Raw genomic sequence first — 57306 nt, forward strand, 5'->3', positions numbered from 1 at the left:
CGCGCCAACAAGGCCGTCGCGACCCGGGACGTGTACCGGCAGCCGATCGGGGACGGCATGGCGTTCCTAGGAGTCACCCACCAGGCCCCCGTGATCGACGCCGTGTTCGACGCGATCGAAGCGGCCGGCAAGGCGCTACGCGCGCAGCGCGGCGGCGCCGATGCCCTGCGCGCGGGGAACGACGACGCCGCCTCCGGTGCCTGCCGCGCCGACGCGCTCGCCGCCCTCGTCCTGGGGACCCGCGACGAGGAGGGCACGCTGGTCTACGACGCCTCGCGCACCCAGACCGAGCTCCACGTCGTGATGGACCTCGACACGCTGCGCGGGGAGCGCGACGGGCTGGCACTCCTCAACGGGACTCCGATCCCCGCGCCCATCGCCCGCGAGGTCGCCGCGGTCGCCGACTGGTGGCGCCGCCTGGTCGTGGACCCGGTCGACGGGCACCTGCTCGACTACGGCACCCGCCAGTACCTCCCCGCCGCCCTGCGCGAGCACGTCCTGCACCGCGACCCGACCTGCCGGCGACCCGGGTGCACCCGCCGGGCGCAGGAGATGGACCACGCCCTCCCGTTCCCCGAAGGATCCAGCGACACGGCGAACTGCGGCGGCCTGTGCTCGCGCTGCCACCAGGTCAAGACCGCCGGGCACGCGACCATCGAGGACAGCGCCGCCGACGGGTCCGGCACGTGGGTCACCCGATGGCGCCAACGCATCCGCATCCCCGCCCAACCGGTCCTCGAACCCCGATCACGACCGGCCCCGCCGCTCGCGACTCCGGCCGCGCGCGACGACGCACGAGCGCGCCCGGACGCGGACGGTCCGATCCGTGGCGACGCCGGCTCCGCTCCCGGCACCGGCGATCCCCCGGAACGCCCTCCGTTCTGACCCCGCGCTCGACCGCCCTCGGCGCTTCCCACTGCCCTTCGCTGGCCGCCGCCGCCGTTCGTCACCGCGCGCTGCGGTCGCTCGCCTCGCCGCCCGTGGCCGGCTTCAGTCGGGTCGCGTCGCCTCGCGGTCCTGAGCTGACCCCTCGTGCCGAGCCGAGGACCCGCCACGCCCGCGGACGACGCGTCGGTCCTGCAGCTCCGGCGCCCAGCACAGGGCACGCTCCGGCCAGGCTGCCAGCGAGCGGATCCCTGGCGGCCGCAGCGCCCGGGCGCGGCGACCCTGTCCGTACCGGCGACGCGGTCGCCCGCGCAGGAGTGCCTCGACCGTGGATCAGGTCGACTGCGGCAGGCGGCGCACGTCGTCGAGGAACTCCACGAGGGCGGCGGACACCGCGGCCGGGTCCTCCACCACCGTGAGGTGCCCCGCGCCCGGCACGGTCACCAGCCGCGCGTCCCGCAGCGAGGCCACCATGAGGTCCTGCTCGGCGCGGGAGCTGGTCTCGTCCTCCTCGCCCCACAGCACCAGCGACGGCGCGGCGAGCGAGGCGAGGTCGGCGAGCGAGTCGGGCCGAGCCGCCATCGCGCGCTGGGTCCAGGCGACGGCGCGGGGGTCGGCGTCGAGGATCCAGCCGCGCACCCGCTCGACCACCCCGGGACGGGTGGCGTGCGTCGTCGCGCCGAGCAGCGTGGGCAGCATCGCGCGGGCGAGCGCCTCGGTCGACCCGGCGGCGAGCACCTGCTCGGCCACGGTCAGCCGGTTGGCCCGCGCCTGCTCGGTGTCGGCGGTGCCCTTGGTGTCGATCAGCGCGAGACCCGCCACGCGGGAGGGGTCCTGGCGCAGGAGCTCCATCGCGACGTAGCCGCCCAGCGAGATCCCCGCCACCACCGCGTTGCTCACCCCGACCCGGTCGAGGATGCCGAGGACGTCGTGGGCCATGGCCCCCAGCGAGGGCTCGTCCTCCGGGCCCTCCTCGCCGTACGCCGACTCGCCGAAGCCGCGCAGGTCCGGCACCACCACGGCCCAGCCGGCGTCGGCCAGCGGGTCGACGACGTCCTCCCACAGGCGGGAGTCGAGCGGGAACGCGTGCAGCAGCACGACCGTCGGCGCCATCAGCACCTCCCTCGGCCCGGTGCGGGCATCGGGCGCCTCACGGCATCGCCGAGAGTCCGCCGTCGACCACGAGGACGTGGCCGGTCATGAACGACGAGGCGTCGGAGGCGAGGAACACCGCGGGGGCGGCGATCTCCTCCACCGTGCCCCAGCGCGCCATCGGGACGGTCGCGAGCAGCCCCTTCTCCGTGCCCTCGTCGTCGCGCAGGAACCCGGTGAGGTCGGTCTCGATCCACCCCGGCACGAGCGCGTTGACGCGCACCCCGGCCCACGCGCTCTCGGTCGACAGCGACTGCGTCAGCGAGATCACCGCAGCCTTCGCCGCGCCGTAGTGCGACATCGTCGGGGCACCGCGCAGCCCCGCCACCGAGCTCAGGTTGATCACCGATCCGGTGCGCCGCTCGATCATCTGCGGGATCACCGCCTGCGTGACGTGCACGACGGAGTCCAGGTTGAGCCGCAGCGTGCGCTCCCAGCCGGAGAACCGCATCCCCGCGAACGGCCGCGCGAAGCTGTTGCCGCCGGCGTTGTTGACCAGGACGTCGATCGGGCCGAGGCGCTCGGTGCTCGCGGCCACCGCGGCGCTCACGGCGTCGGCGTCGGTCACGTCGCACACCGCCACCGCGGCGCGGCGTCCGAGGCCCTCCACCGCCGCGGCGACCTCGCCCAGCGCGCTCTCGTCGCGGGCGAGGAGCGCGACGTCGGCGCCCGCATCGGCGAACGCCAGCGCGATGGCGCGCCCGATCCCCCGCGACGCGCCGGTCACCAGCGCCGTCCTGCCGTCGAGCCGGAAGCCGGTCACAGGTCGTTCCACCTCTCCATCGGTCCGTCGTACTCGTCGGGCAGCGGCCCGGCACCGGGCACCAGGTGGGCGACGATCGCGTCCAGCACGATCCTGACGTACTTCTCCCCCACCCACAGGTGCTTCGCGCCCTCGACGCCCACCACCTCGGCCTGCGGCACGCGGGCGAAGCGCGCCCGGGCCTCGTCGGGACGCAGGTAGTCGTCCAGCTCGGGCACCAGGGCGGTGAGCCGTCGGCCCGACGCCGCCCAGCGGTCGAGGTCGGCGTCCGTGGAGTAGCGCAGCGGCGGCGAGATCAGCACGGCGCCCTCGATCGGGTCGATGTCGCCGTGCCGGAGCACGACGTCGGTGCCGAACGACCACCCGACCAGCCACGGGTGCGGCAGCCCGAGGTCCTCGGCGTCGCGCACGGCGGCGCGCAGGTCGTGGCCCTCGCCCTCGGCCGCGTCGAACTCGCCCTCGCTCGTGCCGGCCGCGCTCGACGTGCCGCGGGTGTTGAACCGCAGCACCGCGATCCCGGCGAGGGCCGGCAGCCGCCATGCCGCCTTGCGGTAGAGGTGGCTGTCCATCATGCCGCCGTGGGTCGGCAGCGGGTGCAGGCAGACCATCGTCGCCACGGGCGGGCGGTCCACCGGCGTCGCCAGCTCGCCGACGAGGCGCAGGCCGTCGTCGGTGGTGATCGTGATCGGCTCGCGGCGGGCCGGCAGCACGCTGTTGGCCACGATCTCGGGCATCGCCGTCCCTTCGGTGGGTCCTGCGCGCACCGTGCGCGCCCGGCCAGTCTCGCCGACGACGTCAGCCGCGCGGCGGTCGCCCCCGCGACGGGCCGCGTCGTCCGCGGGCGTTCCAGCACGGGGTGTGCCAGTGACGGCGCTCGTCCTCGCCTCCCGGCCGGTCGAAGGGCCAGGCCACCACGTGGGGCGTCCCGGGACGGACCTCGTGGTCGCAGCCGGGGCAGCGGTAGGTCTTCGTGCTGCCCGCCCCCGAGATGCGCCGCACCACCCACTCGCCGTCGTCGTGCTCCTCCACCCGCTGGTGGGTGGCGCCCTCAACCGGGCGCTGCTCCGGCTGCGGCGAGCGCCGGTTGCGCCGGGCCACGTGTCCCCCGCCGGGTCAGTCGTAGGCGCGGAAGCCGCGTCCGGCCTTGCGCCCGACGTAGCCGGCCGTCACCAGGTGCTCGAGCCGGGGCGCCGGCGCGAAGCCGGGCTCGCGGAACTCGAGGTAGAGGGTGCGCTGGATCGCCAGCGAGACGTCGAGGCCGACGACGTCGAGCAGCTCGAAGGGGCCCATCGGGTAGCCGCAGCCCATCTTCATCGCGGTGTCGATGTCGTCGGCGGACGCGTAGTTGGCCTCGAGCATCTTCACCGAGTCGTTGAGGTAGGGGAACAGCAGCGCGTTGACGATGAAGCCGGCCCGGTCGCCGCACGTGACCGGGTGCTTGCCCAGCCGTCGGCACACGTCGACGGCCGTGGCCACGACGTCGTCCGCCGTCGTGACGGTGGACACCACCTCGACCAGCTTCATCACCGGGGCGGGGTTGAAGAAGTGCAGGCCGACGACGTCCTGCGGGTACTTGGTCGCCGCCGCGAGGTCGACCACCGGCAGGCTGGAGGTGGTGGTGGCCAGGATCGCGCCGGTCTTGCAGATCTCGTCGAGGGCCTCGAAGAGCACGGTCTTGACGCCGAGGTCCTCCACCACGGCCTCCACGACGAGGTCGCGGTCGGCCATGTCGTCGAGGCGGGTGGTGCCCGTCACGCGGGCGAGTGCGGCGTCGCGGTCGGCCTGCTCGAGCTTGCCGCGGGCGACCGCCTTGTCGAGGGAGCGCTCGAGCGCGCCGCGCACGGCGGCGACCTTCGCGTCGGTGCGCGCGACGTAGACGACGTCGAACCCGGCCTTGGCGAACACCTCGACGATGCCCGTCGCCATGGTGCCCGAGCCGACCACGCCCACGGTGTCGACCGGCCGCAGGCCCTGCGGCGAACCGCCGTCCGCCTCCGGGGTGAGCGCGTCCGGGACCACGACCGGCGAGTTGGGCTCCTCGTAGGTGTAGAAGCCGCGACCGGTCTTGCGGCCGCGCAGGCCGGCGGTGACCATCTGCTTGAGCACCGGCGAGGGCGCGTGCAGGCGGTCGCGGCCCTGCTTGTACATCGTGTCGAGGATCTCGTAGGCGGTGTCGAGGCCGATCAGGTCGAGCAGGGCGAGCGGCCCCATGGGCAGGCCGCAGCCGAGCTTCATCGCGGCGTCGATGTCCTCGCGGGAGGCGTACTTCGTCTCGTACATGTTGGCCGCGTGGTTGAGGTAGCCGAACAGCAGCGCGTTGGCGATGAACCCGGCCTTGTCGCCCACCACCACGGGGAGCTTGCCGAGCTTCTGGGCGACGCCCTTGACCTCGTCGACCACCTCGGGTGCGGTGACGACCGTGCGCACGATCTCGACGAAGGCCTGCACCGGTGCGGGGTTGAAGAAGTGCATGCCGAGCACCTGGGCGGGCCGCGCGGTGGCCACCGCGATCTCGGTGACCGACAGCGACGAGGTGTTGGAGGCGAGGATCGCCTCCGGCGAGACGACCTTGTCGAGCTGCTGGAAGATCTCGCGCTTGAGCTCGAGGCTCTCGGGCACGGCCTCCACGACGAGGTCGCGGTCGGCGAGGTCGGCGTAGTCGGTCGTGTAGCGGATCCGGCCGATGATCTCGTCGCGCTCGGCCTCGCTGAGCTTGCCGCGCGACACCGCGCGGCCGGTGGACCCGTCGACGTGCTCGCGACCGCGGGCGAGGGCCTCCTCGCCGGCGTCGAGCCCGACGACGTCGTAGCCGCTGCGGGCGAACACCTCGGCGATGCCGGCCCCCATCGTGCCCAGACCGACGACCCCCACCTTGGTGACCTCGTGCGCCATGCCGTCCTCCGTTGCCGTGTGCGACGTCCGCCGGGTGCGACGTCGGCCCGGGCGCGCCGCGGCCGGTCGGACCACGTCGGCGGGGGCCGACCCGATCCTCCCAGGTGACCGGCCCGGCCCGCTCCCCGGCCCGGCGCCCCCGCTCCCCGGCCCGGCCCGGCCCGGCCGGGTGCCCCCCGCACGCCGGGCGGCGCCGGCGTACTACGGTCGCCGGGTGCGCCTGGTGATCGCGACGTGCTCGGTCGACTACGTCGGCCGCCTCACCGCGCACCTGCCCAGCGCCCGCCGGCTGCTCCTGGTGAAGGCCGACGGCTCGGTGCTCGTCCACTCCGACGGCGGCTCCTACAAGCCGCTGAACTGGATGAGCCCGCCCTGCGCGCTCGCGACCGAGGTGGACGACGACGGCGTCGGCACCTGGACGGTGACGAACCGGGCCGGCGAGCAGCTGGTGGTCACCGTCGAGGAGGTGCACCACGACACCGACCACGAGCTGGGCGTGGACCCGGGGCTGGTCAAGGACGGCGTCGAGGCCCACCTCCAGAAGCTCCTCGCGGAGCAGGTCGAGGTGCTCGGCGCAGGCTGGCGCCTGGTGCGGCGCGAGTTCCCCACGGCGATCGGGCCGGTCGACATCATGTGCCGCGACGCCGAGGGCCGGGCCGTCGCGGTCGAGATCAAGCGCCGCGGCGAGATCGACGGCGTCGAGCAGCTCACCCGCTACCTGGAGCTGCTCAACCGCGACCCGCTGCTCGCGCCCGTGCGCGGCATCTTCGCCGCGCAGGAGATCAAGCCGCAGGCGCGCGTGCTCGCGCAGGACCGCGGCATCGAGTGCGTGGTGCTCGACTACGACGCCCTGCGCGGGGTGGACGACGCCGGTTCCCGGCTGTTCTAGCCCGCGCACGCGTCCCGGGGCGTCACGGCTCGAGGTAGGTCCACCGGCCCTCGGAGACGACCTCCACGGAGCCGCCGTCCACCACCAGCGCCGACTGGTCGTCGAGCGCGTACGCCGGCACCCCGATCCCCGCGGCCCAGCGCCGGGCCTCGGGCAAGGTGTTCTCGGGCATGTCCGGGTGGTCGAGGTGGGGGAAGATCGCGAAGTCCACCACCCCGAGCGTGCGGTCGTCGCCGTCCGGTCGCTGCCAGCTGACGAAGTCCGCGCCGATCCGCGGCGTCATCACCATGCTCCCGGCGCTCATGCCGACCCAGACGGTGTCCGGCAGCTCCGGCAGCAGGTCGGCCAGGCCGGACTCGCGCATCCAGTGGCACAGGTACGTCGCGTCGCCGCCGTCGACGAGCAGGACGTCGGCCTCGCGCACCCACGGCACCCACCGCTCGGCCCCGATGCTGGGCAGCGCGGTGAGCTCGAGCACGCCCACGGACCTCCAGCCCAGGTCCGTCATCGGCGCCGGCGACCGCCCCGACACGAAGCGCCAGGCCGACGCCGGGGTGCAGTACCGGTGGCCCCACTCCGCCGTCGGGATGCACAGCGCGGCGCACTCCTCGATCGGCCGGCCGAGCAGGCGCAGCAGCGCGTCGCGGATGGCGGCGTTGCTCACGCCGCCGGAGGTGAGCAGGAGCTTCATGGCTCTCCCGGGGCACTGGGGCATCCGGCGGGGTGCCGGACGCCGGGCCAGCCTGCCAGTGCCGCCGCGCGAGCGACAGCGCCACGTCCGCCGGCTCCCCGCGGCGTCCGTGCTCCGGTGGCCGAGCCTGCGGACACGGCGCACGCTGGTGCCCTGGCACCGTGGGCCTGCCCCGCGGCCGGGCGGGAGGGCGTCATGGGACGGTCCGCACTGAGCGTGCTCTACGTCGTGGTCATGGTCGCGGTGATCGTGGGCGTCGACCTGCTCTTCTTCCGAGACCAGCCCTGGCCGCGGCTCGCCGTCAACGCCGGCATCGTCCTGATATTCGGCGCTTTCTACGTGCGGTACCTGTACCCGTCCTGAGCCTTCGACGGCTGGTCCCCGATCCCCGGTGCACGGCCGCGTGCACGTGCGGCAGGGTGGACCCATGACCACGACCGACCCTTCCGCCGGCACGCTCGTCGTCCCGGCACCCGACGGCGCGGACCTCGCGGTACGGGTCCGCGGGCTGCGCAGGAGCTACGGCGAGACCCGCGCGGTCGACGGCGTGGACCTCGACGTCGTCCGCGGCGAGGTGCTCGCGCTGCTCGGCCCCAACGGCGCCGGCAAGACGACCACGACGGAGATCCTCGAGGGCTACCGGCACCGCGACGCGGGCGAGGTCGACGTCCTCGGGGTCGACCCGGCCCACGCCCACCCTGTGTGGCGCAGCCGCCTCGGGATCGTCCTGCAGACCGCCGGCGACCTCGGCGACCTCACCGTCGAGGAGTCGGTCGCGCACTTCGCCGGCTACTACCCGCACCCGCGGTCGGTCGACGAGGTGGTCGAGGCGGTGGGGCTGGCGGAGAAGCGCACCACCCGGGGCGCCAACCTCTCCGGCGGCCAGCGCCGGCGCCTCGACGTCGCCCTGGGGATCATCGGCCGGCCAGAGCTACTCTTCCTCGACGAGCCCACGACCGGCTTCGACCCGGAGGCGCGGCGCGAGTTCTGGGAGCTCATCAAGGGCCTGCGGGGCGAGGGGACGACGATCCTGCTCACCACGCACTACCTCGACGAGGCGGAGGTGCTCGCGGACCGGGTGGCCGTCATCGCGCGCGGGCGCGTGATCGCCTGCGACGTCCCTTCTCGCCTCGGTGGGCGGGACGAGTCGCTGGCCACCGTCACATGGCGCGAGGAGGGGGCCGTGCGCCGGGTGCCCACCCACGAGCCTACGAAGGCGGTGCGCGAGCTCGCCGACCGGTTCGGCGGCGAGGTCCCCGGGCTGGCCGTCCACCGGCCGAGCCTGGAGGACACGTACCTGTCCCTCATCGGGCACGACCTCGACGACACGGAGGGCACGCGATGAGCGCCTCGACCGTCACGACGGGCCCGGCGGTCCCCGCGCGCCCCCCGGGTGCGTTCGCGCTCGGCCGCCGGCGCGTGAGCATCGAGCTCAAGCAGTTCTTCCGCGACCGCCAGTCGGCGGTGTTCAACTTCCTGCTGCCGGTGCTGCTCATGGTCATCTTCGGGGCGGTGTTCGGCAGCCAGCCGCTCAGCGAGGGCTCGGACATCGCGTTCTCGCAGTACTTCGTGGCCGGCATGATCGCGTCCGGCGTGCTCTACACGAGCTTCCAGAACCTCTCGATCTCGATCCCGCTCGAGCGCGACGACGGCACTCTCAAGCGCATCCAGGGCACGCCCATGCCCAAGCTCTCGTACTTCATCGGCAAGATCGGCCTGGTCTTCGTCGCGTACGTCGCCCAGCTCACCCTGCTGGTCACCGTGGGACGTCTCTTCTACAAGCTCCAGCTCCCCAGCGGCTCCCAGTGGGTGACCCTCGTGTGGGTGTCGGTGCTCGGCCTGATCGCGTGCACCCTGCTGGGCATCGCGTTCAGCTCGGTCCCCAAGAACGGCAAGGGCGCACCGGCGATCGTGAGCCCGATCGTGCTGGTGCTGCAGTTCACCTCGGGCGTCTTCTTCCCCTACAGCCAGCTGCCCGACTGGATGCAGACCTTCGCCGCGGTGTTCCCGCTCAAGTGGCTGACTCAGGCGATGCGCAGCGTCTTCCTGCCTCCGGAGGCGGCGGCGGCGCTCGAGGTGTCCGGCTCGTGGCAGCTCGGCGCCTGCGCCGCAGTGCTGGCCGCGTGGGCGGTGGTCGCCCTGCTCCTGAGCCTGCGGTTCTTCAGGTGGAACAAGCGGGGTCAGGACTGAGCACGCCCGTCAGGTGGTGGCGGCGACCAGCCGGGGCAGGCCGCGGGCCGCGCGCACCTCGTCGAGCACCCGGGCCATGATCACCGTGGCGTCGTAGTCCTTGGGGGTGAACACGGCGGCCACGCCGGCGGCGCGCAGGATCCCGGCGTCGGCGTCCGGGATGATGCCGCCCACGACGACCGGCACCTCGCCGAGCCCGGCCTCGCGCAGGCCCTCGAGCACCGCGGGCACGAGGTCGAGGTGCGAGCCGGACAGGATCGAGAGACCCACGACGTCGACGTCCTCGGCGACCGCGGCCGCCACGATCTGCTGGGGCGTGAGCCGGATCCCCTGGTAGACCACCTCGAAGCCGGCGTCGCGGGCCCGCACGGCGATCTGCTCCGCGCCGTTGCTGTGGCCATCGAGCCCCGGCTTGCCCACGAGCATCCGCAGGCGGGAGCCGAGCGCCTCGCCCGTGGCGATCACGTCGGCCCGCACGGCCGCGAGCTCGTCCGAGGGCGCGGCGGTGCCCACGGCGGCGGACACGCCGGTGGGGGCGCGGTACTCGCCGAACACCTCGCGCAGCGCGCCCGCCCACTCGCCGGTCGTGACGCCCGCCCGGGCGCACGCGAGGGACGCGGGCACGAGGCTCCCGGTGCCGGCCGCCGCAGCGCGCAGGGCGTCGAGGGCGGCCGTGACGGCGTCGGCGTCGCGAGCCGCGCGCCAGGCGTCCAGCCGCGCCACCGCCTCGGCCTCCACCGCGGGATCCACGGTCTGGATCGCCTCGATCCCGGCACCGGTCAGCGGGCTGGGCTCCGTGGCGGTGTAGGCGTTCACGCCCACCACCACCTCGTCGCCGCTCTCGACCCGCGCGCGCCGAGCCGCGTGCGACTCCACCAGGCGGCTCTTCATGTAGCCCGACTCGACCGCGGCGACCGCACCACCCATCTCCTGCACGCGGTCGATCTCGGCCTTGGCCGCGGCGACGAGGTCGGCGACCTTCGCCTCCACCACCACCGATCCGCGGAAGAGGTCGTCGTACTCGAGCAGGTCGCTCTCGTAGGCCAGCACCTGCTGGATGCGCAACGACCACTGCTGGTCCCAGGGCCGCGGCAGCCCGAGCGCCTCGTTCCACGCCGGCAGCTGGATCGCCCGGGCGCGCGCGTCCTTCGACAGCGTGACGCCCAGCATCTCGAGCACGATGCGCTGCACGTTGTTCTCGGGCTGCGCCTCCGTGAGCCCCAAGGAGTTCACCTGGACGCCGTACCGGAACCGGCGGGCCCGGGCGTCCTGCACGCCGTAGCGCTCACGGGTGAGCTCGTCCCACAGCTCGACGAAGGCGCGCATCTTGCACATCTCCTCGACGAACCGCACGCCGGCATTGACGAAGAACGAGATGCGCCCGACGACGTCGCCGAAGCGCTCCGGCGGCACCTGTCCCGAGTCGCGCACGGCGTCGAGCACCGCGATCGCGGTGCACATGGCGTACGCGATCTCCTGCTCCGGCGTGGCGCCCGCCTCCTGGAGGTGGTAGCTGCAGATGTTGATCGGGTTCCACTGCGGCACCTCGACGACGGTCCACGCGATCATGTCGGTGATCAGCCGCAGCGACGGCCCGGGCGGGAAGACGTAGGTCCCGCGCGAGAGGTACTCCTTGATGATGTCGTTCTGCGTCGTGCCCGAGAGCGACGACAGCGCGCCCCCCTGCTCCTCCGCCACCACGGCGTAGAGCGAGAGCAGCCACATCGCGGTGGCGTTGATGGTCATCGAGGTGTTCATCTCGTCGAGCGGGATGCCGTCGAACAGCGTCCGCATGTCGCCGAGGTGCGTGACCGGCACGCCGACCTTGCCCACCTCGCCGCGGGCGAGCGGGTCGTCGGGGTCGTAGCCCGTCTGCGTGGGCAGGTCGAAGGCCACCGAGAGGCCGGTCTGGCCCTTCGCGAGGTTGGTCCGGTAGAGGGCGTTGGACGCGCTCGCCGAGCTGTGCCCGGCGTAGGTCCGCATCAGCCAGGGCTTGTCCCGCACGTGTGCCTCCTCGACCCGTCGCGATCAGGCGTGGTCGTAGAACCCGCGGCCGGTCTTGCGGCCGAGGTCGCCCGCCGCGACCATCCGGCGCAGCAGCTCCGGCGGCGCGAAGGTCTCGTCCTGGGTGTCGGTGTAGATGTTGCTCGCGGCGTTGAGCATGATGTCGACGCCGGTCATGTCCACCGTCTCCAGCGGCCCCATCGCGTGGCCGAAGCCGAGCCGGCAGGCGGTGTCGATGTCCTCGGCGCTCGCGACGCCTGACTCCAGCAGCCGCACCGCCTCCATCGCCAGGGCGCTGATGAGCCGCGTGGTGACGAACCCCGCGACGTCGCGGTTGACCACGACCACCGTCTTGCCCACGCCCTCGGCGAAGTCGCGGGCGGTGGCGAGGGTCTGGTCCGAGGTCTTGTAGCCGCGCACCAGCTCGCACAGCTTCATGAGCGGGACCGGCGAGAAGAAGTGCGTGCCCACGACCGACTCCGGCCGCGAGGTGACCGCCGCGATGGAGGTGATCGGGATGGCCGAGGTGTTCGACGCCAGCACCGCGTCCTCGCGGCAGAGGGCGTCGAGCGAGCGGAAGACCTCGGCCTTGACCTCGAGCTTCTCGAAGACGGCCTCCACCACGATGTCGGCGGTCGAGACGGCGTCGAGCTCGGTCGTGGTGGCGATGCGGCCCAGGGCCGCGTCGGCCTCGTCGCGGGTCATGCGCTCGCGCTCGACGAACTTGGCGTACGACGCCCGGACCGACCCCAGGCCGCGCTCGAGGGCGCCGTCGGTGACGTCCTGGAGGACCACGTCGTAGCCGTTCGCCGCGGCGACCTGGGCGATGCCCGCGCCCATCAGCCCGGCGCCGATCACGGCGACCTGCGAAGCCATCGCGCTCTCCCTCGTCCCGGCGCCCGGTGCCGGGCGGCCGTCTCGGACTCTAATCGGAGGGGCTCCCCCAACCTCCCCCGGGCCGACCGGTCGCCGGCCTGGCACCGGGGCCCGGACGGGGACACCATGGAGGCGTGTCCACGAGCGCCTCCTTCCTGGTGGGGCCGGTGATCGCCTTCCTCGGGGTCGGCCTGCTGGTCCTGCTCCTGCGCTGGACCTTCCGGCGCGGCGGGTCGGTGGTGGCGCGCCCGGCGAGGTCCGGCCGGGTCGACGAGTACGGCCTGCTGGTGTCCGTGGCGGCCCCCACGAACTACATCGAGGCCGAGATCGTGCGCCGGACGCTGGAGGACCACAAGATCCGCGCGACGCTCGCCCAGACCACCGCCGGCCCGCGGATCATGGTGTTCGAGCAGGACCTCGAGCGGGCCCGCGCCGTGGTCGACGGGAGGGGCTGACGGGCCTCAGCCCACGGAGGCGAGCTGCACCCGGGTGACGTCCGCGCCGAGCCGCACGAGGTCGTCGACGAACCCCTCGTAGCCCCGGTCGACGTGGTGGGGCTCGTACACGGTGGTGACGCCGTCGGCCACGAGGCCGGCGAGCACGAGGCCGGCGCCCGCCCGGATGTCGGCCGCCTCGACGGGAGCGCCCGACAGCGATTCCTTGCCCCGGACCATGGCGTGGTGCCCGTCGGTGCGCACGTCCGCGCCGAGCCGCACCATCTCGTTGACGAAGCGGAACCTGGCCTCGAAGAGGTTCTCCGTCACCATCGCCGCGCCGCGCGCGATCGCGTTGAGCGCGATGAACTGCGGCTGGAGGTCGGTGGGGAACCCGGGGTAGGGCAGCGTGACGACGTCGACCGCGCGCGGGCGGTCGGTGCTGCGCACGCGGAACCCGCCCTCGACCACGTCGACCACGGCTCCGGACGCGGTGAGCTTGTCCAGCGCGATCTCGAGGTGGTCGGCGCGGGCGTTGCGCACGGTGACGTCGCCGCGGGTCATGGCCGCGGCGACCGCCCAGGTGCCCGCGACCAGCCGGTCGGGCACGGTGGTGTGCTCCGTGGGCGAGAGCGCCTCGACGCCGTGCACCTCCAGCGTGGAGGTGCCGATGCCGTCGATCGAGGCGCCCATCGAGGTGAGCATGGTGCAGATGTCCACGATCTCGGGCTCGCGGGCCGCGTTGTCGATCACCGTGACGCCGTCGGCCAGCACCGCGGCCATGAGCAGGTTCTCCGTGGCGCCCACGCTCGGGAAGTCGAGCCAGACGCTCGCCCCGTGCAGCCGCTGGTCGCGCGTGGCGATGAGGAAGCCGTGCTCGCTGCGCACCGTGGCGCCCAGCCGCTCGAGGCCGGCGACGTGCATGTCCAGGCCGCGGCTGCCGATGTTGTCGCCCCCGGGCAGGGCGACGTCGGCCTCGCCGCACCGGGCCAGCAGCGGCCCGAGCACGTTGATCGAGGCGCGGAGCCGGCGCACCAGGTCGTAGTCGGCCTTGTGGTGCGGCACGGCCGGGACGTCGATCGAGACCGTGCGGCTCGCGGTGTCGCGGTGGACCTCGCAGCCGAGCCGGCGCAGCAGCTCGGACATGTAGGCCACGTCGAGGATGTCCGGCACCTCGTGGAGCACCGTGGTGCCCTCGGCGAGCAGGGCGGCGGCCATCAGCTTGAGCACGCTGTTCTTGGCGCCCGTCACCCGCACCTCGCCGGCCAGGCGGGCGCCGCCGACGATCCGGAAGGCCTCCACGTCAGGTGAGGATAGGCGAGATCGGCGGCTCCCCCGTCCCACGACGTCCGCCCGTCAGGGTGGCCTTCCCGCGGGCGGGCCCGCCCGAGCACGACGCCGTAGGCTCACCGGCATGGTCAACCTCACCCGGATCTACACGCGCACCGGCGACGACGGCACCACGGCGCTGGGCGACATGTCCCGCGTGGGCAAGGACGACCTGCGGCTCGCCGCCTACGCCGACACCGACGAGACCAACTCCGCGCTCGGCGTGGCGCTCGCCCTCGGCGACCTGGCCCCCGACGTGGTCGCGCTGCTCACCCGGGTGCAGAACGAGCTGTTCGACGTCGGCGCCGACCTCAGCACCCCGGTGGTGGCCGACCCGGCCCACCCGCCGCTGCGCGTGGAGCAGGACTACGTCGACCGGCTCGAGGCCGCGTGCGACACCTACAACGCCCTGCTCGCGCCGCTGCGCTCGTTCGTCCTCCCCGGCGGCACGCCCGGATCGGCCCTGCTGCACGTGGCCCGCACCGTCGCCCGCAGGGCCGAGCGCTCCACCTGGGCGGCCCTCGCGGTGCACGGCGAGACGATGAACCCGCTGACCGCCACCTACCTCAACCGGCTATCGGACCTGCTGTTCATCCTCGCCCGCCACGCCAACCTCTCCGGCGGCGGCGACGTGCTCTGGAAGCCCGGCGGCGACCGCTAGCCCCCGGCCGGACCGCCGGCCGGGGTCAGCACCTCGCCGCCCCGCACGGCCGCGAGGTCCCGCGCGATCTGCGCCGCGAGCGCCGTCCACTCCTCGGCGGGCATCGGCGGCAGCGCGTCGCTCCAGTCCGTGAGGGACGAGCCGCGCAGCTGGAGCAGGCCCTCGGGGCGGGCCATGAACCACACGTGCAGGTGCGCCCCGCCGTCGCCGATCTTCATCACGTGCACGCGGGCGAACCCGCCCAGGCCGAGCAGCACCCGCTCGAGGTGCAGCGTGAGCACGCCGAGGTCGGCGGCCATCGCCTCGTCGAGGTCGACCGAGTCGAGGTGGGCGCGCGGCTCGAGCAGCACGGTGGGCACCGGCGTCGGCTCCAGGGGCACCAGCAGCCAGCGGTCGTCGGCCCACACGGCCCGCTCGATGCCGTGCTCGCACGCGCCGCAGGGCCGTCCACCCTCGCCCGTGCGCGGCGGCTCCGGGAGCACCGGGTCCTCGAGCCGCTTGACCCGCAGGTCGCCCTCGAACGGGAAGATGTCCCACTCCGTCACCTCGGGCAGGGCGAGGCGCCCGTCGGGCCCCTCGGCCGCGCGCACGCGGGAGACCAGGGCGGCGGTGCGGGGGTGCGGTGCGTCGCTCACGACGACGACCCTAGGCCTCCCGCGGAGGTCCCAGGGTCGTCGGTCGTGCGTGCGGCGCGGCGTCAGGTGCCGGGGCGGCGCCCGCCGGAGTCCGCGGCGTGCTCCTTGTGCTGCTCGGAGATCGCCACCTTGAGCCGGGTCTCGGCGCGGCTGACCGCGGCCTTCTCGTCCTCGGTGTCGTCACCGGCCGCCATCGCCCGCTCCAGGGCGAGCCGGGCCCGCTCGACGTCGATCTCGCCGCCGAGCTCCGCGGACTCCGCGAGGATCGACACGTGGTTGGAGTCGACCGCGAAGAAGCCGCCGTGGACCGCGGCGGAGATGACCCGGCCCTCGGTGGTGGTGATGCGCACCGGGGAGTCCGCCAGCAGCGCGAGGACCGGCTCGTGGTTGGGCATGATGCCGATCTCGCCCTCGAGCGTCTTCGCGACCACCAGCGACGCCGTGCCCGACCACACCTTCCGGTCGACGGCGACGAGGCTGACGATGAGCTCGGCCATGGTCAGCCGGCCAGCTTCGCGGCGTTCTTCTCGACGTCCTCGACGCCGCCGCAGAGGAAGAAGGCCTGCTCGGGCAGGTGGTCGTACTCGCCCTCGGTGAGCGCCTTGAACGAGGCGATCGTCTCCTCGACCGGCACGAAGGAGCCGGGCTGGCCGGTGAACTGCTCGGCCACGAAGAGGTTCTGCGAGAGGAACCGCTGGATGCGCCGGGCCCGGCCCACGAGGATCTTGTCCTCCTCGGAGAGCTCGTCGATGCCGAGGATCGCGATGATGTCCTGGAGGTCCTTGTAGCGCTGGAGGATCTCCTTGACGCGAGCCGCGACGCGGTAGTGCTCGTCGCCGATGTAGCGCGGGTCGAGGATGCGCGAGGTGGAGTCGAGCGGGTCGACCGCGGGGTAGATGCCGAGCTCGGAGATCGGCCGCGACAGCGTCGTGGTCGCGTCGAGGTGCGCGAACGTCGTCGCCGGCGCGGGGTCGGTGAGGTCGTCGGCGGGCACGTAGATCGCCTGGAGCGAGGTGATCGAGTGGCCGCGGGTCGAGGTGATCCGCTCCTGGAGCTGGCCCATCTCGTCGGCCAGCGTGGGCTGGTAGCCCACGGCCGAGGGCATGCGGCCGAGCAGCGTCGACACCTCGGAGCCCGCCTGGGTGAAGCGGAAGATGTTGTCGATGAACAGCAGCACGTCCTGCTTCTGCACGTCGCGGAAGTACTCGGCCATGGTGAGCGCCGAGAGCGCCACGCGCAGGCGGGTGCCCGGCGGCTCGTCCATCTGGCCGAAGACCAGCGCGGTCTTGTTGATGACGCCGGACTCGGTCATCTCGCCGAAGAGGTCGTTGCCCTCACGGGTGCGCTCGCCCACGCCGGCGAAGACCGACACACCGCCGAAGTTCTCCGCGACGCGGTTGATCATCTCCTGGATGAGGACCGTCTTGCCGACGCCCGCACCGCCGAACAGGCCGATCTTGCCGCCCTTGACGTAGGGGGTGAGCAGGTCGATGACCTTGATGCCGGTCCAGAACACCTCGGTCTTGCTCTCGAGCTGGTCGAAGCTCGGCGCCTGGCGGTGGATCCCCCAGCGCTCGGTGATCTGAAGGGTCGACTCCTCGACGTCGAGCGGCTTGCCCAGCGTGTTCCACACGTGGCCCTTGGTGACGTCGCCGACGGGCACGGTGATCGAGTCGCCGGTGTCGCGGACGTCGGCTCCGCGCACGAGGCCGTCGGTGGGCTGCATGGAGATGGTGCGCACCATGTTGTCACCGATGTGCTGGGCGACCTCGAGGGTGAGGGTCTTCGTGCCCTCCCCCGACGGGTCGAGCACGTCGACGTGCAGGGCGTTGTAGAGCTCCGGCATCGCCTCGACGGGGAACTCCACGTCGACGACCGGTCCGGTCACCCGGGCGACCCGGCCGACGCCGGTCGTGGTCTCAGTCGTTGCAGTCATGGTTCTTCCTCGACTCCTATGCGGATGCGGAGAGCGCGTCGGCCCCGCCGACGATCTCGCTGATCTCTTGGGTGATCTCGGCCTGTCGGGCCTGGTTGGCCTGGCGGGTGAGGCTCTTGATGAGCTCCTCCGCGTTGTCCGTGGCGGACTTCATGGCCCGGCGGCGGGCCGCGTGCTCGGACGCCGCCGACAGCAGCAGGGCGGCGAAGACGAGGTTCTCGACGTACTTGGGCAGCAGCGAGTCGAGCACGGCCTGGCCGCTGGGCTCGAACTCGTAGAGCGGGAAGGGCCCCTGGCCCGCGGCCGCGGCCTCCTCCGCCGTCTGCTCGACGACCTCGAGGGGCAGCACCCGGCGCACGGTGGGGCGCTGGGTGACCATGCTCTCGAAGTGGGTGTAGACGATGTGGATCTCGTCCACCCCGCCCTCCTCGGTGGGCGTGAGGAACGCCTCGAGCAGGGCCGCCGCGATCACCTTGGCGTGGGCGTAGGTGGGCTGGTCGGTGAAGCCGGTCCACTCGGCGGCCGCGCGCCGTCCGCGGAAGCGGTAGTAGCCCACCGCCTTGCGGCCCACGAGGTAGGGCACGACGTCGACCTTCTGGTCGGTGAGCAGCGAGGTGAGCTGCTCGCCCTCCTTGATCGCCGCCGAGCTGTAGGCGCCGGCGAGGCCGCGGTCGGCCGTGATGACCAGCACCGCGGCCCGCTGGCGCGAGCGCTGCTCGGTGTCGGTCAGCGGGTGGCCGCCCCCGGTGTGCGACGCCGCGGCCGAGATCGCGCGGACCAGCTCACGGGTGTAGGGCTGGGCCGCCTCGACGCGCTGCTGCGCCTTGACGATCCGGGACGAGGCGATGAGCTCCATCGCCTTCGTGATCTTCTTGGTCGCCTGGACGGAGCGGATCCGCCGTCGGTAGACCCTGAGCTGGGCACCCATCGGCCAGCGACCTCAGCCCTTGACCCGGGTGATCGTCGCGTGCTCGACCGCGGCCTCGTCGAGCGCCTCCGCCGGGGCCTCCCCCACGAACAGCGGCTTGCCCGCCGCGGTGGTGAACTGCCGCTTGAAGGACTCGACCGCCGCCTCGAGCAGCCGCACCGAGTCGTCGGACAGCGTGGCCGTCTCGCGGATGGTCGCGAGCACCTCGGCCTTGTCGCGGGCGAGGTAGTCGAGGAACTCGCGCTCGAAGCGGCGCACGTCCTCGATCGGCACGTCGTCGAGCTTGCCGGTGGTGCCGCTCCACACGGACACCACCTCCTGCTCCATCGGGAACGGCTGGTACTGCGCCTGCTTGAGCAGCTCCACGAGGCGCGAGCCGCGCTCGAGCTGCGCCTTGGACGCGGCGTCGAGGTCGGAGCCGAAGGCGGCGAACGCCTCCAGCTCGCGGAACTGCGCGAGGTCGAGGCGCAGGCGGCCGGCGACGGACTTCATCGCCTTGGGCTGGGCCGAGCCGCCGACGCGGGAGACCGAGATGCCGACGTTGATCGCCGGGCGCACGCCCGAGTTGAACAGGTCGGACTCCAGGAAGCACTGGCCGTCGGTGATGGAGATGACGTTGGTCGGGATGTAGGCCGACACGTCGTTGGCCTTGGTCTCGATGATCGGCAGGCCGGTCATCGAGCCGCCGCCGAGCTCGTCGGACAGCTTCGCGCAGCGCTCGAGCAGCCGCGAGTGCAGGTAGAACACGTCACCCGGGTAGGCCTCGCGGCCCGGCGGACGGCGCAGCAGCAGCGAGACGGCGCGGTAGGCCTCGGCCTGCTTGGACAGGTCGTCGAAGATGATCAGCACGTGCTGGCCCTGGTACATCCAGTGCTGGCCGATGGCCGAGCCGGTGTAGGGCGCGAGGTACTTGAAGCCGGCCGGGTCGGAGGCGGGGGCCGCGACGATGGTCGTGTAGGCCATGGCGCCGGCGTCCTCGAGGGCGCCCTTGACCGACGCGATCGTCGAGCCCTTCTGACCGATCGCGACGTAGATGCACTTGACCTGCTTCTTGGGGTCGCCGGACTCCCAGTTGCCCTTCTGGTTGATGATCGTGTCGATCGCCACCGCGGTCTTGCCGGTCTGGCGGTCGCCGATGATCAGCTGGCGCTGGCCGCGGCCGATGGCCGTCATGGCGTCGATCGCCTTGATCCCGGTGAGCATCGGCTCCTTCACCGGCTGGCGCTGCACGACCGTGGGCGCCTGGAGCTCGAGCGCGCGACGGCCCTCGGACTCGATCGGGCCCTGGCCGTCGATGGGGTTGCCGAGCGGGTCGACGACGCGGCCGAGGTAGCCGTCGCCGACCGGCACCGAGAGGATCTCCCCGGTGCGGCGGACCGTCTGGCCCTCCTCGATGCGCGAGCCGTCGCCGAGGAGCACGGTGCCGATCTCGCGGACGTCGAGGTTGAGCGCGATGCCGAGCAGCCCGCCCTCGAACTCCAGCAGCTCGTTGGTCATGGCCGAGTGCAGGCCCTCGACGCGGGCGATGCCGTCACCGGTCTCGACGACGCGGCCGACCTCCTCGCGCGTGGTGCCGGGCGCGTACGACTCGACGTTCCGCGCGATCGCGTCGCGGATGTCCTCCGGCCGGATCGTGAGCTCCGTCATGGTGTCCTGCTCTCTCGTTCGGCGCGCCGTGCGCGGCGCCTGCTGTGTCGTGGTCCGGGTAGTGCGGTGGGGCTGGTGGTCCGGGGTGGTGCCGTTCTCCTACGCGGTGACCGCGCGACGCGCCTGCTCGAGGCGGCTGGCCACGCTGCCGTCGATCACGTCGTCGCCGACGCGGACGACGATGCCGCCGACCACGCTCGGGTCGACGACCACGTTCACCCGCACCTCGCGGCCCTGGAGGGCCGAGAGCGCGGCAGCGAGCCGGGTGCGCTGCTCCGCGGTGAGGTCGACCGCCGAGCGCACCTCCGCGAGCAGCCGGCGCCGCTGCTCGGCGGCCCGCTCGGCGAGCTCCTCCACCGCCATCACGGGCTGGCGCCCGCGCAGGTTGGCGGCGAGGTGGGTGAGCAGCCGGGTCGTGACAGGTGCCGCCGTCGCTCCGACGAGCTGCTGCACCAGGGCGGTCTTGCGCTCGTCCGGCAGGGCGGGGTCGGTCATCGCCATCTGGAGCTCGGCGGAGCTGTCGACGGCGCGCCCGAAGCGGAACAGCTCGTCCTCGACCCGGTCGAGCGCCCCGTCGCGGTCGGCCTGCGTGAACGCCGCCCGCCCACCGAGCCGCTCGAGCGCCTCGACGAGGTCGTCGTCGTCCGACCACCGGGTCGAAACGGCGTCGACCAGCACCGCCACCGAGGTGTCGGACAGCTGCGAGCCGAAGAGCTGGCTCACGATGCCGGACCGCACGCCCGCGGGCTGGCCGGAGTCGGCCAGCGCCTGGCGCAGCGACTTCTCGCGCGCCAGCAGGGACGCGACCGCCAGCAGGTCGTCCGGCGTCGACGCGAAGCCGCTCTCGCCGCTGCGGGCGTCCAGAGCGGACCCCAGGGCGGCCAGCGACTCGCGGGATGAGCCGAGCATCAGGCGTTCGCCCCGTCCTGCGCCTGCGCCTCGAGGTCGGCGATGAACCGGTCCACGGTCGCGCGGGCCCGGGCGTCGTCCTCGAGCGACTCGCCCACGACCTTGCCCGCGAGCGAGACGGCCAGCGTGCCCACCTCGCGCCGCAGCGCCGCGACCGTGGAGGCCCGCTCGGCCGCGATCGAGGCCTCGGCGCGCGCGGTGACCGCCGCTGCGGCCTCGGCCGCCTCTCGCCGCGCCTCGTCGATGATCGCCGCCTTGTCGGCCTGCGCCTGCGAGCGGATCTGGGCCGCCTCGGTGCGGGCCTCGGCGAGCTGCGCCTGGTACTGCTCGAACAGCGCCGCCGCCTGGGCCTCGCGCTCCTCGGCCCGGGCGATGCCGCCCTCGATCGCCGCGGTGCGCTCGTCGAGGGCCTTGCGGATCCCGGGGAGCGCCAGCTTCGACAGGGCCCAGAACACGATGAGGAACGCGACGAGGCCGATGATCAGCTCGTCGAGCGGGACGGCGAGGACGTTGGTCCCGCCTTCCGCGAGGTTGTCCATGGCGTTCATCCTTCGTCAGTGACGATCAAGCAAGGAGGGGTCGGTCACTTGCCGAAGACGAACGGCGCGACGAAGCCGATGAGCGCGAGGGCCTCGGTGAGCGCGAAGCCGAGCAGCATGTTGGCGCGGATGGTGCCGTACGCCTCGGGCTGACGGGCGATGGCCTGCACGCCCTGGCCGAAGATGATGCCGACGCCGATACCGGGGCCGATGGCCGCGAGGCCGTAGCCGATCGAGCCGAGCGAGCCGGTGACCTCTGCGAGGAGCGACATGTCGTGTTCCTTTGTGTCGGCCGGCGGCGGTTCCGCCGGTCAGGGTCGAGCAGGTGCGGGCTTGCGGGTGGTGCCGGTCAGTGCGCGTTGACGGCGTCGTTGATGTAGACGGCCGCCAGCAGGGTGAAGACGTAGGCCTGGAGGGCCTGGATCAGCATCTCGAAGCCGGTGAGGGCGACGGTCACCACGAAGGACGCGCCCGAGCCGATGATGCCGATGACGCTGGCCGAGAGCAGGTACCAGGTGGCCACCGAGAAGGTCACGATGAGCATGTGGCCGGCGAACATGTTGGCGAACAGACGCACGGAGTGCGTGAACGGCCGGACGATGAAGTTCGACAGGATCTCGATAGGGATCAGCAGGACGTACATCGCCTTGGGCACGTCCGGCGGCATCGTCATGTTCTTGAAGAAGGCCAGCCCCTGGTTCTTCACCCCCAGCGGCACCCAGGTGAGGTAGACGAGCACCGCGAAGGCCACCGGGATCGCGAAGCGCGAGGTGACCGGGAACTGGGCGAACGGGATGATGCTCATGACGTTGAGCACCCAGACGAAGAAGAAGAACGTGAACAGCACCGGCACAAACTTGTCGCCCTGCTTGCCGATCGTGTCGCGGGCGATGCCGTCGCGCACGAACAGGTAGCCGTACTCGGCGATGTTCTGGATGCCGCGCGGCACCACGGTGGCCCGGCGGAACGCGGCCACGAAGAAGACGACCACCGCCAGCGCGCCCACGAGCAGCAGGATCACCGGCTTGGTGATGTGGAAGGTGAGCCCGAACAGGGTGAACTCCAGCACGGAGCTGAAGTCGAAGATGCCGGTGTCGGGCGCCGGGAAGCCGCAGCCCTCGGGGACGAGGTGGCAGCTGCCGTCGGTGGTCGACGCCACCAGGGCGCTAACGGACACGGGACGACTCCATCGTGGTGCGGCCGGTCTGGACCATCAGGGGGACGACCTCCGCGCGGGGACCGGTCACGACCGGTCCTTCCGCGACGTCTCGGGCTCGGAGCGCGGGGGCTCGAGGCGGCGGAACAGCATGAACATGGCGAGGGCGACCCCGACGAGGACCCCCCCGGCCACGAAGTACGACTCGTGGCCGAGCCAGTGGCCGAGCAGCCAGCCGATGCCGCCGTAGAGAAGGATCCCCGCGGCGATGTGGCTGACGGCGGACCACGCAGCGGTGTCGGACACGCGGCCTTCGGGCAGCGTGTCCGGCTGGGCCGCGGACGCCTTCGTCGCGACGCGACGGTACCACTGGGCGTCGTGGTGGCCGTTGGCGGGTACCGGGATCCGCGGACGCGCCCCACCGGGGGTCGCGCCCGGGGCCGGGGAGGCGGTCACCGCTCCACCTCGGTGTCGTCGGGGGCGGGCTCCTGGTCGGCCTCGGGGAACGGCTCGACGACGAGGGTCTTCACGCGGGAGGAGAACCAGATCTGCGCGGCCACCCAGACCACCGTGCACACGACGATCGTCGCCGCGAACGCCTTCGGGTCCAGCCAGGTGGCGTCCTTGAGCAGGGCGATGAGCAGGAACAGGACCAGGATCTGCCCGAGGTAGACGAGCATGCCGGCGCTCAGCGCGGTCTCGGGGTTGCGCCCGAGGATGCGGCCCACGGCCCACTGCCCCACCGCGAAGAAGGCCACCACGATGACGGCGCCGAGCGCCGCCCCCAAGGCCGCGAGGCCGCCGCGCAGGACGGCGGAGACGACGACGGCGAGCACCCCGGCGACCGACGTGGCCACGATCGCGCCGCGGAGCACGACAGACGACGCCTCGGACGCGGGCATCGGGCCGGAGGAGGTCGGTCCGTCGGGAGCGGCGGGCACGGCGTCAGCGTAGGGGCTGGCGAGCCGCGCACCCAAACGCGGCACCTGCGACGTGGGTCACGCCCCTGGAGCGCGGACCCCAGGGAGCACCCTCGCGGCGACCTGCCCGGACCTCGCGGCTACCCGTGCAGCACGCGCGAGCGCAGCCGCGGCCAGCGCACCGCGAGGTAGAGCACGGCGACCCCGCAGGCGAACCAGATCGCCGCCACGCTGACCGGGACGAAGGCCAGCCCGACGGCGGTGAAGGCCAGCAGCCCGGTCCAGGCGTACATGAGCAGCACCGCGCGGCGCTGGCTGTGCCCGAGCTGGAGCAGGCGGTGGTGCAGGTGCTGCTTGTCCGGCGAGAAGGGGCTGCGGCCGGCCCGCGTGCGCCGCACCACGGCCAGGAGCATGTCGAGCAGCGGGACGGCCATGACGGCCGCCGGGAGCAGGATCGGCAGCAGCGCCGGCACGAAGGTGGGCCCGGGCACGACGTTGGGGTCGAGCTGCCCCACCAGCGTGATCACGGAGCTGGCGAGCAGCAGGCCGATGAGCATCGACCCGGTGTCGCCCATGAACAGCCGGGCCGGGTTGAGGTTGTGCGGCAGGAAGCCGGTGCACATCCCGGCGAGCACGGCCGAGACCAGCGCCGCCAGCGTGGCCCGGGTGAACCCGTACTCGAACGAGAGCAGGTAGGAGTAGGCGAAGAACGCCAGCGCCCCGATGCCCACGATGCCGGCCGCGAGCCCGTCGAGGCCGTCCACGAAGTTGATCGCGTTCACGGCGACGACGACAACGAGCACCGTGAGCAGCACGGAGGTCACGGGGTCGAGCACGAGCGTGCCGCCGATCGGCAGCCACACGATCGCGATGCCCTGGAGCGCCATGACCGCGCCGGCCAGCGCCTGGCCGGCGAACTTGGTCGGCGCGTCGAGGCCCCACTTGTCGTCGATCATCCCGAGGACGACGAGCACCGCGGCGCCGGAGAGCAGCGCGCGCGGCTCGCTGGAGTCGGTGAACACCGAGCGCATCAGCGGGAGCTGGCTGGCCACGAGCAGAGCGGCCACGAGCCCGGCCGCCATCCCGAGGCCGCCGAGGCGCGGGGTGGGCTCGTCGTGCACGTCGCGGTCGCGCACCTCGGCCATGGCGCCCCACCACAGGGCGAACCGCCGCGCGACCGGGGTGAACAGGTACGTCACCGCGGCCGCGACGGACAGGCAGAGGAGGTACTCCCGCACGGGGCCGCGATCCCTAGGACGGGTACGCCGGCTTGCTCGCCACGAGGGTGCCGACCTCGGCGGCGATGTCCGCGGCGGCCGAGCCGTCGGCGTCGCGCACCGCGCGCCCGATCAGGGCGGCGATGGTAGCCATGTCCGACTCGTCCATGCCCTGGGTGGTGGTGGACGGCGAGCCCACGCGGATGCCGGACGCCACGCTGGGCGGCTGCGGGTCGAACGGGATCGCGTTCTTGTTCAGCACGATCCGCGCCGCCCCCGTGCGCGCCTCGGCCTCGGCCCCGGTGACCCCGAGACCGCGCAGGTCGAGCAGCGCCAGGTGGGTGTCGGTGCCGCCGGAGATGGCCCGCATGCCCTCAGCCTCGAGGCCCTTGGTGAGCGCCTGGGCGTTCGCGATCACCCGGCGCGCGTAGTCCTGGTAGGCGGGGGTGGAGGCCTCCTTGAGCGCCACCGCCTTGGCCGCCACCGCGTGCATGAGCGGGCCGCCCTGCATCATCGGGAAGACGGCCTTGTCGAGCGCCGCGGCGTGCTCGGCCTTGCAGACGAGCATGCCGCCGCGCGGGCCGCGCAGGACCTTGTGGGTCGTGAAGGTCACGACGTCGGCGTAGGGCACCGGGCTCGGGATCGCCTTGCCGGCCACCAGTCCGATGAAGTGGGCCGCGTCCACCATGAAGATCGCGCCGACCTCGTCGGCGACCGCGCGGAACGCCGCGAAGTCGATGAGCCGCGGGATCGCCGAGCCGCCGCAGATGATCATCTTGGGCTTGTGCTCGAGGGCGAGGTCGCGCACCTGGTCGTAGTCGATGTCCTCGGTGGCCTCGTTCACGCCGTAGTGCACGGCGTTGAACCACTTGCCCGAGAAGGACACCTTGGAGCCGTGGGTGAGGTGGCCGCCGTGCGGCAGGCTCATCGCGAGCACGGTGTCGCCCGGCGCGAGGAACGCGCCGTAGGCGGCGATGTTGGCGCTGGCGCCGCTGTGCGGCTGGAGGTTGGCGTGCTCGGCGCCGAAGAGCTCCTTCGCGCGCTCGATGCCGAGGTTCTCCGCCTCGTCGACCACCTCGCAGCCGCCGTAGTAGCGGCGTCCGGGGTAGCCCTCGGCGTACTTGTTCGACAGGGTCGACCCGAGGGCGGCGAGCACGGCGGGCGAGGTGAAGTTCTCGCTCGCGATGAGCTGGAGGCCGTCGTTGAGCCGGTCCCGCTCGGCGAGCAGGATGCGGGCGATGTCGGGGTCGACCGCCTCGAGCGCGGCGAAGTCGGGGCCCCAGGAGGGCGAGGCGGAGGTCATGGCGGCCAGCCTAGGCCGTCCGGGGGTGCGCCACGCCGCTGCCCGGCGGGCGCGCCCCGGCGCGGCCGGCCTCAGGCCTCGACGACCAGGCCCGGCGCCACGGTGCGCAGGGTCTCGGCGTCGTAGGCCCCGACCCGCAGCAGGCGCGGCACCGGACCGGACACGTCGACGATGGTGCTCGGGGCGGTCTCGGGCGAGGGGCCGGCGTCGAGGTAGACCGCGACGTCGTCGCCGAGCTGCTCGAGCGCCTGCTCGTAGCTCGTCGCGGGGGGCGAGCCGGCGCGGTTGGCGCTGGTCACGGCCATGGGCCCGGTGAGCCGCAGCAGCTCGATCGCCACCGGGTGCAGCGGCATCCGCAGGGCCACGGTGCCGCCGTCGTCGCCGAGGTCCCACGCCAGGCTCGGCTGGTGGCGCACCACGACGGTGAGCGGGCCCGGCCAGAAGGCGTCGATGAGCTCGCGGGCGGCCTGGGTCATGCCGTAGGCCAGGCCCTCCACGGTGTCGGGGCTGCCCACGAGCACCGGCACGGGCGTGCCGCGGCCGCGGCCCTTGGCGGCCAGCAGCCGCTCGACCCCCACCGTGCTGAAGGCGTCGCACCCCAGCCCGTAGACCGTGTCGGTGGGCACGACCACGAGGTCGCCGCGCCGCACCGCGCTCGCCGCCGCCTCGAGCCCGCTCTCGCGGGTGCGCGGCTCGGCGGTGTCGAATCGCAGGCTCACGGGGACCGATCCTGCCGCATGCCGTCGCCCGGCGGGCTCAGGCGCGGACGGCCACGGTCGCGCGGTCGCGGCCGGCGAGGTCGGGCAGGTCGCGGACCGAGGCGAACTCCCCGGTCTCGCGCAGGACCGAGGGCACGCCCGCCTCCCCCGCGCGCTCGCCCTGCTCGTCGCCGTGCTCGACGACGAGCACGCCCCCCGGCCGCAGCAGCGCGGCGGCGCAGCCGGCGATGCCGCGCACGACGTCGAGGCCGTCCGGGCCGCCGTAGAGCGCGAGCGGCGGGTCGTACTGGCGCACCTCGGGGTCGCGCGGGCGGGCGTCGTCCGGGATGTAGGGCGGGTTGGTCACCACGACGTCCACCCGGCCGACCAGCGGCGCCAGCGGGCCGAGGTGGGCGGTGGTGGCGTCGCCGCGGTGCAGGTGCACCTCGGACCCCGCCGCCGCGACCGCTGCGGAGTGCCGCACGAGGTTGCGCTGCGCCCAGTCCGCGGCCGGGCCGTCGAGCTCGACGGCGTGCACGACGCTGTGGCGCACCTCGGTGGCCAGGGCGAGGGCGATGGCCCCGGACCCGGTGCACAGGTCGACCGCGAGGCGCTCCTCCGCGTCGCCGGACAGCGCCCGGATCGCGAGCTCGGCGACGGTCTCGGTCTCCGGCCGCGGCACGAACACCCCGGGGCCGACCTCGAGCACGAGGTGGCGGAACGGCGCCTCGCCGAGGAGGTGCTGGAGGGGCACCCGGGCCGCGCGGCGCACGAGCAGCCCCTCGAAGCGGACCACGTCCGACGGCTCCGCCGGGTCCGACAGGAACACCCGGCCCCGGGGGACGCCGAGCACGTGCGCGAGCAGCAGCTCGGCGTCGACCCGCGGGCTGGGCACCCCGGCCGAGGCCAGCCGGCGCTCGCCGTCGACGAGGACGTCGCGCAGCGTGCGCACGGGCGGCTTCCAGCTCACGAGGTGCCTCCGAGGGACGCCATGCGCGCTGCGAGGTCGGCGTCGACGCAGGCCTGGACGACGCCGTCGATCTCGCCGTCGAGGACGGCGTCGAGGTTGTAGGCCTTGTAGCCCACGCGGTGGTCGCTGATGCGGTTCTCCGGGAAGTTGTACGTGCGGATCCGCTCGCTGCGGTCGACCGTGCGCACCTGCGAGCGACGCGCGTCCGAGGCCTCCTTGGCGGCGGCCTCCTCGGCCAGCGCCACGAGCCTCGCGCGCAGGATCCGCATCGCGGACTCCTTGTTCTGCAGCTGGCTCTTCTCGTTCTGGCAGCTCACCACCGTGCCGGTGGGCAGGTGGGTGATCCGCACCGCGGAGTCCGTGGTGTTGACGCTCTGGCCGCCCGGGCCGCTGGACCGGTAGACGTCGATGCGCAGGTCGTTGGGGTCGATCTCGACCTCGACGTCCTCGGTCTCGGGCAGCACCAGCACCCCGGCGGCGCTGGTGTGGATCCGGCCCTGGGACTCGGTGGCCGGGACGCGCTGCACCCGGTGGACGCCGCCCTCGTACTTGAGCCGCGCGTACGGCGCCTCCCCGGGCTCCACGGCGCCTCGCGCCTTCACCGCGACGGTGACGTCCTTGTAGCCGCCGAGGTCGGACTGCTCCGAGTCGAGCACCTCCGCCCGCCAGCCGCGGCGCTCGGCGTAGCGCAGGTACATGCGCAGCAGGTCTCCGGCGAACAGCGCGGACTCCTCGCCGCCCTCCCCCGCCTTGATCTCGAGCAGGACGTCGGAGTCGTCGAGGGCGTCGCGCGGGACGAGCAGCACGTGCAGCCGGTCGGCGAGCTCGGCGCGCTGCGCCTCCAGCACCTCGGCCTCGGCGCGGAACCCGGGGTCGTCGGCAGCGAGCTCGCGCGCGGCGACGGCGTCCTCGCCCGCCTGCTGCCAGGCCCGGTAGGTGGTCACCACGGGGCGCAGCTCGGCGTAGCGACGCCCGAGTCGGCGTGCCTGCGCCTGGTCGGCGTGCACGGACGGGTCGGCGAGCCGGGTCTCGAGCTCGGCGTACTCGGCCACGAGTGCGTCGACGGTCTCGAACATCGGGGCTCCTGGGGCGGGCGGCGGCGCGGGCGTTTCGGGGGCGAGCAGATGGCGCGGACAAGCGCCGAGGGCGCCGCTCCGCGCACGGTGTGCGGGAGCGGCGCCCTCGGGGAGAGTGCTAGGCGTCGGCCTTCTTGCCGAAGCGCTTCTCGAACTTGGCGACGCGGCCGCCGGTGTCGAGGATCTTCTGCTTGCCCGTGTAGAACGGGTGGCAGGCGCTGCACACCTCGGCGTGGATGACGCCGTTCTTGGCCGTGCTGCGCGTGGTGAACGTGTTGCCGCAGGCGCAGGTGACCTGCGTCTCGACGTACGCGGGGTGGATGTCGGCCTTCATGGTGCTCCTCGTGTCGTGGCGCCGGGTCGTGCCGCCGAGCGGGGCACGTGAACCGGACCGGGGCTCCGGCCGGCGGCCGGGGCGACGCCCCAGTCTGCCATCCGACCGGTACGCCCTCCAAACCGCTGCGGACCTGCGGCTATTCCCCCCGGATCCCCACCCTGGTGGGTCCGGGCGGGGGCGGACGCAGCCCCCCGGCAGCGTCCGCCCCGCGCCCGGGGTCGGTGGTCGGCCACGCCGACGTCGGGTGCTCCCCCGCGTCAGGCCGACACGTAGAGGGAGCGGATCTCGGTCGCGGTCAGCACCCGGTTCCAGATCGCGATCTCGTCGAGGGACCCGGCGAAGGGGTAGTCCCGGGCGGGGTTGGAGCTCGACGTCGGCGAGTTCGGCCCGGTCCACCCGTCGCCCCAGCCGGCGAGGTTGCCGCAGCCGGCGCGCCACCAGCCGGTGGTCGCCTCGCCCACGGTGTTCGGGTTGGTGCCCACGAGCACGCCGTCGATGTAGAGCTTCATGCCGCCGGTGCCCAGGGTGCCCACGGCCATGTGCCAGGCCCCGTCGTTGAGCGGTCCGGGCGAGCTGATGAGGCTGTCGCCGGCGTTGTAGACGCCGAACCACACCTTCCCGTTGCCGTCCATGTACAGGTGGCGGTCGTAGGTGCCGCCGTTGCCGGCCTGGGCGATGCCGGTGCGCGGCTGCTCGAAGCCGAGCATCTTGCCGCCGCTGGTCGTGGTCGTGCTGAACCACACGATCTCGGTGAGCTGCGCCGGCGCCGAGATCGGCGTGGTGCTCGCGGTGTTGATGCAGGCGTTGCTGTTCTCCAGCGTCACGGCGAGGTTGGGCGTGTCGGTCGCGAGCGCGCCGGTGATGCCCCGCGTGAAGTACGTCGCGCTGCCGCGCGGGTTGTACTGGCCGTCGTTGCCGTTGCCCGAGCTGTCGACCGCGACCCGGGTCCGTGTCCCGGTCTCGTCGAGCTTCCAGTACAGGTACGGCGAGAGGTCGGTGACCGACGTCGCGTAGTCCCAGTTGCCGATCGTCCACGCGTTGGCCGTGCTCGCCGACGTCGCGGCCATGGAGGCCTGCGCCGTCGGGACGGTGAGGATCGAGGTCAGCAGCACGACGTAGGCCGTGCGCGCCCGCCAGCGCCGCGCCGGGCGCGCGTGCCTGGCCAGGCCGGGGTCGGCCGGTCGGGACGCGGCGATCGACGTGCTTGACGACTCGCCGCTGCGGGCGGGCAGGGGCACGACGTCGCCGTCCGGCCCGTCGCCCGGGTCGGGGTCGTCGTCCTCGCGGTCCCGCGCGGTGAGCTGCGCGGCCACCAGGACGCTGAGCACGAACAGGCCGAGCCAGAGCCACTGACCGGTCTGCGCCCAGATGAGCGGCAGCCCGACGAAGCGGACGAGCAGGCGCCCGAGGCCGCGCACGTCGGAGACCGGCACGGGGGCCGAGTCGACCGTGGGGTTGGCGTCGCCCTTGCTGGTGAGCGTGCCGTCGGAGTTGACCGAGACGATGCGGTGCGTCTTCACGTGCGCGGGGTCGGCCGGGTCGGTGAAGACGGTGACGCGTCCCAGCAGCACCTGCGGGTCGTTCTCCGGCGAGGACAGCACGACGTCGCCCACCGCGATGCGCGGCAGCATGGAGCCGCTCTCGATGACGTACGGGCGCCAGCCGAGCAGCATCGGCGCGAGGGTCACCACCAGGCACGCGCCGACGAACCAGAGCCAGGTCCGGCCGAGGATGCCGGCGGTGAGCCGCCATCCACTGTGGTCCCGGGCGCCGGGAGCGGGTGCGGACTGCGACTGCGCCGCGCTCTCCGTGCTCATCGTGGTCCTCCCTTCCCGTCGGTGGTCCGCGTCCCCCACCGGGACCGCCGGGCGCGCGACCGGCGTCGGGCGACGCGGCCGGGAGCCGTGCGGGGTGGGGGGAGGCACCGGTGCGCCCTCGCCCCCCGACGAGGGCGCACCGGTGAGGACGTCACGCCGTGGGCGGCGGTGACGTGCGGCGTCAGGCCCTAGGGCCTGAGGGCTACTGGATCTCCCAGGTCAGGTCGGCCTGGGCGGAGGAGTTCTGCAGCGCGTTGTCGCCGCCCGGCGTCCCCGTGGTGTTGAGCGTCCAGGTGATGCGGTAGGCCACGCGCGCCGTGCCGGCCGCGACGGGCATCGACGTGGTCGCCGTGGCGTACGAGGTCGGGAACGCCGAGAGCGCGACGTTGCTCGCCACCGAGGTCAGGCCCGTGGTGGGGAAGCCGCTGCAGTCCGACTGCACGTTGGTGGCAGCGGTGACGCCGACGGCGTCGACGGTGAGCGCCAGGTTGGGCGCGAGGGCCGCCACGTTGGTGCCCGTGATCCCGCTCGCGTACATCTTGAGGTTGCCGGCGAGCGACCCGGAGCTCTGGACCGTGATGCACTTCGTGCCGGTCGAGCCGATCTTGATGTTGTTCTCGGGCTGGCCGGCGACGGTGCCGCGGAACAGCGCCGTGGTGGAGCCGGCGAAGGCTGTGGTCCCGCCGTTGTTCTGCAGGGCCAGGCTGCCGGTGCTCCAGGCGTCGGCGGCGTTGGTGGTGGTGGCGGAGAAGGCGGCATAGCTGCCCTGCCACACGAGCAGGCCTGCGGCGAGCAGGCCGGCGGCCGGTGCGGCGGCGCGCGCCACCCGGCGTCGGGTCGTACGGGACATGACTACCTCCAGGACGGACGTTCGAGCGATGGCTGCACCCCCTGTGCAATACCCGTCTCATCGGCGCCCAGGAGCATCCCTTGAGCGCTCGTGACCGGATCTCTGCGTGACGGGGTGCGACGACTGCCTGCTCCGAACGGGTCCCGGGACGACCGCGGGCCCCTCCCCGCGCGCTGCCCGCGCGGGGAGGGGCCCGTCCTGGAAGTGTCCCTGAGGGACCGGCCGCTACTGGATCTCCCAGTCGAGGTCCGCGCTGGACGACTGGCCCATGAGCGCGGCGTCGCCGCTGCCAGAGCCGGTCGAGGCGAGCGCCCACGTGATGCGGTAGGCCACCCGCTCGGTGCCGCCCGACATCGCGATGCCGGCCGCGGCGCCCGCGTACGACGAGGGCAGGCTGGTGAGCGCCACCGCGTTGTGCAGCGTGGTGACGCCGGTGGTCGGGAAGCCCGTGCAGTCGGCCTGGATGTCGTCGGTGGCGGCCACCGGCACGGCCTCAACGGTGACGTCGATCTGCGGCGCGAGGACGTTGCCGGTGATGGCGCCGCGGTAGAACTTGAGCGTGCCGGCCAGCGAGCCGCTGCTCTCGACGGTGATGCACTTCTGGCCGCCGTCGCCGACCTTGATGTTGTTCTCGGGCTGGCCCGCGGTGGTGCCGTCGAACAGCGCCGACGTGCTGCCTGCGTAGGTGCCGGTGCCGCCGTTGTTGGTCAGCGCCAGGGTGCCGGTGGACCAGGCGTCCGCGGTGTTCTGGGTGGTGGCGGAGAAGGCGGCGTAGCTGCCCTGCCAGACGAGGAGGCCGGCCGCGAGCAGGCCGGCGACGGGTGCGACGACGCGCACGGCGCGACGACGGTCGATCGAGGACATGGTGGCTCCTGATGACGATGAGACGGTTCCCCCTGACGCAGGGAGTGATCGACGGTGGCCACCTGCCCTGAAGCGTCCGAACCGGTGAATCCGTCACCAAGCGTGAACGGCCCGCCCCCACATGGGGGACGGGCCGTTCGTGGAGCGAAGGGCGCTACTCGTCGTCGTCACCGGAGGCGGTGCCGCCGGACAGCGGCGTGGTCTTCTGCACCTGGAGCAGGAACTCGAAGTTGCTCTTGGTCTCGCGCAGCTTGCCGAGCAGGAGCTCGATCGCCTGCTGCTGGTCGAGCGCGTGCAGCACCCGGCGCAGCTTCCAGACCGTCTTGAGCTCGTCCGGCGCCATGAGGATCTCCTCCTTGCGCGTGCCGGAGGCGTCGACGTCGACCGCGGGGAAGATGCGCTTGTCCGCCAGCTTCCGGTCGAGCTTGAGCTCCATGTTCCCGGTGCCCTTGAACTCCTCGAAGATGACCTCGTCCATGCGCGAGCCGGTCTCGACGAGGGCGGTCGCGAGGATGGTGAGCGAGCCGCCGTTCTCGATGTTGCGGGCGGCGCCGAAGAACCTCTTGGGCGGGTAGAGCGCGGCGGAGTCGACACCACCGGACAGGATGCGGCCGCTCGCGGGGGCCGCGAGGTTGTAGGCGCGCCCGAGCCGCGTCATGGAGTCGAGCAGCACGACGACGTCGTGCCCGAGCTCGACGAGCCGCTTCGCCCGCTCGATCGCGAGCTCCGCGACCGTGGTGTGGTCGTCGGCCGGGCGGTCGAAGGTCGAGGCGATCACCTCGCCCTTGACCGACCGCTGCATGTCGGTGACCTCCTCGGGGCGCTCGTCGACGAGCACGACCATGAGGTGCACCTCGGGGTTGTTCGTGGTGATGGCGTTGGCGATCGCCTGCAGCACCATGGTCTTGCCGGCCTTGGGCGGCGACACGATGAGGCCGCGCTGACCCTTGCCGATCGGGGCCACGAGGTCGATGACGCGGGTGACGAGGTTGGTCGGCGTCGTCTCCAGGCGCAGGCGGTCCTGCGGGTACAGCGGCGTGAGCTTGCCGAACTCGATGCGGTTGCGCGCGTTCTCGGGGTCGGCGCCGTTCACGGTCTCGACGCGCACGAGGGGGTTGAACTTCTGCTGCTTCTCGCCCTCGCGCGGCTGGCGCACCAGCCCGGTGACCGCGTCGCCCTTGCGCAGGCCGAAGCGCTTGACCATGGCCAGCGACACGTAGACGTCGTTCTGGCCGGGCAGGTAGCCGCTGGTGCGGACGAAGGCGTAGCTGTCCATGATGTCGAGGATCCCGGCGACCGGGAGCAGGACGTCGTCCTCGCTGACCTCGACCTCGCCGTCGAGCCCGCGCGGGCCGCGCTCGCGGTTGCGGTTGCGCCCCCCGCCCTCGAACCGGTCGCGGTCGCGGCCCCGGCGGCGCCGGCGCGAGCGGCCGCCGCCCTCGCCGTCGTCGTCCTGCCGGTCGTTCTGGCGATCGTTCTGCCGGTCGTTCTGCCGGTCGTTCTGCCGGTCGTTCTGCCGGTCGTTCTGCCGGTCGTTCTGCCGGTCGTTCTGCCGGTCGTTCTGGCGGTCGCCGCGCTGCCGGTCGTTCTGCCGGTCGGCACGGGCTTGGTCGCCCTGCTGCTCGCCGCGCGCCTGGTCGCCGTGCTGCTCCCCGCGCTGGCGGTCGTTCTGCCGACCGTTCTGGCGGTCGTTCTGCCGGTCGTTCTGCCGGTCGCCGCGCTGCTGGCGGTCCTCGCGGGCCGGGCCGGCCTCACGCCGGCCGTCGCGCTCCTCGCGCGCACCGCCGTCGTGGGCAGGGGTCTCCTGCGCGCCGCCCTGCTGGGGCGTGGACTCCGGCGCCTGGCGGACATCGGAACCGGCGCCCGACCCGGCGCGCTCGGCGCGGGCGGGGCGCTCGCCGCCGCCGGCCGGCACCTGGCGCGCGCTGATCGCGGCGACGAGGTCGGCCTTGCGCATGCCGGAGGCGCCGGAGATGCCGAGCTGGCCGGCGAGCGACTTCAGCTCGGGCAGCAGCATCGAGGAGAGTCCGCGGGAGCCGCGGGTGGGGGTGTCGTTCTGGGTGGTCTCGGTCACCGAGTGAACCTTCTTCGAGACGAAGGGAGCCTCGCGCACCGCACGGGACGCGGGTGCGCGCCCGGGGCCGAGGTCGTCGCGGTGTGGCCGACGACGACGGACCGGGGGTCAGGTGCGAACTGGGATCGATCCCGCAGGGATTCCGCTGACACGCGTGGAGGGGATTCCCTGCCGTTCTAGCCGCCCGATGAGATCGGGGGGAACGGCCCAGGTACGGCGCAAGAGTAACACCTCGACGGGGGTGCTCCGGAACGGGCCGTTCGGACCGGGCGTGTCCACCGCTCGGCCCCCGGCCGGGCGACCACCGGCTGCCTGCCCGGGGAGGAGCCCCGTCAGGACTCCAGCGGCTCGATCCGGGCACCCGTGCGGTCGACCTCGAGCACGGACACGGCGAAGCGTGCACCGGCGATTCCCGAGACGCGCGAGGCGTTCTCGGCGTCGGTCAGCGCGATCACGGTCGGTCCGGCGCCGCTCACTGCAGCGGGGATGCCGGCGTCGCGCAGCTTGGCCACGAGGTCCCCCGTGCGCGGATAGGCAGGACGCCGGTACTGCTGGTGGATCCGGTCCTCGGTGGCGTCGAGCAGGAGGTCGGGGCGACTGGTGAGGGCCGTCAGCAGCAGGGCGGCCCGCGCGGCGTTGCGGGCGGCGTCGGCGTGCGGCACGGTCGCAGGCAGCAGGGCCCGGGCCTTCTTGGTCGCCACCGCGGTCGCGGGCACGCACACCACGGGCACGAGCGACGCCGCGGGCTCGGCCCGCAGCACCTCCACGGCCGGGCCGTCGTCGCTGCGGGCCCAGGCCACGACGACACCGCCGCGCAGGCACGCGGCCACGTTGTCCGGGTGGCCCTCGATCGCGACGGCGAGGTCGAGCAGGGCGGGATCAGGCAGCCTGTCGTCGCCCCCGACGACCAGCGCGCGGGCGAGCATGAGGCCGGAGACGATCGCGGCGGCCGACGAACCGAGCCCGCGCCCGTGGGGGATCCTGTTGGCGCACACGAGATCCAGCCCGCGGGGCCGTCCGCCCATGACGTCGAAGGCACGCAGCATCGACTTCGCCACCAGATGACGATGGTCGCGCGGGACGTCCTCGGCGCCCTCGCCGTGCACGTCGACGCGTACGCCCGGCTCGTCCGACACCTGGGCCACGACGTCGTCGTACAGGCCCAGCGCCAGCCCGAACGCGTCGAAGCCCGGGCCGAGGTTGGCCGAGGTGGCCGGGACCCGCACCCGGGTGGGGGCGGCGCGGAACATCGGGCGCGGGGCGGCGCTCATGCCAGGCCCAGCTCGACGGCGGCCAGGTGCGCGTCCACCGGGACGGCGGTGGGCTTGGGCGCACCGGCGATGGCCCACTCCGGGTCCTTGAGGCCGTGGCCGGTCACGGTGCAGACGACCGTCTGCCCGGGGTCGAGGCGTCCCGCCGCGTGCTGCTGGAGCAGCCCGGCCACCGACGCGGCCGACGCCGGCTCGACGAACACGCCCTCGCGGGCGGCCAGGAAGCGGTAGGCCGCCAGGATCTCCCGGTCGGTCACGGCCTCGATGACGCCGCCCGACTCGTCCCGGGCGGCCAGCGCCTGGTCCCACGACGCGGGGTTGCCGATGCGGATGGCCGTCGCGATGGTCGAGGGGTGGGTGACCGGTGCCCCGAGGACGATCGGCGCGGCACCCGCGGCCTGGAAGCCCCACTCGCGCGGTGTCCCGGCGCTCACGCCGTCGCGTGCGTACTCGGTGAAGCCCTTCCAGTACGCCGTGATGTTGCCGGCGTTGCCGACCGGCAGGCAGTGGATGTCCGGCGCCCGGCCGAGGAAGTCGACGATCTCGAACGCCGCCGTCTTCTGCCCCTCGATGCGGGCCGGGTTGACCGAGTTCACCAGCGAGACGGGGTAGTGCTCGGAGAGCTTGCGCGCCAGGGTGAGGCAGTCGTCGAAGTTGCCGTCGACCTGGAGCAGGCGGGCCCCGTGCACCAGCGCCTGCGCCAGCTTGCCGAGGGCGATCTTGCCCTGCGGCACGAGCACCGCGCACAGCATCCCGGCCTTGACGGCGTAGGCCGCGGCGCTGGCCGAGGTGTTGCCGGTGGACGCGCAGATGACCGCCTTCGCGCCGTCCTCGGCGGCCTTCGAGATGGCCATGGTCATGCCGCGGTCCTTGAACGACCCGGTGGGGTTCTGACCCTCGACCTTGATCCAGACGTCGCAGCCGGTGCGCTCGGAGAGCACGTCGGCGTGCACGAGCGGGGTGCCGCCCTCGCGCAGGGTCACGACCGGGGTGGCCTCGCTGACCGGCAGCCGGCTGCGGTACTCCTCGATCACGCCGCGCCACTGGTGCGCGCCCGCCGTCGTGCGACCGCTCATGACCCTTCCTCGCCCTCGACCCGCATGACGCCGACCACCCGGCGCACGGCGTCGGTGGAGCGCAGCCGCTCGATCGTGGCCGCGAGGTCGGCATCGCGCGCGGTGTGCGTGCGGACCACCAAGCCCGCGTCGTCGCCGTGCCCGTCCTGCCGGACGTTCTGGATGCTGACGCCGTTGTCCGCGAAGGCCTGGGCGACCGTCGCCAGCACGCCCGGGCGGTCGGCGACGTCGAGGTTGACGTAGTAGCGCGTCACGGCCTCCCCCACCGGGCGCACGTCGAGGTCCGCGTACGTGGACTCACCCGGCCCGCGCGAGCCGGACACCCGGTGGCGCGCTACGGCGACGACGTCGCCGAGCACCGCCGACGCGGTGGGCACACCTCCCGCGCCGCGGCCGTAGAACATGACCTGACCGGCAGCCTCCGCCTCGACGAAGACGGCGTTGAAGGCGCCGCGCACGCCGGCCAGCGGATGCGTCCGCGGGACCATCGCGGGGTGCACGCGCACCACGAGGCCCTTCTCGTCGTCGGCGAGCTCGGCCACCGCGAGCAGCTTGATGACGAAGCCCATCTCGCGGGCGGCAGCGACGTCGAGGGCCGAGACGCCCGAGATCCCCTCGCGATGGACGTCCTCGAGCCGGACCCGGGTGTGGAAGGCGAGCCCGGCCAGGATCGCGGCCTTGGCGGCGGCGTCGTAGCCCTCCACGTCGGCGGTGGGATCCGCCTCCGCGTAGCCGAGCTGCTGCGCCTCGGCCAGGACGTCGGCGTAGTCGGAGCCCTCCTCGTCCATCTTGGACAGGATGAAGTTGGTGGTGCCGTTGACGATGCCGAGGATGCGCCGCACCTTGTCGCCGGCCAGGCTCTCCCGCAGCGGGCGCAGCAGCGGGATCGCACCGGCGACCGACGCCTCGTAGTAGAGGTCGACGCCGGCGGCCTCGGCCGCGGCGTGCAGGGTGGCGCCGTCCTCCGCGAGCAGCGCCTTGTTGGCGGTGACCACCGACGAGCCGGCGGCCATCGCGGCCAGGATGAGCGAGCGCGCCGGCTCGATCCCCCCGAGCAGCTCGACGACGACGTCCGCGCCGCTGGTGGCGAGCGCCATCAGGTCGTCGGTGAGCAGGCCCGGGTCGATGCCGTCGCGCGCGCGGCTGGCGTCGCGGACGCCGACGCCGGTGATCCGCAGGGGGGCTCCGGCCCGTGCGGCGAGGTCGTCCGCGGACGCGCGCAGCAGGCGCGCCACCTGGCTGCCGACGGTGCCACCGCCGAGCAGCACGACGGTCAGCTCGCGGGGCGTGTGCTCCGCCGTGGTCATGCGGTCCCTCCCGGGGGCTCGATCGCGCGCCCTAGCGTGGCACGGCCCGCGGTGGCGCCGCGGCACGGGCCATCAGGTGGGACGCGCTCCCCCGCCCCGCCGCGCCTCACCCGCCGAGCCCGGCGTCGAGGGCCAGCAGGTCGTCGGGGGTCTCCCGGCGCAGGACCGTGCGCGCGACGCCGTCGCGCACCGAGACCACCGCGGGCCGCGGCACGTGGTTGTAGTTCGACGCCATCGCCCGGCAGTACGCGCCCGTGGCCGCGACCGCGAGCAGGTCGCCCGGGGCCAGGTCGCCGGGCAGCCAGCAGTCGCGGACGACGACGTCGCCGCTCTCGCAGTGCCGGCCCACCACGCGCGAGAGGACGGGCTCGGCCTCGGAGACGCGCGAGGCCAGGCGCACCGTGTACTCGGCGTCGTAGAGGGCGGTGCGGATGTTGTCGCTCATGCCGCCGTCGACGCTGACGTAGGTGCGCGCGTGACCGGAGCCGAGGTCGACCTGCTTGACCGTGCCCACCTCGTACAGCGTGACCATCGACGGGCCCACGATGGCGCGGCCCGGCTCCACCGCGAGCCGTGGCACGCGCAGGCCGTACGCCGCGCACTCGCGCACCACGATGCCGCGCAGGAGCTCGGCCATCTCCTCGGGCGGCAGGGGGTCCTCGTCGTCGAGGTAGGCGATGCCCATGCCCCCGCCGAGGTCGAGCTCGGCCACCTCCACCCCGTGCTCGTCGCGGATCGCCGCGGCCAGCCCCACCAGCCGGTGCGCCGAGACCTCGAAGCCCGCCGTGTCGAAGATCTGCGAGCCGATGTGGGAGTGCAGGCCCGCCAGCCGCAGGGACGGCAGTTTGAGGATGCGGCGCACCGCCTCCTGGGCGTCGCCGCCCGCGAGCGAGAGCCCGAACTTCTGGTCCTCGTGGGCGGTGGCGATGAACTCGTGCGTGTGCGCCTCGACGCCGACGGTGACGCGCACGAGCACGTCGGCCACCGTGTCCCGGCGGGACGCGGCGTCGGCCAGGCGCACGATCTCCTCGAACGAGTCGACGACGTAGCGGCCCACGCCGTGCTCGAGCGCCAGCTCGAGCTCGTCGACGGTCTTGTTGTTGCCGTGGAACGCGATGCGCGACGCGGGGAAGCCCGAGCGGACCGCGGTGACCAGCTCGCCGCCGGTGCACACGTCGAGCCCGAGGCCCTCCTCGTCGACCCACCGCGCCACCGCGGATGCCAGGAACGCCTTGCCGGCGTAGAAGACGTCGGCGGGCGCCTGCTCGTCGGCGAAGGCCGCGCGGAAGGCGGCGGCACGCGCCCGGAAGTCCTGCTCGTCGAGGACGAACAGCGGGGTGCCGTACTGCGCGGCCAGGTCGCGGACGTCGATCCCCGCGAGCGTGACCGACCGCCCCGTCAGCGCGGCGCCTGCCGCGCGGGTGGCCCCGGAGGGCCACACGTTCGGCGCGAGGGCGTGCAGGGACTCGGAGTCGGCCGGGGCCGGCGGGGCACCGGCGGGCGCCAGGATCTCGCCGTGGCGCGGGCCGGCGGGGTGGGCGCGCATGCGGCAAGGCTAGCGACGACGTGGTGCGCGACGAGGCGGCGTTCCGCCCCGCGCGCCCGCTACATGCGCTCGGGGGCGGAGACGCCGAGCAGGGCCAGGCCGTTCGCCAGCGTCTGCCGGGCGGCGGCGCACAGCCACAGCCGCGCGACGTTGATCGGCTCCGGCTCCGCGTCGGCCGCCGGGAGGACCCGGCAGACGTCGTAGAACTTGTGGTAGCCGTTGGCGAGCTCCTCGAGGTAGCGCGCCACCCGGTGCGGCTCGCGCAGCTCGGCCGCGGCGGTGACCACCCGCGGCAGCTCGCCGATCAGGCCGAGCAGCGCCGTCTCGCGCTCGGTCGTGAGCAGCGACAGGTCGGCCTCCGTGGCCCGCCAGTCGATGCCGAGCTCGGCGGCGTTGCGCAGCACCGAGGCGATGCGGGCGTGCGCGTACTGCACGTAGTAGACGGGGTTGTCGTTCGTCCGCGACACCAGCAGGTCGAGGTCGAGGACCAGGGGGCTGTCGACCGGGTAGCGGATCAGGGAGTACCGCGCGGCGTCGACGCCGACCTCCTCGACCAGGTCGTCGAGCGTGATGATGTTGCCGGCCCGCTTCGAGAGCCGGACCTCCTCGCCGCCGCGCATCATCTTCACGAGCTGCCCGATGAGCACCTCGATGTTCACGTCCGGGTCGTCACCCGCGCACGCCGCGACGGCGCGCAGCCGGTTGACGTAGCCGTGGTGGTCCGCGCCGAGGAGGTAGATGCACACGTCGAACCCGCGGCTGCGCTTGTCCACGTAGTACGCGGTGTCGCTGGCGAAGTAGGTGAGCTCGCCGTTGCTGCGCACCAGGACGCGGTCCTTGTCGTCGTCGAAGTCGGTGGTGCGCAGCCACACCGCGCCCTCGTCCTCGAAGACGTGGCCGTGCTCGCGGAGCACCGCGAGGCCCCGCTCCACGGCGCCGCTCGAGTGCAGGGTGCGCTCGGAGTACCAGACGTCGAAGTGCGTGTTGAACGCGTCGAGGGTGTCGCGCTGCTGCTGGAGCTGGAGCTCGTAGCCCGCCTCGCGGAAGGCCTCCCAGCGCCGGTCCTCCGGGAGGTCGAGGATGCCGGGGTCCTTCGCGACGACCTGCCGCGCGAGTTCGACGACGTACTCGCCCTGGTAGCCGTCCTCCGGCACCTCGAGGCCGAGCGCCCGGGCCTCGAGCGACTGCCCGAACCGGTCCATCTGGGCGCCCCGGTCGTTGATGTAGAACTCGCGCGTGACGACCGCCCCGGACGCCTCGAGCACCCGGGCGATGGCGTCGCCGACGGCCGCCCACCGGGTGTGCCCGAGGTGCAGCGGCCCGGTGGGGTTGGCGGAGATGAACTCGACGTCGACCCGCAGCCCGTCGTAGCGGTCGACCGTGCCGTAGGCCTCACCGGCCACGACCACCGACCGGGCCAGCTCGCCGAGGGTGGCGGCGTCGAGCGTGATGTTGAGGAACCCGGGACCGGCGACGTCGACCGTGGCGATCCCCCCGACGTCGCGCAGCCGCGTGGCGACGACGTCGGCCACCGCGCGCGGGCTGGTGCCGGCCGCCTTGGCCACCTGGAGCGCGATGTTGGTCGCGTAGTCGCCGTGCTCGGGGTTGCGCGGGCGCTCGACCGTGACCTCGTCCGGGACCTGCGCGGGCTCGAGGGCGAGGGCGCCGTCGGCGATCGCGGTCACGACGGCGTGACGGATCGCGGCGGCGAGCTGGTCGGGCGTCATGCGCAGGAGCCTATCGGCGCAGGTGGGGCCCGATCGCACGCGTTCCGCCGCGGGCGCCGGAGGACCCGCTCCGCGATTTCGGGCCGCGGCGGCGCCGCTGGTAAGGTCGGCCCACTCCTGGCCCCCGTAGCTCAGGGGATAGAGCAGTGGCCTCCGGAGCCATGCGCGCAGGTTCGAATCCTGCCGGGGGCACACGTCGCCCCCTCGGGACCACCGTCGCGGACACCCTCGCGCGGCCGGCGTCGACCCGTCTCCCACACCCTCCACACCCTCCACACCCCGCTCACACCGGCCTCGCAGCCCGCCGTCACGGATGCGGACACGGGCCCGGGCACAAGGTCCCGACGGCGCGAGACGCCCGTTCGCCGGGGCTATGCTCCTGTCGCTTTCCGGCGCAGCGTCGACGAGATCCGGCGGCGGGCCCGATCCGCACGAGGGGGACGACGCACCGTGGTGAACCCTGACCCGACGCCGCCGAGGGACAACTCCCAGGTGCTCGGCGACACCGAGCTGCAGACCGTGGCGCTCGAGGACAACGCCAACGCCGTCAACTACCACGCCTGGCTGTGCGACCTGGCCCTCCCCTACCTCGGCGACGACCCGCTCGAGCTCGGCAGCGGCCTCGGCGGCTACGTGCAGACCTGGCTCGACGCCGGCGTCCCCCGGGTCACGGCCACCGAGGCGGACCCCGCCCGGCTCCAGCACCTGCGCGACCGGTTCGACGGCGACTCCCGCGTCACCGTGCGCGAGATCGACCTCGAGGACCCGCCCGAGGGCAGCTGGTCGTCGTTCGTGTCGTTCAACGTGATGGAGCACATCCCGGACGACGTCGCCGCGCTGCGCGCGGCCGCCCGCATGGTGCGGCCAGGCGGCGCGGTGCTGTCCTACGTGCCGGCGTTCCCCTTCGCGATGAGCCGCTTCGACCGCGAGATCGGGCACGTGCGCCGCTACACGGTGGCGAGCGCGCGCGCCGCCTACCTGAAGGCGGGCCTCGACGTCGAGGTCGCGCGGTACGTCAACGCCCCCGGCCTGCTCGCCTGGTTCGTCGGGATGCGGCTGCTGCGCATGACCCCCAAGGACGGCCCGGTCCTCTCGGTCTGGGACGGCCAGGTCATCCCGCGAGTGCGCAGGCTGGAGACGCGCCGTCCCGCGCCGTTCGGGCAGTCCGTGCTCGTCGTCGGCCGGGTGCCCGGGACCTCGGCATGACCGCCGGCTCCCCCTGGTCCGGGGTCGCGGTCGTCGTGCCGTGCCGCAACGAGGCGGGCACGATCGGCCAGGTCGTCGCCGACTTCCTCGCCGCGCTGCCCGGCTGCACCGTCGTCGTGGCCGACAACGGCTCGACGGACGGCACCACCGAGGCGGCGCTCGCCGCCGGGGCGCGGGTGCTGCAGGAGCACCGTCCCGGCAAGGGGATGGCCGTGCGCCGGCTGCTCGCCGACGTGGACGCCGACTGCTACCTGCTCGTCGACGGCGACGCCACCTACGACGCGACCGCCGCGCCCGCGCTCGTGGAGCGGGTGCTCGTGCACGGCATGGACATGGTCAACGGCACGCGGCTCACCCCCGAGCACCAGCTCGAGGCGTACCGGCGCGGGCACCGCCTGGGCAACGACGTGCTCAGCTGGATCTTCCGGCGGCTCTTCGAGCTCCCGCTCACCGACACCCTCACCGGCTACCGCGCGTTCAGCCGCAGGTTCGTCAAGAGCTTCCCGGCCAGCTCGGAGGGCTTCGAGATCGAGGCCGAGCTCAACGCGCACGCCGCGCTGCTCGACGTGCGCGTCGACGAGGTGGAGACCACGTACGTCTCCCGCCCCGAGGGCTCCGTGAGCAAGCTCAACACGTACCGCGACGGCGTGCGCATCCTGCGGCGCAACCTGCGCCTGTTCCGCGACGCGCGCCCGCTGCTCAGCTTCAGCCTCCTGGCCTCGCCCTGGCTCCTCGCCACCGCGCTGCTGCTGGTGCTGCCGGTGTCGGACTACGTGGCCACCGGCCTGGTCGCCCACTTCCCCAGCCTCATCGCCGGGGTGGGCACCTTCCTCGTGGCCCTCAACCTGTGGGCCGCCGGGGTCGTGCTCGAGCGCACCTCGCGCAACCGCGTCGAGGTGGTGCGGCTGCGCTACCTGGCGCTGCCCGCCCCCGCCGGGCTGGTCGCGCGCGCCGACGTGCCCCCGCGAGCGGGCGGCGTCGAGGTGGCCGGCGCGGTCGGCGACCCCCGGCCATGAGCGCCGTGACCTCGGCCGCGCCCGCGCGGCGTCGCGCCCCCCGCCGGACCCCGGCCTGGCAGCCGCCGGCCGTGGCGCTCGGGCTGTGGGCGGCGCTCGCCGTCGTCGGGCTCGCATTGCGCCCCGCGCTGGCCGCCGGCGCGCTGCACCCCTCGCACCAGGCCCTGCCGCTCGCCGTCGGCGCGACGCTCGTGCTCGTCGGCGCCGGATGGCTGGCCGCACGTGGCCTGGGCGACCTCGGCAGCGGCGTCGTGCTGGGCCTCGGCGGCGGCTGGGTGTCGTTCACCGTGCTCACCGTGCTCGCCGGCACGCCGATCGGCATCGGCGGCCTGGTCAGCGACTGCGGCCGCACCGCCGCGGCGGCCGAGAGGTTCACCACCACGTGGACCAGCGCCGACCAGTTCCTGCAAGGGCTGCCGAGCCAGTACCCGCCGCTGTACTTCTGGCTGTGGGGCCGGGCCGCCGCGCTGACCGGCCAGCAGTCGTGGCAGGTGATGGCGCAGTACCAGGGCGTCGTGGTCGGGCTCGTGGTGGTGCTCACCGGCCTCGCGTGGCGGCTCACCTCGCGCAGCTGGCGCCGGGCGCTGGCCGCCGCGGCCATCGGCGCCGGCGTGTTCCTCACCGGCGACTCGGGCTCGATCTGCAAGACCCACGAGTCGGCGGCGTACCTCATCGGCGCGCCCCTGCTCTTCTGGGCCTCCTGCTCGGTGTCCGACGTCGTGCGCACCGGTCGCCTCGGCCTGCGACGGGCGGCCGTGTGGGGCGCCCTCGTGGGCGTGCTGCTCACCGTGTACCAGCTGCCCGTGCTGTTCGGCGTCCCGCCCCTGCTGGTGCTGTGGGCCGTGTGGGCCTACGCGCACCGCCACCTGCTTCCGGCCCTCGCCCACGTGGGCACCGCCGTCGCGGCCGCCTTCGTCACCAGCGCCTGGTACGTCGTCCCCTTCGCCGTGCACCTGGTCACCGATCGTCCCGGCCCCCGGCACCCGGACGGGCTCATGGTGGTGAGCACCCTGGAGCAGACGCCGGGGCCGCCGGCCGCGGTGTTCTCCGTCGCGGGGGTGGCCGCGACGCTCGGGCTCGTCCTCGTGCTGGCCCGCCTCGGCGACCGCAGGGCGCAGACGGCCGTGGCGCTGCTGCTGGGCACGGTCGTGCTCTCCGCCGCCGCCTACTGGAACGTCGTGCGCGGCGGCGAGACCTTCTACAGCTACCGCAGCGTGTTCTGGGTGCTCACGGTCCTGACCCCGCTCGTGGCCCTCCTCGCCCCGCCGCTGCGGGTCTGGCGCGACCTGCTCGCCCGCCAGACCTGGGCCGTCGGGACGACGTCGGCCACGGGACGGCGCTTCCGCGCGGCCGCGGCCCTGGCGGCGCTGCTGCTCGCCATGCCCGGGGCTTTCCTCTTCTGGGCCAAGGTGCACCCGCCGATCGTGCCGCTGCAGACCGCCGGCCTGGCCGCCGGCGACCCGGCGTGGAACTCGCCCGCCGCACTGGCCTACCGCACCCCGCTGGAGAGCTGCCAGCGTCCCGAGGCCACGCCCGCCGACTGGCCGATGCTCGAGTGCTACCCCGCCTCGACCGTGCAGCGCCTGGTCGACGACACCCTCGGCGCCGGCGCGCGGCCCATCGTGCTCGGCGTGGACCGCTCGTCGGTGTTCGCGCCGTACTTCCAGATCGTGCCGCAGAACGGCGGCGCCACGTTCCCCCTCGACCGCTACGACGAGCGCCTCGCCGTGGTGCGCGGCCTGGCGAGCATCCGCGACCCCGCGGCCTTCCGCGCCGCCACGGCCGGCACGCCGTTCGGCGCGGTGCAGGTGTTCATCCTGCGCACCGCCGAACGCGGCCAGCTGCGCTGGACCGCGCAGGCGTACCTGTCGAAGGAGGTCGTCACCTTCAGCCGGGTGCAGTTCCCGGACAGCCTCTGGGCGACGGCCACGGTGGGCAAGAACTTCGTGGCGGTGGCGCGCCCGGCACCTGGCGGCGGCTGAGCCGCTCCCTCCCCACCGAGGGCTCACTAGTCTCGTCGGGTCATGCAGCGCATCCGCACCTTCCACCCGCGGCGCGGCCGGATGAGCGTCGCGCAGACCGACGCGGTGCGCCGGCTGCTGCCCGTCCACGGCGTGCCCGACGGGCCGATCGATCCGGGCCGGCTCTTCGGCGGCCGGCCCGTGGCGCTCGAGATCGGCTTCGGGCTCGGTCACGCCACGGTGGAGATGGCCCGCGACGATGCCTCCGTGGGGATCCTCGCCGTCGACGTGCACACGCCCGGAGTCGCGCGGCTGCTGCTCGAGGTGGAGCGGCTCGGCCTGGACAACGTGCGGGTGATGGAGGACGACGCGGTCGACGTGCTGGCCGACCGGCTCGCGCCCGGGTGCCTGCACGAGATCCGGGTCTTCTTCCCCGACCCGTGGCCGAAGGCCCGCCACCACAAGCGCCGGCTGGTGCGCCCGGACCTCGTGGCGCTCATGGCCTCACGGCTCGAGCCCGGTGGGCTGCTGCGGCTGGCCACCGACTGGTCGCACTACGCCGAGGACATGCGCGGCGTGCTCGACGCCGAGCCGCTGCTGCGCGACGCTTTCCCGGGCGGTGGCGCCCGCCTCGACCGCCCGGAGACGAAGTTCGAGCGCACGGGCCGCAGCAAGGGCCACGAGGTGACCGACCTGGCGTACGTGCGCGTGGGGGTCTGAGCGGTCAGCCGCCCCAGGGCCGCCAGCCGTTGTGCCGCCAGACGTTGAGGGCCACAGCGTCCTGCTGCCAGCACTTGGCGCGGTTGGCGAACTTCGCGTACTTCCAGCCGCCGTAGGCGTGCCAGAGGTACTTGCTCATCTGCCACTTGCCCCGGTAGGCGCCGGACGGCGACACGGCCGTGCAGGTGAGCTTGGACTCGCGGTACGCGATGCCATAGCCGTGCACGGAGGTCTGGAACACCTTGAGCGTCATGCTCTTGCGCGCGGTCGGCGACGTCCGCATCCGGTAGGTGAGGGTGGGGTCCTTGACCGCGACCCAGGTCGCGGAGCCGACGACGCCGTTGGCCGGCTTGATCCCCTTCCACACCTGCACGCGCTTGACGGCGGCGTACGTCGCGGAGTCGTAGACGCCGGTCGCGCGGACGGCCAGGGTCCGCTGCAGCGAGGAGACGGCCGCGCCCTTGGCCCCCATGGAGAGGGTCGGGAGGGCTCCCGCCCTCGGGGCGGTGGAGATCGCGTCGGCCGGGGCGGCGACGACCAGCGTGGCCGTCGTCGCGGCGGCGACGCCGAGCACGAGCGCACGTACCTTCAGGGCACGGGACATGACGGGTTCCTCCGCCGCCTGCGGGGTGAGCTGTCGGGTTGGGCCGGAGGTCGGCCTGCCGCTCGCGCGGCTTCACCCCGAGGCCGGGTGCGCTGCACCCGACCGGTGGTGGGTCCCCCACTCCCGTCCAGGAGGTGTGCGGCCCGCGACCGTGGACGGGACTCGGCGGTCCGGTCGCGGGGCTCTGCTTCCCCACAGAGCGTCCCCGACGTTATCCGGCGAGCGGACGCCTGTCGATCACAGCGCGTCACCTGAAGACCCTCGACGTCGAGTCGAGACCACGGGCCGTCATCACCGCAGGTGGGAGGCGCGCCTGGGAAGGCCGGGCGAACCCTCGAGCCCCGGTCGAGTCTTCGCGCCGCGCCACGGCGCGCGCCCGGCGCGACGGCGTCGTAGCCTCGCCGGGCCCGGCGCGGTCCGGCGGCGGGCCCAGGACGAGCCGACAGGAGCGCTGCGGTGGACGTGACGATCCCGGTCCCGGGCGGCGAGCCGGTCCCCGCCCACCTCGCGCTCGCCGCCGGGGACGGACCCCAGCCCGGTGTGGTGGTGCTGCACGAGGCGTTCGGGCTCACCGCGGACATCCGCGCCATCGCCGCCGAGTTCGCGCGCCGCGGGTTCCACGCGCTCGCACCGGACCTGCTCTCCCACGGCGGACGGGTGCGGTGCCTGACCTCGGTGATGCGCGCGATGCGCAGCGGCAGCGGCCGGCCGTTCGCCGAGATCGCCGCAGCACGCGACTGGCTGGCCGAGCGCGAGGACTGCACCGGCCGCGTGGGGGTGGCCGGCTTCTGCCTCGGCGGCGGGTTCGCGATCCTCATGGCGGGCCGCGGCTTCGACGTGAGCGCGGTGCAGTACGGGATCCTGCCGCGCCGGGTGGACGAGGCGGTGCGCGGCGCCTGCCCGGTGGTGGCGTCCTACGGCGCGCGCGATCTCAGCCTGCGCGGCGCGGCGGACCGGCTCTCCACGGCGCTCGAGCGCGCCGGCGTGCGCCACGACGTGAAGGAGTACCCCGACGCCGGCCACTCGTTCATGAACCACTCCGAGCCGCCCGCGTGGATGCGGCCGATGACCCGGCCCTTGCGGGCCGGCCACGTCGAGGACGCCGCGGACGACGCGTGGGACCGCGTGCAGGCGTTGTTCGACGACGTCCTGCGGCGACCCGACGAGGCCGTGCGCTAGGACCGGGCGGTCCAGCGCACGTGGTCGCCCTCGGCGACCGCGTGCCACGTCCCGGGGGCGCAGGCCGCGAGCGGCACCACCACGAGGTTCTCGAGCGCGCGCCGCACCGGGCGGGCCCCGTAGGCGGGGTCGAACCCCGCGCGGGCGACGAGGTCGAGCACCGAGCGGTCGTAGGTGAGCGTGTAGCCGCGCGCCGCCATGCGGCCCACGACGACGTCGTCGAGCATCCGCCGCGCGATCTCGGTGACCGCCTCGACCGACAGCGGCCGGAACACGCACACGTCGTCGAGCCGGTTGACCAGCTCCGGCGCCATCCGCTCCTTGACCGCCGCGAGCACCGCGGCCGAGTCGGTGGCGGCGTCGACGGTCGAGCCGGCGGTGCGACCCTCGAACACCCGCGCCCCGATGTTGGTCGTGAGCACCACGACGACGTGCCGGAAGTCGGCGGTGCGGCCCAGGCCGTCGGAGAGACGTCCGGCGTCGAACACCTGCAGGAAGGTGTTCCACACCACCGGGTCGGCCTTCTCGATCTCGTCGAGGAGCAGCACGCAGTCCGGGCGGGCCAGGATCTTGGTCGTCAGCCACGACGACGGCTCCGTGGACCCGACGTAGCCGGGCGGCGACCCGACCAGCTTGGCGACCGACTGCGGCTCGGAGTACTCGCTCATGTCCAGCCGCACCAGGGCGTCCTCCGACCCGAGGGCCTCAGCGGCCACTGCCTGCGCCAGCGCGGTCTTGCCGGTGCCGGTGGGCCCGGCGAACAGGAACACGCCGTCCGGCCGCGTGGGGCGCACGTCGAGCTCCGCGCGGGTGATGGAGAGCCGGTGCACGACCCGGTCGAGGACGTCGTCCTGGCCGACGATGCGCCGGGCCAGCCCGGTGCGCACGGCTGCGGCGTCGAACCGCGGCCGGACCACCGGCGGCACGACGTCCGCGACGTGCACCACGAGGTCGCCGCGCACGACGGCGGCCGCCACCCCGCGGTCGAGCCGACGCACCGCCAGCGCGGGGTGCGAGTCGACGTCGCTCGGCAGCCGTGGCCCGGTGGCCGCCTCCACCACCCCGTCGTCGAGCACGACGTGCGCCGGGCCCGCCACCGCGGCGGCGTGGCGGGCCGCGATGGCGTGCACCTCGGCGTCGGTCAGCGGCACGAGGTCCACCTCGGTGCACTCGTCGACCAGCTCGGGCTCCGCGCCGCGCAGCGTCGGCAGGTAGGCGGCCGAGAGCACGAGCACCACGCGCCGGGTCGGGTGCTCGACCACGCCGCGCACGACGGCGAGCAGCGCGGAGTCGGCCCGGCCACCGCCGCTGCCGAGGCCGGCGAGCACCTCGAGGTCGTCGAGCACCACGACCGCGCGCTCCCCGACGTCGACGAACAGCCCCTCCACCCGCTCGCCGGTGCGGGTCACGACGGCGTCGGACGCGCGCACCCGCACGACCGGGCGCCCGGCGAGCGGGCCGCGGTGGCCGGGGTCGGCGAGCCGGGCGGCCAGCAGCGCGGCCAGCGACGAGCGCCCGCTGCCCTCCGGACCGACCACGAGCGGGGTGCCGCCGGACTCGAGGGCCGTGAGGACGGCGTCCTCCACGGCGGGGCGGGCCACCAGCGCCGGGTCCGGCAGCGCCACCTCGGCGTACACCTCGCGCACCGCGGTCAGCAGGCCCGGCGAGCCGGTGGGACCGGGCCCGGTCGCCGGCGCCGGCCCGGGGGCCGGCCGCGGGGGCGCCGGTGCCGCCGGAGCGGCGGGCGCGACGGCGTCCGCGGTGACCGAGCGCAGGATCGCGGCGAGCGCGGCCACCGGGTCTGACGCGGCCGCCGCGGCGGTGAGCGCCTCGGCGGTTCCCGGGCTGAGCACCGGCGACGTGTACGTGCGCTGCTGCTCCGAGAGCCGCATCGCGGCGGTCGTGACGAGCGACGGGCCGAGCACGGCCCGGCTCTGCGCCGGGAAGTCGCGGTCGAGGATGCGGACGAGGTGCCACGGGGTCACGTTCGCGTGGCCGAGCGCCACCGCCTCCGCGGTCGCACGGTCGAGGACCGCCGCGAGCGGGGGCGGCAGCACCGGTGGGGTCGGGGACGACGCGGTCACGCGGGCACCGTACCGACCCGGTCGGGCGCGGCGGCCCGGCGCAGCGCGGACGTCCCGGCCGAACGACGGAGGGCAGGTCCCCCGGGCGGTGCGCGCGACCGTCCGGCCGATCCCCTCAGGTCCGGCCACGGCCGACCCGATACCGGGTGCATGACGCCGAACTCGCCGGAGCCGATCGTGCGGGCCATGCTCGCCGCCGTGCACCGGCGCGACCACCGCCACGCGGCGGCGTGCTGCCACCCGCACAGCGTCGAGGTGGTGCACCTCGGCACCGCGTCGATCGCGGTGTGCCACGACTGCGTGTTCGAGTCCGGGTTCCACAACGTGCGCGACTGCGAGCGCGCCGCCGCCGACCACCGTCACGCCACGGTCTGACCCCGCCGGGCGCGGGTCCGCGCACGCGTGCCTGACGCATCCGGCCCCTCCGCGGCGCTAGCGTCACCACGTGGACGACGCGCCGTCGGTGCCGGAGGGCTGGTACCCCGACCCGGCAGGTGCCGCGCCGCTGCGCTGGTGGGACGGTCGGGGCTGGACCGGCTCCACGTACGACCCCGCCGCGCCACCCGTCGACGACGGCCCGTCGGACCCGGGCCCGGGCGCGTGGGAGGACCCCGAGGTGGCGGCGTGGAGCGGCGCCGAGCCGGGGCACTCGTTCACCTTCGCGCCGGTCGACCCCGAGCCCTACCCGGACCTGTTCGACGGCAGCGCCGGCCCGCCCTCGTCCGGGTCGCGCCGGGGCTCGCGCCGCGGGCTGCTGCTCACCTCCGTCGGCCTCGTGCTGCTGCTGCTCGGTGCTCTCGTGGCCGTGGGGCTGCTGGTCACCGGCCGCGAGCGCACCCTGGACGTCGGGGCGATCGAGGCCGAGATCGGCAGCCGCCTGTCGGCCGATGCCGGCACCTCCGTCACGGTCACCTGCCCGGAGACCGTGCCCATCCAGGCGGGATCGGTCTTCACCTGCGACGCGACCGCGAGCGACGGCTCGCACGTCGACGTCCTGGTGCAGCAGCGCGACGACGCCGGCAACGTGACCTGGCGCATCGGTGGCTGAGCGGCCCTCGCCCTCGGTGGCGGTGGTGCACCCGCACAGGGGCGGCGGCCTCGCGGCGGCCCGCATCGTGCTCGAGGGGGCGGCCCGGCGCGTGGGCCGACCGGCGCCCACCGTCGTGGCCACGACGCCGGCGAGCACCGGCGAGGAGCAGGCCCGCGCGGCCGTGGCGGAGGGCGCCGGCCTGGTCATCGCCTGGGGCGGCGACGGCACCGTCACGGCGGTGGCCTCGGGCCTGGCGGGCAGCGGCGTCCCGCTCGGCATCGTGCCTGCCGGCACCGGCAACCTGCTCTGCCGCAACCTCGGCATCCCGCTGTCGGTCGACCAGGCCGCCGGCGTGGCACTCGCGGGCGACGACCGGGCGGTCGACCTCCTCGAGGTCGGCCTCGGCGGCGAGGTGCGGCTGTGCACCGTGATCGCCGGCATCGGCCTCGACGCGCGGCTGATCGACGCCGACGAGGACCTCAAGCGGGCCCTGGGCCCGACGGCCTACGTCGTGAACGCCGGGCGCGCCCTGCGTCAGCGCGCGATGCGGGTGGGCGTCGCGGTCGACGGCGGGGAGCCGCAGTGGTACTCCGCGCGCACCGTGCTCGTGGCCAACGTCGGCGGCCTCGTGGGCGGGCTCGACGTCGTGCCGGAGGCCGACGCCTCCGACGGCGCGCTGCACGTGGTGGTGCTGCCGCTCGTGCGTCCGGTCGACTGGGCCCGCACGGCCGGCCGGCTCGTGCTGCGCCGGGGCGGGCACGACACCTCGCGCGTGCACCTGCGCGGCAGCTCGGCCTGGGTCGTGACCGTGGGCGACCACCCGCGTCAGGTGGACGGCGACGTCGTGGCCCCCGGCCACGTGCTGCAGGCGCGGGTGCTGCCCGGGCGCCTCGTGGTGCGCGTGCCCCCGCGCTGAGCACGCGGCGCCACCAGCGTCAGGCGGCGCGGCCCTTGAGCGCGGAGTGCGCGAGCCACTGGGTCCACGGCATGTTGAAAGGCGCGCCCGGCCCGTTCCAGAACTCCATGGGACGACCGGTGCCCGTGGTGACGACGGCGTCACCGGTGACGGTGTTGTCGAAGAACCACTTCGCGTCGGCCGTGGTGAGGTTGGTGCAGCCGTGCGAGCCGTTCCACCTGCCGATGCGCGCGGTGGCCCACGGCGCCCCGTGGACGAACTCGCCCGTCGGCGTGATCCGCGTGGCGTACGGGGCGATCACGTCGTACTGGTCGTGCGGGTCGGTGATGCCGGCGGTGACGCTGGTCATGTGGCGGGAGACGTACTTCTCCATCACCGCCTTGATGCCCGAGCGCGTCTCGTAGCCGGGCTTGCCCAGCGAGACGCCGAACACCTTGACCACCTTGCCGTCGACGCGCACGACCATGCGGTCGGTGACGCCGTTGATGGTGGCGACCAGCGAGCGCGGCGTCCGCATCGTGTAGGGGCGGGTGGTGCTGCGCGAGCCGACGTAGCGGGCGCTCGAGGTGCGGTCGAGCTCCACCCCGTGCAGGTCGAGCCGCACCTCGATGCGCGCGTGGCCCGGCCACAGGTTCTCCTGCCGGAACACCGCCGTGCGCGAGTCGCGCCACGACCAGGCTCCGCGCGACCTGCGCCCGTTGATGTAGACGGCCATGTGCGACTCGGCCGCGGCCCGGAACCGCACCGCGCGGCTGAACCGGGCGTAGATGGGCGAGGCCACGCCCACGACCGAGCCGCTGCGCGGGGTGACGGTGACCGTGACGCCGTGGGCCGGGGGCGGCGGCGGGGCCGGAGGCGTGTGCCGCCCGGGGACGGGCGCGGGACCGCTCGGGGCCGGCGCCGAGGACGCGGAGCCGGCCGACGCCGGCACCGCGGACACCACCGAGGCGAGGGCGAGCAGGGCGACCGCGACGGCGCCGGCGCGCACGGGTCGCAGGCGCGCACCTCGGACGGCGACGCTCATGGCTGGTCCCCCCGGACGGGTCGTGGCGGCGCGCCGGTGGGCCGCGCTCCCCCGCACTGTACGACGTCAGGCCAGCACGACGACCGTGTCGCCGATGCGTACCCACGAATAGAGGAACTCCGCGTCGACGCGCCGCTGCCGCACGCAGCCGCCGGCGCCGATCGCCTGGCCGAGCTGGTTCTCGCCCTGGATCGGCACGCCGGCGTAGGTGCGCGGGATGGTGTGGAACCCGATCCGGGCCCCGGTGACGCCGTAGGCGAAGCGCACCATGAGGTCGAAGCGCAGCTTCTCGCCGGGGTTCACGGCCGTCCGCGACATCGAGTACACGTGGTAGACGGCCGGCCGGGGGCGGCCGATCCGGCCGGTCACCGGGTAGTCGCGCACCACCGCGCCGTGCGCGTCCACGATCCACACGTGCGCGGAGCGCTCGGCGTACACGATGCGACGGCCCGTCCCGCTGCCCGAGGGCAGGCGCCGGGTGGGGCGGTAGGCCGGGGGCGGCCGGTGCCGTGCGGTCGTGAGGCGCGCCGAGCCGGGGCGGGGCGGGAGCGGGTCCGGGACGAGCGCCGCCGCCGCCCGCGTCGTCGGGGCCGGCCGCGCCACGGGGGCGCTGCTGGCGGCGGCGCTCGGCACGACCGGGCGGCTCGACGCGGGCGCCGTGGCCGACGCCGGGCCGGCCGTCGGCCGCACGGCCGTCGGGGACGCGGCGGGCGCCACGCCGGCGAACGGGCTCGTCGGACCGCCGAGCAGCGCGGTCACGGCCGAGGGTCGCGGACGAGGGGTCGCGGTGGCGGGGGCGGTGCCGGCAGGAGCCGGGGTGCGGGTCGCCGGGGGCGCCGACGCGGTGCCGCCCGTGAGGGGCACCTGCGGGGCCGGGTGCGAGGAGTGCGCGGCGGGCGGTGCCGCGGGGCCGACGGGCGTGCCGGTGAGCCGGCCCGACGTGGCGGACCCCGCCTCGACCGGGGGGCGGGCCGAGGGCGCCGCCGCGGCCTGGGGCCGGGCGTCCTGCGCGGTGCCGGCGTCGGCCGGGCCGGGCACGACCAGGCCGCACACCAGGCCGGCGACCACCGCGAGCACGGCCAGCAGACCGGGCGAGCGCCGGAACGGCGCGGGCTCGCGCTCGTCGGCGAGCGGGCCGGCCGCAGCCGCGGGCTCGCCGAGGTCGGCCAGGCTGTCGGGGTCGTGGGGGTACGGCGCACGGGCGTCGACGGGCACGGTGTCTCCCAGGCACGCAGGCAAGGACCCCCGGACGGGGGCCCGTGCCGACCGCTTCCCCGCAGCCGCTGGCTGCCGCTCGACCCGTCCAGGGTGCCGCAGCGCGGCCGCGACGTCGCGCGACACGCCGCCCGCTCCCTGCCGACCGGCGTCGTCCCGCTCGAACGCCCGTCCCCTGCGCGGGTCCCGTCGTCCGGGCGGCGGGGGGCGTGACCGGGGTCACGCGGGCGCGGCCCCCCGGGCGACGGAATACCGGGAACGGGAGATTGTTGAACGGTCAACGACTTCTCCCGAGGAGTGAGAGATGACCACCAGCACCACCCGCACCGCCCCGACCGCCGCCGACCTGCACCCGCTGCTCGCCCAGCGCTGGAGCCCGCGCGCGTTCGACCCGACCCCGGTCCCCGACGCGGACGTGACCGCGCTGCTCGAGGCCGCCCGCTGGGCGCCGAGCGCGAACAACTACCAGCCGTGGCGCTTCCTGGTCGGCCGCAACGGCCACGACGGCGCCGACGCGACGTACAAGGGCCTGTTCGACGCCCTCGCCGAGTTCAACCAGGTGTGGGCCTCCGCGGCCCCGGTGCTCGTCGCCGGCCTGGTGGAGGTCGAGCACGAGGACGGCTCCCCGCGCGACATCGGGCCCTACGAGCTCGGCCTCGCCGTCGGCCAGCTCACCGTCGAGGCGGCCTCGCGCGGCCTCGTCGTGCACCAGATGGGCGGGTTCGACGCCGCCCGCATCGCCGAGACCTTCGGCGTCCCGCCGCAGTACCGCGCGGTCGTCGTCCTGGCCGTCGGCCGCCTCGGCGACCCGGAGTCGCTGCCGGCCTGGGCCGCCGAGCGCGAGGTGGCACCGCGCGAGCGCCGGCCGCTGAGCGAGATCGCGTTCGCCGACGTGTTCGGCGCCCCGGCCGCCCTCTGACCGACCCCGGCCCGCACGTCACTGTCGGAACGGTCGCCTCCCGCGCTGGGAGGCGACCGTTCCGCACGTGACATCGGGTGTCAGCCGTTGAGGATGACCAGGCGCTCCTCGGTCATCTCGCGGACCGACCAGGCCGGCCCCTCACGGGTGTTGCCGGAGTCGCGCAGGCCGCCGTACGGCTGCTGGTCGGCCCGCCACGTGGGCACCTCGTTGATGAGCACACCGCCGAAGTCCAGCGTGCGCGCGGCCTGCAGGGCCTTGGTGACGTCCGCGGTGAACAGGCCGGCCTGCAGCCCGTAGCGCGTGTCGTTGGCCATGCGCAGGGCGTCGGCGAAGTCGTCGTAGCGGGTCACCGCGACGACCGGGCCGAACACCTCCTGCGAGCACACCTTCATCTCCGGCGTCGCGTCGACCACCAGCGTCGGCCGCAGCACGCCGTCCTCGCCGACGACGCCGCCCGAGGCCACGCGGGCGCCCTCGTCGGCGGCCTCGTGGATCCAGCCGGCCACGCGGTCGCGCTCGCCGGTCGAGATGAGCGCCGAGACATCGGTGGCCTCGTCGAGCGGGTCGCCCACGACGATCGAGTCGACCGCCTCGGTGAGCGCGGCGACGACGTCGTCGGCGATCGAGGAGTGGACGAACAGCCGCTGGGTCGAGATGCACGACTGGCCGGCGTGGCTGAACCCGGCGACCTTGACCTTGGCGACGGCGGTGCGCCAGTCGGCGTCGCCCTCGAGGATGAGCGGCGCGTTGTTGCCCAGCTCGAGCCCGACGCGCTTGCGCGGGGCGCGGGCCCGGATGCCCCAGCCCACCTCGGGCGAGCCGGTGAAGGTGATGAGCGCGATGTCGTCGTGGTCGACGAGCGCGTTGCCCACCACCGACCCGCCGCCGGTGACGACGTGCAGGTAGTCGTGCGGGAGCCCGGCCTCGAAGAGCAGCCGGGCCAGCAGGATCGCCGAGAACGGTGTCTGGCTCGCGGGCTTGAGCACCACCGGGCAGCCCGCGGCGATCGCCGGCCCGAGCTTGTGCGCCACCAGGTTGAGCGGGAAGTTGAAAGGCGAGATCGCCCCGACGACGCCCACCGGGACGCGGAGCACGAACCCGAGCTTGCCCTCGCCCGACGGGGCCGCCTCCAGCGGCACCACCTCGCCGGCCAGCGTGCGCGCGACGGCCGCGCTGAACTGCAGCGTGCTCACGGCGCGCTGGGCCTCGGCGCGGGCCGTGCGGATCGGCTTGGCGGCCTCGAGCGCGATGCACCGCGCGAAGTCCTCCTGCCGCTCGACGAGCAGGGCGGCGGCCTTGTCGAGGATCTCGGCGCGCTTCCACTGCGGCAGCGGGCGCTCGTGCAGCGCCTGCTTGGCCGCGGCGACGGCACGGTCGACGTCCGCGGCGGTCAGCGCCGGGATCGAGCCGAGCAGCGTGCCGTCGTAGGGGGCGCGCACCTCGGTGGAGGCCGAGCCGGCCACGAGCTCGCCGTCGATCGGCACGGGGGTGACGGTGTCCGGCTCGATGCCGGGGATTCCGGGAGTCGTCGTCATGGCCCGACCCTAGTGAGACGGACCCGCCCATGGCGGTCCGCCCCGGCCATCCGGCCCGGCCGCACCGGACACGGCGGACAGCCGCGGCCGGAGGGGACGCCGACCTTCCCGCGAATCGTGTGCAGGTACCGCCGCGGCGGCGCGGGGGTCTCGCATGGTGGTACGGCGTTGCCCGCCAGGCGGACCAGGCCCCAGCCTGGGCGCATGCCCGCGCACAACCGCCTCGTGGTCCGGCGTCACGTCGACCACATGCGCGTGGCCAGCGCGGCCTGTCGCCCCGTCGGCTGACCCGCCGTCCCGTGCCCTGCACCCCGGACGGCCGTCG

54 protein-coding genes, 1 tRNA gene and 1 pseudogene (1 of these 56 only partly in view) are annotated in these 57306 nt (G+C 74.1%); 16 read left to right on the forward strand and 40 right to left on the reverse strand.

Going from position 1 to position 57306, the window contains the following annotated elements:
* A partial coding sequence (locus GC157_01775; protein ID MBI1376202.1) for a hypothetical protein occupies positions 1–885 on the forward strand: 885 nt, incomplete at its 5' end.
* A gap of 333 nt (positions 886–1218) precedes the next feature.
* Here the strand turns inward: GC157_01775 and GC157_01780 are convergent.
* From GC157_01780 to GC157_01800, 5 genes are all read right to left on the reverse strand, one after another.
* Positions 1219–1998 (reverse strand): alpha/beta fold hydrolase, encoded by a 780-nt coding sequence (locus GC157_01780; protein ID MBI1376203.1) that lies wholly within the window; start codon positions 1996–1998, stop codon positions 1219–1221.
* Between the two features lie 37 nt (positions 1999–2035).
* Positions 2036–2800 (reverse strand): glucose 1-dehydrogenase, encoded by a 765-nt coding sequence (locus tag GC157_01785; GenBank protein MBI1376204.1) that lies wholly within the window; start codon positions 2798–2800, stop codon positions 2036–2038.
* Complete coding sequence (locus GC157_01790) at positions 2797–3534, reverse strand: alpha/beta hydrolase (GenBank protein ID MBI1376205.1); 738 nt, start codon at positions 3532–3534, stop codon at positions 2797–2799. Before GC157_01790 ends, GC157_01785 begins: the two co-directional genes overlap by 4 nt.
* 61 nt (positions 3535–3595) lie before the next feature.
* Positions 3596–3898 (reverse strand): hypothetical protein, encoded by a 303-nt coding sequence (locus tag GC157_01795; protein MBI1376206.1) that lies wholly within the window; start codon positions 3896–3898, stop codon positions 3596–3598.
* A gap of 15 nt (positions 3899–3913) precedes the next feature.
* The gene (locus tag GC157_01800) at positions 3914–5692 is read right to left on the reverse strand and encodes a 3-hydroxyacyl-CoA dehydrogenase family protein (GenBank protein MBI1376207.1); all 1779 of its coding nucleotides are present in this window, start codon (positions 5690–5692) and stop codon (positions 3914–3916) included.
* A gap of 214 nt (positions 5693–5906) precedes the next feature.
* On the opposite strand from GC157_01800, the gene nucS reads away from it, so the two are divergent.
* Positions 5907–6581, forward strand: a complete 675-nt coding sequence (gene nucS / locus GC157_01805) for an endonuclease NucS (protein MBI1376208.1) — start codon at positions 5907–5909, stop codon at positions 6579–6581.
* 22 nt (positions 6582–6603) lie between these two features.
* Here nucS and GC157_01810 read toward each other — a convergent pair whose 3' ends face one another.
* Positions 6604–7272 carry a peptidase E gene (locus tag GC157_01810; protein ID MBI1376209.1) on the reverse strand — a complete coding sequence of 223 codons (669 nt, stop codon included), beginning with the start codon at positions 7270–7272 and terminating at the stop codon, positions 6604–6606.
* Between the two features lie 427 nt (positions 7273–7699).
* Here GC157_01810 and GC157_01815 point away from each other — a divergent pair, with 427 nt between their 5' ends.
* Positions 7700–8617, forward strand: a complete 918-nt coding sequence (locus GC157_01815) for an ATP-binding cassette domain-containing protein (protein MBI1376210.1) — start codon at positions 7700–7702, stop codon at positions 8615–8617.
* Positions 8614–9462, forward strand: coding sequence for an ABC transporter permease (locus GC157_01820; protein MBI1376211.1), 849 nt, complete (start codon positions 8614–8616; stop codon positions 9460–9462). The genes GC157_01815 and GC157_01820 overlap by 4 nt, the downstream gene beginning before the upstream one ends.
* A 9-nt stretch (positions 9463–9471) precedes the next feature.
* On the opposite strand, the gene GC157_01825 is transcribed toward GC157_01820, so the two are convergent.
* Positions 9472–11445 carry a protein meaA gene (locus GC157_01825; protein MBI1376212.1) on the reverse strand — a complete coding sequence of 658 codons (1974 nt, stop codon included), beginning with the start codon at positions 11443–11445 and terminating at the stop codon, positions 9472–9474.
* A gap of 45 nt (positions 11446–11490) precedes the next feature.
* Entirely contained in the window at positions 11491–12342 is an 852-nt protein-coding gene (locus GC157_01830) for a 3-hydroxybutyryl-CoA dehydrogenase (GenBank protein MBI1376213.1), read from the reverse strand.
* 134 nt (positions 12343–12476) lie between these two features.
* Between GC157_01830 and GC157_01835 the strand changes: the two genes are divergently transcribed.
* Positions 12477–12797 (forward strand): hypothetical protein, encoded by a 321-nt coding sequence (locus GC157_01835; protein ID MBI1376214.1) that lies wholly within the window; start codon positions 12477–12479, stop codon positions 12795–12797.
* A 6-nt stretch (positions 12798–12803) separates the two neighbouring features.
* On the opposite strand, the gene murA is transcribed toward GC157_01835, so the two are convergent.
* Entirely contained in the window at positions 12804–14078 is a 1275-nt protein-coding gene (gene murA, locus GC157_01840) for a UDP-N-acetylglucosamine 1-carboxyvinyltransferase (GenBank protein ID MBI1376215.1), read from the reverse strand.
* A gap of 112 nt (positions 14079–14190) precedes the next feature.
* On the opposite strand from murA, the gene GC157_01845 reads away from it, so the two are divergent.
* Positions 14191–14766, forward strand: coding sequence for a cob(I)yrinic acid a,c-diamide adenosyltransferase (locus GC157_01845; protein ID MBI1376216.1), 576 nt, complete (start codon positions 14191–14193; stop codon positions 14764–14766).
* Here GC157_01845 and GC157_01850 read toward each other — a convergent pair.
* From GC157_01850 to GC157_01970, 25 genes are all read right to left on the reverse strand, one after another.
* Positions 14763–15401: a hypothetical protein gene (locus tag GC157_01850; GenBank protein ID MBI1376217.1), complete on the reverse strand. Its 639-nt coding sequence runs from the start codon at positions 15399–15401 to the stop codon at positions 14763–14765. The genes GC157_01845 and GC157_01850 overlap by 4 nt on opposite strands.
* Before the next feature lie 62 nt (positions 15402–15463).
* A complete protein-coding gene (locus GC157_01855; GenBank protein MBI1376218.1) occupies positions 15464–15898 on the reverse strand; it encodes a F0F1 ATP synthase subunit epsilon in 435 nt (144 codons plus the stop codon).
* 2 nt (positions 15899–15900) lie between these two features.
* On the reverse strand, positions 15901–17337 hold the full coding sequence (gene atpD, locus GC157_01860) for a F0F1 ATP synthase subunit beta (GenBank protein MBI1376219.1): 1437 nt from the start codon (positions 17335–17337) through the stop codon (positions 15901–15903).
* Positions 17338–17353: 16 nt separating this feature from the next.
* Positions 17354–18265, reverse strand: coding sequence for a F0F1 ATP synthase subunit gamma (locus GC157_01865; GenBank protein MBI1376220.1), 912 nt, complete (start codon positions 18263–18265; stop codon positions 17354–17356).
* A 12-nt stretch (positions 18266–18277) separates the two neighbouring features.
* Positions 18278–19912: a F0F1 ATP synthase subunit alpha gene (locus tag GC157_01870; GenBank protein ID MBI1376221.1), complete on the reverse strand. Its 1635-nt coding sequence runs from the start codon at positions 19910–19912 to the stop codon at positions 18278–18280.
* A 99-nt stretch (positions 19913–20011) separates the two neighbouring features.
* Positions 20012–20821 carry a F0F1 ATP synthase subunit delta gene (locus GC157_01875; protein ID MBI1376222.1) on the reverse strand — a complete coding sequence of 270 codons (810 nt, stop codon included), beginning with the start codon at positions 20819–20821 and terminating at the stop codon, positions 20012–20014.
* Positions 20821–21369: a F0F1 ATP synthase subunit B gene (locus GC157_01880; GenBank protein MBI1376223.1), complete on the reverse strand. Its 549-nt coding sequence runs from the start codon at positions 21367–21369 to the stop codon at positions 20821–20823. Before GC157_01880 ends, GC157_01875 begins: the two co-directional genes overlap by 1 nt.
* A gap of 35 nt (positions 21370–21404) precedes the next feature.
* Complete coding sequence (atpE, locus tag GC157_01885) at positions 21405–21632, reverse strand: ATP synthase F0 subunit C (protein MBI1376224.1); 228 nt, start codon at positions 21630–21632, stop codon at positions 21405–21407.
* A gap of 77 nt (positions 21633–21709) precedes the next feature.
* Positions 21710–22522 (reverse strand): F0F1 ATP synthase subunit A, encoded by an 813-nt coding sequence (gene atpB, locus GC157_01890; protein MBI1376225.1) that lies wholly within the window; start codon positions 22520–22522, stop codon positions 21710–21712.
* Positions 22523–22603: 81 nt separating this feature from the next.
* Positions 22604–23092, reverse strand: coding sequence for a hypothetical protein (locus GC157_01895; GenBank protein ID MBI1376226.1), 489 nt, complete (start codon positions 23090–23092; stop codon positions 22604–22606).
* 484 nt (positions 23093–23576) lie between these two features.
* Positions 23577–24674: an undecaprenyl/decaprenyl-phosphate alpha-N-acetylglucosaminyl 1-phosphate transferase gene (locus GC157_01900; GenBank protein MBI1376227.1), complete on the reverse strand. Its 1098-nt coding sequence runs from the start codon at positions 24672–24674 to the stop codon at positions 23577–23579.
* A 13-nt stretch (positions 24675–24687) separates the two neighbouring features.
* The gene (locus GC157_01905) at positions 24688–25956 is read right to left on the reverse strand and encodes an aminotransferase class I/II-fold pyridoxal phosphate-dependent enzyme (GenBank protein MBI1376228.1); all 1269 of its coding nucleotides are present in this window, start codon (positions 25954–25956) and stop codon (positions 24688–24690) included.
* A 71-nt stretch (positions 25957–26027) separates the two neighbouring features.
* The gene (locus tag GC157_01910; protein ID MBI1376229.1) at positions 26028–26675 is read right to left on the reverse strand and encodes a threonylcarbamoyl-AMP synthase; all 648 of its coding nucleotides are present in this window, start codon (positions 26673–26675) and stop codon (positions 26028–26030) included.
* Between the two features lie 37 nt (positions 26676–26712).
* Positions 26713–27624 carry a peptide chain release factor N(5)-glutamine methyltransferase gene (gene prmC / locus GC157_01915; protein MBI1376230.1) on the reverse strand — a complete coding sequence of 304 codons (912 nt, stop codon included), beginning with the start codon at positions 27622–27624 and terminating at the stop codon, positions 26713–26715.
* Positions 27621–28700 carry a peptide chain release factor 1 gene (prfA, locus tag GC157_01920; protein MBI1376231.1) on the reverse strand — a complete coding sequence of 360 codons (1080 nt, stop codon included), beginning with the start codon at positions 28698–28700 and terminating at the stop codon, positions 27621–27623. Before prfA ends, prmC begins: the two co-directional genes overlap by 4 nt.
* A 118-nt stretch (positions 28701–28818) precedes the next feature.
* A complete protein-coding gene (rpmE, locus tag GC157_01925; GenBank protein ID MBI1376232.1) occupies positions 28819–29034 on the reverse strand; it encodes a 50S ribosomal protein L31 in 216 nt (71 codons plus the stop codon).
* 260 nt (positions 29035–29294) lie between these two features.
* Entirely contained in the window at positions 29295–30854 is a 1560-nt protein-coding gene (locus GC157_01930; protein MBI1376233.1) for a signal peptidase I, read from the reverse strand.
* 202 nt (positions 30855–31056) lie between these two features.
* Positions 31057–31704, reverse strand: coding sequence for a hypothetical protein (locus tag GC157_01935; protein MBI1376234.1), 648 nt, complete (start codon positions 31702–31704; stop codon positions 31057–31059).
* Between the two features lie 225 nt (positions 31705–31929).
* Entirely contained in the window at positions 31930–32568 is a 639-nt protein-coding gene (locus GC157_01940; protein MBI1376235.1) for a hypothetical protein, read from the reverse strand.
* A gap of 154 nt (positions 32569–32722) precedes the next feature.
* On the reverse strand, positions 32723–34585 hold the full coding sequence (locus GC157_01945) for a transcription termination factor Rho (GenBank protein ID MBI1376236.1): 1863 nt from the start codon (positions 34583–34585) through the stop codon (positions 32723–32725).
* A gap of 389 nt (positions 34586–34974) precedes the next feature.
* Complete coding sequence (locus GC157_01950) at positions 34975–35913, reverse strand: homoserine kinase (GenBank protein ID MBI1376237.1); 939 nt, start codon at positions 35911–35913, stop codon at positions 34975–34977.
* Entirely contained in the window at positions 35910–36989 is a 1080-nt protein-coding gene (locus GC157_01955; protein ID MBI1376238.1) for a threonine synthase, read from the reverse strand. Before GC157_01955 ends, GC157_01950 begins: the two co-directional genes overlap by 4 nt.
* Positions 36986–38296 carry a homoserine dehydrogenase gene (locus GC157_01960; GenBank protein MBI1376239.1) on the reverse strand — a complete coding sequence of 437 codons (1311 nt, stop codon included), beginning with the start codon at positions 38294–38296 and terminating at the stop codon, positions 36986–36988. Before GC157_01960 ends, GC157_01955 begins: the two co-directional genes overlap by 4 nt.
* 106 nt (positions 38297–38402) lie before the next feature.
* Positions 38403–39842, reverse strand: coding sequence for a diaminopimelate decarboxylase (gene lysA / locus GC157_01965; protein MBI1376240.1), 1440 nt, complete (start codon positions 39840–39842; stop codon positions 38403–38405).
* Between the two features lie 59 nt (positions 39843–39901).
* Complete coding sequence (locus GC157_01970) at positions 39902–41569, reverse strand: arginine--tRNA ligase (GenBank protein ID MBI1376241.1); 1668 nt, start codon at positions 41567–41569, stop codon at positions 39902–39904.
* Between the two features lie 120 nt (positions 41570–41689).
* Here GC157_01970 and GC157_01975 point away from each other — a divergent pair.
* From GC157_01975 to GC157_01985, 3 genes are all read left to right on the forward strand, one after another.
* Positions 41690–41761: transfer RNA gene (locus GC157_01975), tRNA-Arg, on the forward strand.
* Positions 41762–42022: 261 nt separating this feature from the next.
* Complete coding sequence (locus tag GC157_01980; GenBank protein ID MBI1376242.1) at positions 42023–42775, forward strand: methyltransferase domain-containing protein; 753 nt, start codon at positions 42023–42025, stop codon at positions 42773–42775.
* Positions 42772–43791 (forward strand): glycosyltransferase, encoded by a 1020-nt coding sequence (locus GC157_01985; GenBank protein MBI1376243.1) that lies wholly within the window; start codon positions 42772–42774, stop codon positions 43789–43791. Before GC157_01980 ends, GC157_01985 begins: the two co-directional genes overlap by 4 nt.
* 993 nt (positions 43792–44784) lie before the next feature.
* Here GC157_01985 and GC157_01990 read toward each other — a convergent pair.
* Positions 44785–44991: pseudogene (locus GC157_01990) on the reverse strand (hypothetical protein).
* Positions 44992–45815: 824 nt separating this feature from the next.
* Here GC157_01990 and trmB point away from each other — a divergent pair.
* Entirely contained in the window at positions 45816–46472 is a 657-nt protein-coding gene (trmB, locus tag GC157_01995) for a tRNA (guanosine(46)-N7)-methyltransferase TrmB (protein ID MBI1376244.1), read from the forward strand.
* Between the two features lie 4 nt (positions 46473–46476).
* Here trmB and GC157_02000 read toward each other — a convergent pair whose 3' ends face one another.
* Positions 46477–47076, reverse strand: coding sequence for a hypothetical protein (locus GC157_02000; protein ID MBI1376245.1), 600 nt, complete (start codon positions 47074–47076; stop codon positions 46477–46479).
* Between the two features lie 456 nt (positions 47077–47532).
* Here GC157_02000 and GC157_02005 point away from each other — a divergent pair, with 456 nt between their 5' ends.
* Complete coding sequence (locus tag GC157_02005) at positions 47533–48255, forward strand: dienelactone hydrolase family protein (GenBank protein MBI1376246.1); 723 nt, start codon at positions 47533–47535, stop codon at positions 48253–48255.
* Here GC157_02005 and GC157_02010 read toward each other — a convergent pair.
* Positions 48252–50339, reverse strand: coding sequence for an AAA domain-containing protein (locus GC157_02010; protein MBI1376247.1), 2088 nt, complete (start codon positions 50337–50339; stop codon positions 48252–48254). The genes GC157_02005 and GC157_02010 overlap by 4 nt on opposite strands.
* Before the next feature lie 150 nt (positions 50340–50489).
* Between GC157_02010 and GC157_02015 the strand changes: the two genes are divergently transcribed.
* The 3 genes from GC157_02015 (at position 50490) to GC157_02025 (ending at position 52285) form a co-directional block, all read left to right on the forward strand.
* Entirely contained in the window at positions 50490–50714 is a 225-nt protein-coding gene (locus GC157_02015; GenBank protein ID MBI1376248.1) for a hypothetical protein, read from the forward strand.
* 70 nt (positions 50715–50784) lie between these two features.
* Positions 50785–51387 carry a DUF4333 domain-containing protein gene (locus tag GC157_02020; protein MBI1376249.1) on the forward strand — a complete coding sequence of 201 codons (603 nt, stop codon included), beginning with the start codon at positions 50785–50787 and terminating at the stop codon, positions 51385–51387.
* Positions 51380–52285, forward strand: a complete 906-nt coding sequence (locus GC157_02025) for a diacylglycerol kinase family lipid kinase (GenBank protein MBI1376250.1) — start codon at positions 51380–51382, stop codon at positions 52283–52285. The genes GC157_02020 and GC157_02025 overlap by 8 nt, the downstream gene beginning before the upstream one ends.
* 19 nt (positions 52286–52304) lie before the next feature.
* On the opposite strand, the gene GC157_02030 is transcribed toward GC157_02025, so the two are convergent.
* Complete coding sequence (locus GC157_02030; protein ID MBI1376251.1) at positions 52305–53309, reverse strand: L,D-transpeptidase family protein; 1005 nt, start codon at positions 53307–53309, stop codon at positions 52305–52307.
* A gap of 66 nt (positions 53310–53375) precedes the next feature.
* Positions 53376–54524, reverse strand: a complete 1149-nt coding sequence (locus tag GC157_02035) for a hypothetical protein (GenBank protein ID MBI1376252.1) — start codon at positions 54522–54524, stop codon at positions 53376–53378.
* A gap of 304 nt (positions 54525–54828) precedes the next feature.
* Here GC157_02035 and GC157_02040 point away from each other — a divergent pair, with 304 nt between their 5' ends.
* A complete protein-coding gene (locus GC157_02040; GenBank protein ID MBI1376253.1) occupies positions 54829–55443 on the forward strand; it encodes an oxidoreductase in 615 nt (204 codons plus the stop codon).
* A gap of 80 nt (positions 55444–55523) precedes the next feature.
* On the opposite strand, the gene GC157_02045 is transcribed toward GC157_02040, so the two are convergent.
* The gene (locus tag GC157_02045) at positions 55524–56981 is read right to left on the reverse strand and encodes an aldehyde dehydrogenase family protein (protein MBI1376254.1); all 1458 of its coding nucleotides are present in this window, start codon (positions 56979–56981) and stop codon (positions 55524–55526) included.
* Positions 56982–57135: 154 nt separating this feature from the next.
* On the opposite strand from GC157_02045, the gene GC157_02050 reads away from it, so the two are divergent.
* A protein-coding gene (locus GC157_02050; GenBank protein MBI1376255.1) for a nitrite/sulfite reductase crosses the window boundary here: on the forward strand, positions 57136–57306 show its start. 1800 nt of this gene lie beyond the right edge of the window; the window shows 171 of its 1971 coding nt (coding positions 1–171); its start codon is at positions 57136–57138; its stop codon lies beyond the right edge, outside the window.

Source organism: Frankiales bacterium, from assembly GCA_016125335.1.
Classification (GTDB): domain Bacteria; phylum Actinomycetota; class Actinomycetes; order S36-B12; family CAIYMF01; genus Longivirga.

Coding starts and splice junctions, on each gene's coding strand:
- GC157_02015 (MBI1376248.1), top strand. CDS start 50,490: ATGACGCCGAACTCGCCGGAGCCGATCGTGCGGGCCATGCTCGCCGCC.
- GC157_01970 (MBI1376241.1), bottom strand. CDS start 41,569: ATGACGCCCGACCAGCTCGCCGCCGCGATCCGTCACGCCGTCGTGACC.
- trmB (MBI1376244.1), top strand. CDS start 45,816: ATGCAGCGCATCCGCACCTTCCACCCGCGGCGCGGCCGGATGAGCGTC.
- GC157_01930 (MBI1376233.1), bottom strand. CDS start 30,854: ATGAGCACGGAGAGCGCGGCGCAGTCGCAGTCCGCACCCGCTCCCGGC.
- GC157_01810 (MBI1376209.1), bottom strand. CDS start 7,272: ATGAAGCTCCTGCTCACCTCCGGCGGCGTGAGCAACGCCGCCATCCGC.
- GC157_01985 (MBI1376243.1), top strand. CDS start 42,772: ATGACCGCCGGCTCCCCCTGGTCCGGGGTCGCGGTCGTCGTGCCGTGC.
- prfA (MBI1376231.1), bottom strand. CDS start 28,700: ATGTTCGAGACCGTCGACGCACTCGTGGCCGAGTACGCCGAGCTCGAG.
- rpmE (MBI1376232.1), bottom strand. CDS start 29,034: ATGAAGGCCGACATCCACCCCGCGTACGTCGAGACGCAGGTCACCTGC.
- GC157_01955 (MBI1376238.1), bottom strand. CDS start 36,989: ATGAGCGGTCGCACGACGGCGGGCGCGCACCAGTGGCGCGGCGTGATC.
- GC157_02040 (MBI1376253.1), top strand. CDS start 54,829: ATGACCACCAGCACCACCCGCACCGCCCCGACCGCCGCCGACCTGCAC.
- atpE (MBI1376224.1), bottom strand. CDS start 21,632: ATGTCGCTCCTCGCAGAGGTCACCGGCTCGCTCGGCTCGATCGGCTAC.
- GC157_01855 (MBI1376218.1), bottom strand. CDS start 15,898: ATGGCCGAGCTCATCGTCAGCCTCGTCGCCGTCGACCGGAAGGTGTGG.
- GC157_01830 (MBI1376213.1), bottom strand. CDS start 12,342: ATGGCTTCGCAGGTCGCCGTGATCGGCGCCGGGCTGATGGGCGCGGGC.
- lysA (MBI1376240.1), bottom strand. CDS start 39,842: ATGCGCGCCCACCCCGCCGGCCCGCGCCACGGCGAGATCCTGGCGCCC.
- GC157_02030 (MBI1376251.1), bottom strand. CDS start 53,309: ATGAGCGTCGCCGTCCGAGGTGCGCGCCTGCGACCCGTGCGCGCCGGC.
- GC157_01865 (MBI1376220.1), bottom strand. CDS start 18,265: ATGGGTGCCCAGCTCAGGGTCTACCGACGGCGGATCCGCTCCGTCCAG.
- GC157_01950 (MBI1376237.1), bottom strand. CDS start 35,913: ATGAGCGCCGCCCCGCGCCCGATGTTCCGCGCCGCCCCCACCCGGGTG.
- GC157_01815 (MBI1376210.1), top strand. CDS start 7,700: ATGACCACGACCGACCCTTCCGCCGGCACGCTCGTCGTCCCGGCACCC.
- GC157_01845 (MBI1376216.1), top strand. CDS start 14,191: ATGGTCAACCTCACCCGGATCTACACGCGCACCGGCGACGACGGCACC.
- GC157_01875 (MBI1376222.1), bottom strand. CDS start 20,821: ATGCTCGGCTCATCCCGCGAGTCGCTGGCCGCCCTGGGGTCCGCTCTG.
- GC157_01945 (MBI1376236.1), bottom strand. CDS start 34,585: ATGCTGCTGCCCGAGCTGAAGTCGCTCGCCGGCCAGCTCGGCATCTCC.
- GC157_01780 (MBI1376203.1), bottom strand. CDS start 1,998: ATGGCGCCGACGGTCGTGCTGCTGCACGCGTTCCCGCTCGACTCCCGC.
- GC157_01940 (MBI1376235.1), bottom strand. CDS start 32,568: ATGTCCTCGATCGACCGTCGTCGCGCCGTGCGCGTCGTCGCACCCGTC.
- atpD (MBI1376219.1), bottom strand. CDS start 17,337: ATGACTGCAACGACTGAGACCACGACCGGCGTCGGCCGGGTCGCCCGG.
- GC157_02045 (MBI1376254.1), bottom strand. CDS start 56,981: ATGACGACGACTCCCGGAATCCCCGGCATCGAGCCGGACACCGTCACC.
- GC157_02000 (MBI1376245.1), bottom strand. CDS start 47,076: ATGTCCCGTGCCCTGAAGGTACGTGCGCTCGTGCTCGGCGTCGCCGCC.
- GC157_01800 (MBI1376207.1), bottom strand. CDS start 5,692: ATGGCGCACGAGGTCACCAAGGTGGGGGTCGTCGGTCTGGGCACGATG.
- GC157_01905 (MBI1376228.1), bottom strand. CDS start 25,956: ATGACCTCCGCCTCGCCCTCCTGGGGCCCCGACTTCGCCGCGCTCGAG.
- GC157_01935 (MBI1376234.1), bottom strand. CDS start 31,704: ATGTCCCGTACGACCCGACGCCGGGTGGCGCGCGCCGCCGCACCGGCC.
- GC157_01820 (MBI1376211.1), top strand. CDS start 8,614: ATGAGCGCCTCGACCGTCACGACGGGCCCGGCGGTCCCCGCGCGCCCC.
- GC157_01825 (MBI1376212.1), bottom strand. CDS start 11,445: ATGCGGACCTACGCCGGGCACAGCTCGGCGAGCGCGTCCAACGCCCTC.
- GC157_01790 (MBI1376205.1), bottom strand. CDS start 3,534: ATGCCCGAGATCGTGGCCAACAGCGTGCTGCCGGCCCGCCGCGAGCCG.
- GC157_01960 (MBI1376239.1), bottom strand. CDS start 38,296: ATGACCACGGCGGAGCACACGCCCCGCGAGCTGACCGTCGTGCTGCTC.
- GC157_01880 (MBI1376223.1), bottom strand. CDS start 21,369: ATGAACGCCATGGACAACCTCGCGGAAGGCGGGACCAACGTCCTCGCC.
- GC157_01870 (MBI1376221.1), bottom strand. CDS start 19,912: ATGACGGAGCTCACGATCCGGCCGGAGGACATCCGCGACGCGATCGCG.